The 56,324-nt window shown below is 59.8% G+C and carries 56 protein-coding genes (2 of these 56 only partly in view); 35 read left to right on the forward strand and 21 right to left on the reverse strand.

The window, feature by feature from the left end; translation table 11 throughout:
- Together FBZ99_RS04575 and FBZ99_RS04580 are read left to right on the forward strand one after the other, a co-directional pair.
- Positions 1–297, forward strand: the 3' portion of a protein-coding gene (locus FBZ99_RS04575) for a CGNR zinc finger domain-containing protein (protein WP_113390092.1). 252 nt of this gene lie to the left of the window's left edge; 297 of the gene's 549 nt are visible here — the last part of the coding sequence; its start codon lies beyond the left edge, outside the window; its stop codon occupies positions 295–297.
- On the forward strand, positions 294–815 hold the full coding sequence (locus tag FBZ99_RS04580) for a hypothetical protein (protein ID WP_145631660.1): 522 nt from the start codon (positions 294–296) through the stop codon (positions 813–815). The genes FBZ99_RS04575 and FBZ99_RS04580 overlap by 4 nt, the downstream gene beginning before the upstream one ends.
- Before the next feature lie 74 nt (positions 816–889).
- On the opposite strand, the gene ndk is transcribed toward FBZ99_RS04580, so the two are convergent.
- On the reverse strand, positions 890–1,312 hold the full coding sequence (gene ndk / locus FBZ99_RS04585; RefSeq protein WP_069616210.1) for a nucleoside-diphosphate kinase: 423 nt from the start codon (positions 1,310–1,312) through the stop codon (positions 890–892).
- Between the two features lie 192 nt (positions 1,313–1,504).
- On the opposite strand from ndk, the gene FBZ99_RS04590 reads away from it, so the two are divergent.
- From FBZ99_RS04590 to FBZ99_RS04615, 6 genes are all read left to right on the forward strand, one after another.
- Positions 1,505–2,014 carry a DinB family protein gene (locus FBZ99_RS04590; RefSeq protein WP_113351710.1) on the forward strand — a complete coding sequence of 170 codons (510 nt, stop codon included), beginning with the start codon at positions 1,505–1,507 and terminating at the stop codon, positions 2,012–2,014.
- 157 nt (positions 2,015–2,171) lie between these two features.
- Positions 2,172–2,672 carry a hypothetical protein gene (locus FBZ99_RS04595; protein ID WP_145631662.1) on the forward strand — a complete coding sequence of 167 codons (501 nt, stop codon included), beginning with the start codon at positions 2,172–2,174 and terminating at the stop codon, positions 2,670–2,672.
- Between the two features lie 49 nt (positions 2,673–2,721).
- Entirely contained in the window at positions 2,722–4,611 is a 1,890-nt protein-coding gene (locus tag FBZ99_RS04600; protein ID WP_145631666.1) for an ABC-F family ATP-binding cassette domain-containing protein, read from the forward strand.
- Positions 4,612–4,715: 104 nt separating this feature from the next.
- Positions 4,716–5,609, forward strand: a complete 894-nt coding sequence (locus tag FBZ99_RS04605; protein ID WP_113329071.1) for a polysaccharide deacetylase family protein — start codon at positions 4,716–4,718, stop codon at positions 5,607–5,609.
- 116 nt (positions 5,610–5,725) lie between these two features.
- Positions 5,726–7,786, forward strand: coding sequence for a prolyl oligopeptidase family serine peptidase (locus FBZ99_RS04610; protein ID WP_145631668.1), 2,061 nt, complete (start codon positions 5,726–5,728; stop codon positions 7,784–7,786).
- 142 nt (positions 7,787–7,928) lie between these two features.
- Positions 7,929–9,038 (forward strand): TRAP transporter substrate-binding protein, encoded by a 1,110-nt coding sequence (locus tag FBZ99_RS04615; RefSeq protein WP_069616205.1) that lies wholly within the window; start codon positions 7,929–7,931, stop codon positions 9,036–9,038.
- Between the two features lie 95 nt (positions 9,039–9,133).
- On the opposite strand, the gene FBZ99_RS04620 is transcribed toward FBZ99_RS04615, so the two are convergent.
- Together FBZ99_RS04620 and FBZ99_RS04625 are read right to left on the reverse strand one after the other, a co-directional pair.
- A complete protein-coding gene (locus FBZ99_RS04620) occupies positions 9,134–10,900 on the reverse strand; it encodes a TRAP transporter large permease (RefSeq protein WP_145631670.1) in 1,767 nt (588 codons plus the stop codon).
- Positions 10,900–11,475 (reverse strand): TRAP transporter small permease subunit, encoded by a 576-nt coding sequence (locus FBZ99_RS04625; protein ID WP_113352018.1) that lies wholly within the window; start codon positions 11,473–11,475, stop codon positions 10,900–10,902. Before FBZ99_RS04625 ends, FBZ99_RS04620 begins: the two co-directional genes overlap by 1 nt.
- 204 nt (positions 11,476–11,679) lie before the next feature.
- Between FBZ99_RS04625 and FBZ99_RS04630 the strand changes: the two genes are divergently transcribed.
- Positions 11,680–12,603 (forward strand): Gfo/Idh/MocA family protein, encoded by a 924-nt coding sequence (locus FBZ99_RS04630; RefSeq protein WP_113351706.1) that lies wholly within the window; start codon positions 11,680–11,682, stop codon positions 12,601–12,603.
- 75 nt (positions 12,604–12,678) lie between these two features.
- On the forward strand, positions 12,679–13,224 hold the full coding sequence (locus FBZ99_RS04635) for a GrpB family protein (RefSeq protein WP_113351705.1): 546 nt from the start codon (positions 12,679–12,681) through the stop codon (positions 13,222–13,224).
- Between the two features lie 21 nt (positions 13,225–13,245).
- Here the strand turns inward: FBZ99_RS04635 and FBZ99_RS04640 are convergent, their stop codons facing one another.
- Together FBZ99_RS04640 and FBZ99_RS04645 are read right to left on the reverse strand one after the other, a co-directional pair.
- The gene (locus FBZ99_RS04640; protein ID WP_095434413.1) at positions 13,246–13,695 is read right to left on the reverse strand and encodes a DNA polymerase III subunit chi; all 450 of its coding nucleotides are present in this window, start codon (positions 13,693–13,695) and stop codon (positions 13,246–13,248) included.
- A gap of 133 nt (positions 13,696–13,828) precedes the next feature.
- Entirely contained in the window at positions 13,829–15,325 is a 1,497-nt protein-coding gene (locus FBZ99_RS04645; protein WP_113351704.1) for a leucyl aminopeptidase, read from the reverse strand.
- 202 nt (positions 15,326–15,527) lie between these two features.
- Between FBZ99_RS04645 and FBZ99_RS04650 the strand changes: the two genes are divergently transcribed.
- The 7 genes from FBZ99_RS04650 (at position 15,528) to rsmA (ending at position 24,181) form a co-directional block, all read left to right on the forward strand.
- Positions 15,528–16,310, forward strand: a complete 783-nt coding sequence (locus tag FBZ99_RS04650; RefSeq protein WP_113351703.1) for a phosphatase PAP2 family protein — start codon at positions 15,528–15,530, stop codon at positions 16,308–16,310.
- 102 nt (positions 16,311–16,412) lie between these two features.
- Entirely contained in the window at positions 16,413–17,591 is a 1,179-nt protein-coding gene (lptF, locus tag FBZ99_RS04655) for an LPS export ABC transporter permease LptF (RefSeq protein WP_113329079.1), read from the forward strand.
- On the forward strand, positions 17,588–18,673 hold the full coding sequence (lptG, locus tag FBZ99_RS04660) for an LPS export ABC transporter permease LptG (RefSeq protein WP_113329080.1): 1,086 nt from the start codon (positions 17,588–17,590) through the stop codon (positions 18,671–18,673). The genes lptF and lptG overlap by 4 nt, the downstream gene beginning before the upstream one ends.
- Positions 18,674–21,067: an LPS-assembly protein LptD gene (locus tag FBZ99_RS04665; protein ID WP_113329081.1), complete on the forward strand. Its 2,394-nt coding sequence runs from the start codon at positions 18,674–18,676 to the stop codon at positions 21,065–21,067.
- Positions 21,068–21,377: 310 nt separating this feature from the next.
- Positions 21,378–22,322, forward strand: coding sequence for a peptidylprolyl isomerase (locus FBZ99_RS04670; protein ID WP_069616195.1), 945 nt, complete (start codon positions 21,378–21,380; stop codon positions 22,320–22,322).
- Between the two features lie 6 nt (positions 22,323–22,328).
- Positions 22,329–23,354 carry a 4-hydroxythreonine-4-phosphate dehydrogenase PdxA gene (gene pdxA, locus FBZ99_RS04675; RefSeq protein WP_113351701.1) on the forward strand — a complete coding sequence of 342 codons (1,026 nt, stop codon included), beginning with the start codon at positions 22,329–22,331 and terminating at the stop codon, positions 23,352–23,354.
- The gene (gene rsmA / locus FBZ99_RS04680) at positions 23,354–24,181 is read left to right on the forward strand and encodes a 16S rRNA (adenine(1518)-N(6)/adenine(1519)-N(6))-dimethyltransferase RsmA (protein WP_113351700.1); all 828 of its coding nucleotides are present in this window, start codon (positions 23,354–23,356) and stop codon (positions 24,179–24,181) included. The genes pdxA and rsmA overlap by 1 nt, the downstream gene beginning before the upstream one ends.
- A 6-nt stretch (positions 24,182–24,187) precedes the next feature.
- Here rsmA and gmk read toward each other — a convergent pair whose 3' ends face one another.
- The 7 genes from gmk to fabD all read right to left on the reverse strand — a co-directional run bounded on the left by gmk (position 24,188) and on the right by fabD (position 30,887).
- Positions 24,188–24,850 (reverse strand): guanylate kinase, encoded by a 663-nt coding sequence (gene gmk / locus FBZ99_RS04685; RefSeq protein WP_069616193.1) that lies wholly within the window; start codon positions 24,848–24,850, stop codon positions 24,188–24,190.
- Positions 24,851–24,853: 3 nt separating this feature from the next.
- Entirely contained in the window at positions 24,854–25,741 is an 888-nt protein-coding gene (locus tag FBZ99_RS04690; protein WP_069616192.1) for a YicC/YloC family endoribonuclease, read from the reverse strand.
- 110 nt (positions 25,742–25,851) lie between these two features.
- Positions 25,852–27,066 (reverse strand): endolytic transglycosylase MltG, encoded by a 1,215-nt coding sequence (mltG, locus tag FBZ99_RS04695; RefSeq protein WP_113390090.1) that lies wholly within the window; start codon positions 27,064–27,066, stop codon positions 25,852–25,854.
- 213 nt (positions 27,067–27,279) lie between these two features.
- A complete protein-coding gene (gene fabF / locus FBZ99_RS04700) occupies positions 27,280–28,542 on the reverse strand; it encodes a beta-ketoacyl-ACP synthase II (RefSeq protein ID WP_145631672.1) in 1,263 nt (420 codons plus the stop codon).
- Between the two features lie 114 nt (positions 28,543–28,656).
- Entirely contained in the window at positions 28,657–28,893 is a 237-nt protein-coding gene (locus FBZ99_RS04705; protein WP_004122114.1) for an acyl carrier protein, read from the reverse strand.
- A gap of 286 nt (positions 28,894–29,179) precedes the next feature.
- Positions 29,180–29,917, reverse strand: coding sequence for a 3-oxoacyl-[acyl-carrier-protein] reductase (gene fabG, locus FBZ99_RS04710; protein ID WP_092710547.1), 738 nt, complete (start codon positions 29,915–29,917; stop codon positions 29,180–29,182).
- Positions 29,918–29,942: 25 nt separating this feature from the next.
- Positions 29,943–30,887 (reverse strand): ACP S-malonyltransferase, encoded by a 945-nt coding sequence (gene fabD, locus FBZ99_RS04715; protein ID WP_113329086.1) that lies wholly within the window; start codon positions 30,885–30,887, stop codon positions 29,943–29,945.
- A 195-nt stretch (positions 30,888–31,082) separates the two neighbouring features.
- On the opposite strand from fabD, the gene FBZ99_RS04720 reads away from it, so the two are divergent.
- Positions 31,083–32,126 (forward strand): aldo/keto reductase, encoded by a 1,044-nt coding sequence (locus FBZ99_RS04720; RefSeq protein ID WP_145631674.1) that lies wholly within the window; start codon positions 31,083–31,085, stop codon positions 32,124–32,126.
- Between the two features lie 48 nt (positions 32,127–32,174).
- Here FBZ99_RS04720 and FBZ99_RS04725 read toward each other — a convergent pair whose 3' ends face one another.
- Both FBZ99_RS04725 and FBZ99_RS04730 read right to left on the reverse strand, forming a co-directional pair.
- Positions 32,175–33,380: a hypothetical protein gene (locus tag FBZ99_RS04725; RefSeq protein WP_145631676.1), complete on the reverse strand. Its 1,206-nt coding sequence runs from the start codon at positions 33,378–33,380 to the stop codon at positions 32,175–32,177.
- 132 nt (positions 33,381–33,512) lie between these two features.
- Positions 33,513–34,259: a histidine phosphatase family protein gene (locus tag FBZ99_RS04730; RefSeq protein ID WP_145631679.1), complete on the reverse strand. Its 747-nt coding sequence runs from the start codon at positions 34,257–34,259 to the stop codon at positions 33,513–33,515.
- Positions 34,260–34,649: 390 nt separating this feature from the next.
- Here FBZ99_RS04730 and rpsF point away from each other — a divergent pair, with 390 nt between their 5' ends.
- The 4 genes from rpsF to rplI all read left to right on the forward strand — a co-directional run bounded on the left by rpsF (position 34,650) and on the right by rplI (position 37,100).
- Entirely contained in the window at positions 34,650–35,096 is a 447-nt protein-coding gene (rpsF, locus tag FBZ99_RS04735) for a 30S ribosomal protein S6 (protein WP_069616186.1), read from the forward strand.
- Between the two features lie 13 nt (positions 35,097–35,109).
- Positions 35,110–35,358 (forward strand): 30S ribosomal protein S18, encoded by a 249-nt coding sequence (gene rpsR, locus FBZ99_RS04740; protein WP_004122103.1) that lies wholly within the window; start codon positions 35,110–35,112, stop codon positions 35,356–35,358.
- Between the two features lie 165 nt (positions 35,359–35,523).
- Complete coding sequence (locus tag FBZ99_RS04745; RefSeq protein ID WP_113329089.1) at positions 35,524–36,501, forward strand: DUF2232 domain-containing protein; 978 nt, start codon at positions 35,524–35,526, stop codon at positions 36,499–36,501.
- A gap of 20 nt (positions 36,502–36,521) precedes the next feature.
- Positions 36,522–37,100, forward strand: coding sequence for a 50S ribosomal protein L9 (gene rplI / locus FBZ99_RS04750; protein ID WP_069616184.1), 579 nt, complete (start codon positions 36,522–36,524; stop codon positions 37,098–37,100).
- 97 nt (positions 37,101–37,197) lie between these two features.
- Here the strand turns inward: rplI and FBZ99_RS04755 are convergent, their stop codons facing one another.
- From FBZ99_RS04755 to FBZ99_RS04765, 3 genes are read right to left on the reverse strand one after another with little or no spacing between them, the layout of a single operon-like run.
- Positions 37,198–38,265, reverse strand: coding sequence for an HlyD family secretion protein (locus FBZ99_RS04755; RefSeq protein ID WP_113329090.1), 1,068 nt, complete (start codon positions 38,263–38,265; stop codon positions 37,198–37,200).
- A 17-nt stretch (positions 38,266–38,282) separates the two neighbouring features.
- Complete coding sequence (locus FBZ99_RS04760; RefSeq protein ID WP_145631681.1) at positions 38,283–39,929, reverse strand: MFS transporter; 1,647 nt, start codon at positions 39,927–39,929, stop codon at positions 38,283–38,285.
- 8 nt (positions 39,930–39,937) lie between these two features.
- Positions 39,938–40,381, reverse strand: a complete 444-nt coding sequence (locus tag FBZ99_RS04765) for a MarR family winged helix-turn-helix transcriptional regulator (RefSeq protein ID WP_069616181.1) — start codon at positions 40,379–40,381, stop codon at positions 39,938–39,940.
- 329 nt (positions 40,382–40,710) lie between these two features.
- Between FBZ99_RS04765 and FBZ99_RS04770 the strand changes: the two genes are divergently transcribed.
- Positions 40,711–42,207, forward strand: coding sequence for a replicative DNA helicase (locus tag FBZ99_RS04770; protein WP_069616180.1), 1,497 nt, complete (start codon positions 40,711–40,713; stop codon positions 42,205–42,207).
- A gap of 60 nt (positions 42,208–42,267) precedes the next feature.
- Here FBZ99_RS04770 and FBZ99_RS04775 read toward each other — a convergent pair whose 3' ends face one another.
- The 3 genes from FBZ99_RS04775 to FBZ99_RS04785 form a co-directional block, all read right to left on the reverse strand.
- A complete protein-coding gene (locus FBZ99_RS04775) occupies positions 42,268–42,570 on the reverse strand; it encodes an AzlD family protein (protein WP_113351690.1) in 303 nt (100 codons plus the stop codon).
- Entirely contained in the window at positions 42,567–43,271 is a 705-nt protein-coding gene (locus FBZ99_RS04780; protein WP_145631683.1) for an AzlC family ABC transporter permease, read from the reverse strand. Before FBZ99_RS04780 ends, FBZ99_RS04775 begins: the two co-directional genes overlap by 4 nt.
- 115 nt (positions 43,272–43,386) lie before the next feature.
- The gene (locus tag FBZ99_RS04785; RefSeq protein ID WP_145631826.1) at positions 43,387–44,208 is read right to left on the reverse strand and encodes an AraC family transcriptional regulator; all 822 of its coding nucleotides are present in this window, start codon (positions 44,206–44,208) and stop codon (positions 43,387–43,389) included.
- 226 nt (positions 44,209–44,434) lie between these two features.
- On the opposite strand from FBZ99_RS04785, the gene FBZ99_RS04790 reads away from it, so the two are divergent.
- Both FBZ99_RS04790 and alr read left to right on the forward strand, forming a co-directional pair.
- Positions 44,435–44,935, forward strand: a complete 501-nt coding sequence (locus tag FBZ99_RS04790; protein ID WP_145631685.1) for a GFA family protein — start codon at positions 44,435–44,437, stop codon at positions 44,933–44,935.
- Positions 44,936–45,250: 315 nt separating this feature from the next.
- Positions 45,251–46,414: an alanine racemase gene (gene alr / locus FBZ99_RS04795; RefSeq protein ID WP_145631687.1), complete on the forward strand. Its 1,164-nt coding sequence runs from the start codon at positions 45,251–45,253 to the stop codon at positions 46,412–46,414.
- Between the two features lie 21 nt (positions 46,415–46,435).
- Here alr and FBZ99_RS04800 read toward each other — a convergent pair whose 3' ends face one another.
- Positions 46,436–47,071, reverse strand: a complete 636-nt coding sequence (locus FBZ99_RS04800; RefSeq protein WP_145631689.1) for a LysE family translocator — start codon at positions 47,069–47,071, stop codon at positions 46,436–46,438.
- Between the two features lie 151 nt (positions 47,072–47,222).
- Here FBZ99_RS04800 and radA point away from each other — a divergent pair, with 151 nt between their 5' ends.
- From radA to cimA, 10 genes are all read left to right on the forward strand, one after another.
- A complete protein-coding gene (gene radA / locus FBZ99_RS04805; RefSeq protein ID WP_113351685.1) occupies positions 47,223–48,626 on the forward strand; it encodes a DNA repair protein RadA in 1,404 nt (467 codons plus the stop codon).
- Positions 48,627–48,718: 92 nt separating this feature from the next.
- Positions 48,719–49,339, forward strand: coding sequence for a CvpA family protein (locus tag FBZ99_RS04810; protein WP_069616173.1), 621 nt, complete (start codon positions 48,719–48,721; stop codon positions 49,337–49,339).
- A 164-nt stretch (positions 49,340–49,503) separates the two neighbouring features.
- Complete coding sequence (gene purF / locus FBZ99_RS04815; protein WP_113351684.1) at positions 49,504–50,988, forward strand: amidophosphoribosyltransferase; 1,485 nt, start codon at positions 49,504–49,506, stop codon at positions 50,986–50,988.
- Between the two features lie 69 nt (positions 50,989–51,057).
- A complete protein-coding gene (locus FBZ99_RS04820) occupies positions 51,058–51,798 on the forward strand; it encodes an SDR family NAD(P)-dependent oxidoreductase (protein ID WP_113351683.1) in 741 nt (246 codons plus the stop codon).
- Between the two features lie 223 nt (positions 51,799–52,021).
- The gene (gene cysS / locus FBZ99_RS04825; RefSeq protein WP_113395697.1) at positions 52,022–53,413 is read left to right on the forward strand and encodes a cysteine--tRNA ligase; all 1,392 of its coding nucleotides are present in this window, start codon (positions 52,022–52,024) and stop codon (positions 53,411–53,413) included.
- Positions 53,414–53,625: 212 nt separating this feature from the next.
- Positions 53,626–53,994, forward strand: coding sequence for an endonuclease domain-containing protein (locus FBZ99_RS04830; protein WP_113351681.1), 369 nt, complete (start codon positions 53,626–53,628; stop codon positions 53,992–53,994).
- On the forward strand, positions 53,991–54,476 hold the full coding sequence (locus tag FBZ99_RS04835) for a GFA family protein (RefSeq protein ID WP_113351680.1): 486 nt from the start codon (positions 53,991–53,993) through the stop codon (positions 54,474–54,476). Before FBZ99_RS04830 ends, FBZ99_RS04835 begins: the two co-directional genes overlap by 4 nt.
- Positions 54,469–54,945: a GFA family protein gene (locus FBZ99_RS04840; protein ID WP_113351679.1), complete on the forward strand. Its 477-nt coding sequence runs from the start codon at positions 54,469–54,471 to the stop codon at positions 54,943–54,945. The genes FBZ99_RS04835 and FBZ99_RS04840 overlap by 8 nt, the downstream gene beginning before the upstream one ends.
- A complete protein-coding gene (gene pip, locus FBZ99_RS04845; RefSeq protein ID WP_113351678.1) occupies positions 54,942–55,901 on the forward strand; it encodes a prolyl aminopeptidase in 960 nt (319 codons plus the stop codon). The genes FBZ99_RS04840 and pip overlap by 4 nt, the downstream gene beginning before the upstream one ends.
- Positions 55,902–55,946: 45 nt before the next feature.
- Positions 55,947–56,324: the 5' portion of a citramalate synthase gene (gene cimA / locus FBZ99_RS04850; RefSeq protein ID WP_113351677.1), read on the forward strand. The gene runs 1,239 nt beyond the window's last position; 378 of the gene's 1,617 nt are visible here — the first part of the coding sequence; its start codon is at positions 55,947–55,949; the stop codon falls past the right edge of the window.

The following is a 56,324-nucleotide window of genomic DNA, read 5'->3' on the forward strand; positions in this document are numbered from 1 at the left end:
CGGGCGCGCATTCTTGGCGAGGCTGCCGATCTGCTGCTTGCGGATCTGCTTGCGGCATTGGCGAAAGTTCTGAAACGAGCCTCAGCCGATGGGCTCGATGCCGCGACGGTGCATTCGACGCTGCGCCTCATCGCCATGCCCGATCCAGAACGAATGAAAATATGCCGCAACTGCGGCTGGCTCTTCATCGACCGCAGCAAGAACAAAAGCCGCGCCTGGTGCGACATGGCGGTTTGCGGCAACCGAGCCAAGGCTAGCCGGCACTACCGGCGCAAGAAGGAGGAGACTGCGCCATGAGATTGCGAAGGATCATGCTGACAATGATGAGCGCCGGGATCATCGCCGGCCTAGCGCTGGCCGGCTGCCAGAGGAAAGACGACGAAGGCCCGACCCAGCTCACCGGCCGCCTCTTCGTCTTCAACTATCGGGTGGCGAGCGCGAGCTATATGATCACGCTCAAGAAGATCGCCCCGATCCCCGAGGGAACGACTGCCGTTGCGGAATTCGAAAATCCGGCCGGCGGCGATCCGCTTGTCGTCGACCAGAAGATCTATACATTCTGGGACAAGATCACGCTGGAAAGCCCGGACCTCCATTGCGTCCGCAAGGACCGCCCCTATGCCGTCTCGATCAGGCTGGTGGATGCCAGCGACAAGACGATCCAGACGATCAAGACGGAGGTCAAATCGGATCTCGACCAGACCGTGCTGCCGACGAAACCGCTGGTCGTCGGCCCGGTCTATACCGCCAATCCGGATGTCTTCAAAGGTGACGGCAGCGCCGATTACGGGCATGATGCCGCCTGCCCGGCATGAAAAAAGCCGGGATGCGAGGTCCCGGCTTTCATGAGTCAATTCAAATCGTTCAGCGCTGAAGCTGAAAGACTGATTCAGCCGACGATTTCGGTTTCGGAGAACCAGTAGGCGATTTCGACGGCAGCCGTTTCCGGAGCGTCCGAGCCGTGAACGGAGTTTTCGCCGATCGACAGAGCGAAGGTCTTGCGGATCGTGCCTTCGGCAGCGTTGGCCGGGTTGGTCGCGCCCATGATTTCGCGGTTCTTCAGGATGGCGTTTTCGCCTTCCAGAACCTGAACGACGGTCGGGCCGGAGGTCATGCCTTCGACGAGTTCGCCGAAGAACGGGCGTTCCTTGTGAACGGCGTAGAAGCCTTCAGCTTCGCGCTTGCTCATCCAGACGCGCTTGGAGGCGATGACGCGCAGGCCGTTGTCTTCAAAAACCTTGGTGATGGCGCCGGTCAGGTTGCGCTTCGTCGCATCCGGCTTGATCATCGAGAAAGTACGTTCAATCGCCATGGGTCCATTCCTTGTAATCAGAGAAAAGTGGGCGGTCTTTACCTGCCCCAAGGCCCGAAAACAAGGGGGATCGGCCAATTTCACGCCGCTGTCACAGTCCGAGCAGCTGATTCGCGATCCGCTGGGTGGCGAAGCGGCTGTCCGCCACCAAACTTCGCGATAAAATCACCACCACTATAAGAGGAGACGCATATGCTCAAACATTTCAAGATGCTTGCCGACTATAATCGCTGGGCCAATGTCCAGGTCTACAATGCCGCAGCAGACCTCAGCGACGCCGAATTTCACGAAGACCGCGGCGCCTTCTTCGGCTCGCTCCACGGAACGCTCAATCATCTGCTGATAGCGGACCGGCTGTGGATGCACCGTTTCAACGGCACTGGCGGCGTACCTGCGTCACTCGATACCGTCCTACATGACACCCTTGAAGGCCTTTACAGCTTACGGGAGGCGGAAGATCGAAATATCATTACTTGGTTGGAAACGCTCGATGCCGATGCACTTGCCTCCGACATCACCTATACCTCGATCCTGCGCCCGGGCGCCATCACCGTTCCCCTCCATGCGGCGGTATCCCATATGTTCAACCATCACACCCATCACCGCGGCCAGTGCCACACTATCCTCACATCCATGGGCAAGCCGTCACTGGTGCTGGACCTCCTGCATTTTCTGCGCAGCGAAGGACAGCACTGGATGTAGCCAAGGGGAGAACCGTCGTTTCCCATCTTCGCCCAGACGTTGATCACATGCCTCATTTTGTTGCGCTGCGGCGAGGATCGGCCGTCTTGTTCATGTTCCCTTAACCTGCCGACCTGCAGATTGATAAGATATATCAGCTCACGGTCCAAAGGCAGGCATGAAGAACTCGCAGACAAGCGTTTCGGCATATTCCATCGATGACGATGAAACGGAAACCGAGCTTGAGGTTATCGGCCGCGTCATGACGCGGCTGAAGGTGAAAAACCTGCCGCGCAACTATCAGCTCTTCTATGAAGCGCTCTATGGCCAGGACCGCTGTCTTGCCGAAGAGATCGAGGCGCTTGGCCCCCTTCCCCCGCAAAGCGGGCTCGACGAGATTGGCCTGAAGCATCGCCTTGTCAGCCATTGCGGGCTGGTGGCGCGCAAATCCGAGAGCGACGCGGCCGAGATGCTGCGCGAAGTCGCCGATCAGCTCGCCAAGGGGCTGATGAAAAAGCAGCATTTTGCCCGCGAGATCGACACGACTCCGCATGCCAATGCTGCACTCGACAGCCTCAATGCCTCGCTCAGCAATCTCATGCTCTATGAAACGGAGCTGACCGAGCGGCTGCGTAACTGCGCCAATCTCTCGAAATCCTCGCAGAAGGCCGGCGCCTAAGCGCCGTCCCGCTCTTGCCTTCAGCGTCGAGTTCGGCCAAAACCGCGCCATGATTTCGATTTCAGACCTTTCCGCCCGCATTGCCGGCCGCCTTCTCATCGACCATGCCAGCGTGACGCTTCCGGCGGGCACGAAGGCTGGCCTCGTCGGCAAGAACGGTGCTGGCAAATCCACGCTGTTCAGGATCATCACCGGCGATCTCGCTGCCGAGAGCGGCTCGGTCTCGATCCCCCGCAATGCCCGCATCGGCCAGGTGGCGCAGGAGGCACCCGGCACCGAGGAGCCTTTGATCGATATCGTCCTGGCAGCCGACAAGGAACGCTCCGCATTGCTTGCGGAAGCCGAGACCGCAACCGATCCGCACCGCATCGCCGATATCCAGACGCGGCTTGCCGATATCGATGCGCATTCGGCTGAAGCGCGCGCCGCCAGTATCCTTGCCGGCCTCGGCTTCGACCATGAGGCGCAGAAGCGCCCCGCCTCCTCCTTCTCCGGTGGCTGGCGCATGCGCGTTGCGCTCGCGGCCGTCTTGTTTTCCGAGCCGGATCTGTTGCTGCTCGACGAACCGACGAACTATCTCGACCTTGAAGGCACGCTCTGGCTGGAGGACTACATCCGCCGCTATCCGCACACGGTCATCATCATTTCGCACGACCGCGATCTGCTGAACACGGCCGTTAATTCCATCGTGCATCTCGACCAGAAGAAGCTCACCTTCTATCGCGGCTCCTACGATCAGTTCGAGCGGCAGAAGGCTGAGGCCGACGAGTTGCAGATGAAGGCGAAGGCGAAGAACGATGCAGCCCGCAAGCACCTGCAGAGCTTCATCGACCGCTTCAAGGCCAAGGCCTCGAAGGCGCGGCAGGCGCAATCGCGCATCAAGGCACTGGAGCGCATGGGCACCGTCGCCGCCGTCATCGAAGACCATGTGATGGGCTTCAGCTTTCCGGAACCCGAAAAGCAGCCCGCCTCGCCGATCATCGCAATCAGCAGCGGTGCCGTCGGCTATGAGCCGGGCAAGCCGATCCTGAAACGGCTGAACCTGCGCATCGATGCCGACGACCGCATCGCGCTGCTCGGCTCCAACGGCAACGGCAAATCGACCTTCGCGAAGTTCATTTCCGGGCGGCTGGGCGCAGAAAGCGGCGAAGTCAGGCTCGCACCGAACCTGAAGATCGGCTTCTTCGCCCAACACCAGCTCGACGATCTCATCCCCAACCAGACGGCCGTCGAGCATGTCCGCCGCCGCATGCCCGAAACGCCGGAAGCGAAGGTGCGCGCCCGCGTCGCGCAGATGGGGCTTGCGACGGAGAAGATGGACACGCAGGTCAAGGATCTCTCCGGCGGCGAGAAGGCACGGCTTCTCATGGGCCTTGCCGCCTTCGACGCACCGAACCTGCTGATCCTCGACGAACCGACGAACCATCTCGATATCGACAGCCGCAACGCGCTGATCCAGGCGCTGAACGATTATTCCGGCGCCGTCATCCTGATCTCGCACGACCGTCACCTGATCGAAGCCACCGTCGATCGGCTGTGGCTGGTGCGCGACGGCACCGTCTCGACCTTCGACGGCGATCTTGAAGAATACCGCAGCCTCGTTGTTGCCAGCCCGAAAGCCAAGGACGACAAGGCCAAGGCAAATACCAGCGACGATTCCGTTTCCAAAGCGGATCAGCGCAAGCTTAATGCCGATCGGCGCGCCTCGCTGGCGCCGCTCAAGAAGAAGATCAATGAAATCGAATCCTTGACCGGCAAGCTTGAGAAACTGATTCAGGCTCTTGACGCAGAACTTGCGGACCCCGCCCTCTATGAGAAGGCACCGGCCAAGGCTGCGGAAAAGGCAAAACAGCGTGCCGATGCGGCAGAAAAGCTCGCGGCGGCCGAGGAGCAGTGGCTGGAACTTTCATCGGAATATGAGAGCAGCATGGCCAGCTGAAGCTGACCGCTTGATAAGGAATTCGCGGCCGCTCCTAACCGATCATTAACCATAACTGCAGAATATGCGCTCAACTTTCATAGACATAGTGTTGAGCGATTCTGATGAACTACCGTGTGTTGCTGGCTGGCCTCGCCGTGTCCCTGGCTCTCGGAGGATGTGCCACGAAACCAGGCAATGAAGCGTCGCTCAAGAGCAGCTATGCCGCCGAAGAGCCGCGTCACAAGCCGCTGAAGGCCAACGATCCCATCGAGATGGAGCCGAAGAAATGGCTCGTCGCCGATCTCGAAACAAGGAGTGACCTGGCGGGCATGAATGGCCCGCACAATCTCGCCGGCCGGACGCTGGAGGTCTCGTCGCTCAAAGATATCAGGCTCGCCGACAAGGAGGTCATCCTGACCTTCGATGACGGCCCGGCTCCCGGCAAGACGGAGCGCATTCTCGCCACGCTCGACAAATTCGGCGTCAAGGCCGCCTTCATGATGGTCGGCGAAATGGCGCAGGCACATCCGGCGACGGCACGCGAGGTGCTTGCGCATGGCGATGCGATCGGCAGCCACACCTTCCGCCATCCGGATCTCGACAAGATGACTTTCGACGCGGCGATGACCGAGATCGCCCGCGGCAAGGATGCCGTCACCAAGGCGATCGGCACGGACGTTCCCTTCTTCCGCTTCCCCTATCTTGCCGACTCCAAACGCCTGCGCACGGCGATTGCCGCTCGCGACATGATCGTCATGGATGTCGATATCGACAGCAAGGATTACTTCACTTCGACCCCAGCCTCAGTGGTCGATCGCACCATGAAGCAGCTCCATCAGCGCGGCCGCGGCATCGTTCTGATGCACGACATCCACCAGCGCACGGTTAGGATGCTGCCCGTTCTCCTCAGCCGACTGGAGAATGAGGGCTACAAGGTCGTCACGCTGAAATACAAGCGCGAACCGGCCCCGGCGAGCAATATGGTCGCACAGGCCGACACAAAGATGGTCCGCTAAGGCGGGTCGACACCGAAAAATCTATGACCGATACGGGCGCGGAAGCATGGTTGCTTCAGCGCCCGTATTTTGGTTTGCTGAGGGCGACCACCACCAACAATGGAATGGCGAGCCCCATGCACCTTCACCTTGAACGCGACGACGACCCACAAACTCTGCAGTTCGTCGCAGAGAAGGATACCGAATCCGAGCGGCTGCTGATGACGCCGGAATTCGAGGCGGATCGCAACGCGATCAAGGAGATGATCGAACGCGAGGATCGGCTGATCGCCACGACCCGGCGCGGCAGCTGGCTGTTCGATTTTCATCGCAGCGCCGATCATCCGCTCGGTTGCTGGTATCGGCTGCCGGCCGATCTTACCCCTCTGCCCGACGCTCCCTGGGAACCAATCTTCGATCTCGACGCCTTCTGCGCCAAGGAGGGCAGAAAATGGCTTTGGCGCGGTGCGCTCACCTGCCCCTGGGAGCCGATGCGCGTGCTGCTTTGCCTTTCCGATGGCGGCTCCGATCCCATTCGGATGCTCGAATTCGATTGCGAGACGAAGAGCATCGTCGATGGCGGCTTCGACACGCCGGCCGTGCGCAGTCACGCGACCTGGCTCAGCCGCGACGAAATCGCCTATTTCGGCTCCATCGACCGCGAATCCTCGACGCGCTCAGGCTGGCCGCGTCTCGGCCGCCGCCTGAGGCGCGGCCAGGTGCCGTCCGATGCACCGGTACTCTATGCCGCCGATGACAGCGACATCTATGGCTCCTGTTCGATCTTCGATCCGCAGCTCGCCGGTCTGGCGACAGGAGATGCGGCCAAGCCGATCCGTATTTTCAGCGCAGGTCACGAAATCGGCAGCGCCAGCCATTTCATCGAGGATGGGGACGGTTCGCTGCGGCGGATCGACCTGCCGAAGGATGCCGAGTTCGGGTTCAACCACTCCCATCTGATCTGGCTTGCCAAGACAGACGAACGGATCCCGGCCGGCAGCCTGGCCCTGCAACCCCTTCCTCGGGAGCCCGGCAAGACCGGTATCGATGCAAGACGCATCCTGTTTTCGCCCAATGACCGACAATCGGTTTCGCAATTCCTTTTGATGCGCGAATGGTGCGTCTTCATCGTCTCGGACAATATGCAACCGCATCTCTTCGTTCTCGACCTGACGAGCGCCGATGCCGAAATCCGCGAAATCGCACTGCCTGATGATGTTCAGACGGTGTCGGTCGCCCCGCTCTATTCCGATCTGCATCTCGGTGACGACACGCTGCAGGTCTATGGCGCGGGCTTTCTGCAGCCGCCCTCCTCCTACCGGCTGGATCTTGGCGATCGCAAGGCCCCGCTTGAACTCAAGCACATTGCCAGTTCGCCGACCTATTTCGACAGCGAAGGCATGACGTCCCTCCTGCTGGAAGCTACCTCCGAGGACGGGACGAAGGTGCCCTATCATATCGTACTGCCGAAGGCCTGGACCAAGGGCGAACTGCCGGTGCTGCAATATGGCTACGGCGGCTTCGACGTCCCGCTCGGCCCATATTATTCCGGGGTCATCGGCCGCTGGCTGGAACAGGGTAACGCCTTTGTGACGGCCTATATTCGCGGCGGAGGCGAATTCGGGCCGAACTGGCATCGCGTCGCAAAAGGCCAGGGTCGCCACAGGGCATTCGCGGACTTTGCCGCCGTCGCCCGCGACCTCGTCGCCCGCGGCTATACCAAGCCATCGCGCATAGCCGGCAATGGCGGCAGCAATGGAGGTTTGCTGACTGGCGTCATGGCGACACGCTATCCGCAGGATTTCGGCGCGATCTGGTGCCAGGTGCCTGTCCTGGATATGACCCGCTTCCATGTCTTCCCGGCCGGAAAAGCCTGGATCGACGAATATGGCGATCCCGACAATCCGGCTGATCGCGATTACCTGCTGAGCTATTCGCCGCTGCACAATGTCAAGCCTACCTCCGAGATCACGTATCCGTCGATCTACATCGAAAGCTCGAGCAATGACGACCGGGTTCATCCTTCGCATGCCCGGCGCTTCGCCGCCCAGCTGGAAGCGCTCGGCCATCATCCGCTGTTCCACGAATTCGGCTCGGGTGGCCATGGCGGCGACGGCGCATCAATCGAGCTCGCGACGCGCACGGCTCTGGGCTACAGTTTTTTGCGGGAGACGATCGTGAAGGGCAAAAGCCTTTAGATCACGCTTACGGCTCGCAGCAAAAATCAATGGTTGCACCAGCTTCCGATACGCTTGAAACGCGCCGAGCGGCATGATTAGCTGCGGCCGTGATCACGAAGAGCGGGCGAGTCCGCCCGCTCGTATCCGGGGGGAGTAATAGATGGATCGTCGTTCATTTCTGCGGAAAGCCGGCGTCGCCGGCGCCGGGTCGGTGGCAGCGGCTGCAACACTTGCAGCACCGGCCATTGCGCAGAGCAATCCGAAAATCAACTGGCGCCTCACATCGTCGTTTCCGAAGTCGCTCGATACGATCTATGGCGGCGGTGAAGTGCTGTCGAAATATGTTTCCGAGGCTACCGACGGCAATTTCAACATCCAGGTGTTTGCAGCCGGCGAAATCGTGCCGGGCCTGCAGGCTGCAGACGCAACTTCGGCCGGAACCGTCGAGGCCTGTCATTCGGTCGCCTATTATTATTGGGGCAAGGATCCGGTCTGGGCCTTGGGAGCTGCCGTTCCCTTCGCGCTCAACGCCCGCGGCATGAACGCCTGGCAATATCACGGCGGCGGCATCGATCTCTTCAATGAATTCCTGGCGACGCAGGGGCTGATCGGCTTCCCGGCCGGCAATACCGGCGTGCAGATGGGCGGCTGGTTCCGCAAGGAAATCAACACGGTTGCCGATCTCAAGGGGCTGAAGATGCGTATCGGCGGCTTTGCCGGCAAGGTGGTCGAGCGCCTCGGCGTCGTGCCGCAGCAGCTCGCCGGCGGCGACATCTATCCGGCACTCGAGAAAGGCACGATCGATGCGGCCGAATGGGTCGGCCCCTATGACGACGAGAAGCTCGGCTTCTACAAGGTGGCACCCTATTACTACTATCCCGGCTGGTGGGAAGGTGGCCCGACGGTGCATGTCATGTTCAACAAGGCCGCCTATGAAGGCCTGCCGAAGGCTTATCAATCGCTGCTGCGCACGGCCGCGCAGGCGACCGACGCCAACATGCTGCAGAAATACGACTACCTGAACCCCGCCGCCATCAAGCGGGTCGTGGCCGAAGGGGCGAAGCTCAGGCCCTTCAGCACCGAGATCCTGAATGCCTGCTTCGACAAGGCCAACGAGGTCTATGCGGAAATGGAAGCCAACAACCCGACCTTCAAGAAGATCTGGGAATCGATCAAGGGCTTCCGCGGCCAGCACTATCTCTACACTCAGGTCGCCGAATACAGCTACGATGTCTACATGATGACGCTGCAGCGCTCCGGGAAGATTTGAGCGACCGGTAGGTCCAAAAGAGAAAACCCCGGAGCGATGCTCCGGGGTTTTTCGTTGCGTCAGATCGACAAGCAGGCCGATGCAGACCGTATGTCTCAATTAAAAGACGGCGGCTGGCTGAGATCGTTGGCCGGCGGGTTTGACGCGCCGCCGCCCTTATCGGCTGGCTTGCTGTCAAGCGGATTGCCGCCTGGAAGCTGCAAGCCCGGCAGGCCGAGGCTGCCGCCATTGTCCTGGCCGGGTGCGCCGAAGCCGGGGACCTCGATCTTGATCGTGTTGGGATCGACGCCGGTGCCGGCTCCCTTGTAGTGCATGACCATCTGCGGGAACATGATCGTCAACGCCACCATCAAGATCTGGATGCCGACGAAGGGCACGGATCCCCAGTAGATCTGCCCGGTCGTGACGGGCGCGATCTGCTTGCCGGTCACCCTGTCGAGATAGGGCGCGCGCGCGGCCACCGAGCGGAGATAGAACAGCGCGAAGCCGAAGGGCGGATGCATGAAGCTCGTCTGCATGTTGACGCCGAGCAGCACGCCAAACCAGATGAGATCGATGCCGAGCTTTTCGGCAGCAGGTGCCAGCAACGGTACGATGATGAAGGCAAGCTCGAAGAAATCGAGAAAGAAGGCCAGCACGAAGACAAGGATGTTGACGGCAATCAGGAAGCCGACCTCCCCGCCGGGCAGCGATACCAGCAGATGCTCGACCCAGACATGGCCATTGACGCCATAGAAGGTCAGCGAAAAGACGCGCGAGCCGATGAGGATGAACAGCACGAAGGCCGAAAGCCGCGTCGTGGATGTCAGTGCCGAGCGGATGACCTCCATGTTCAATCGCCCCTTGGCAGCCGCCATTATGAGCGCGCCCACCGCCCCCATTGCGCCACCTTCCGTCGGCGTCGCGATGCCGAGGAAGATCGTGCCAAGCACAAGGAAGATCAGCGCCAGCGGTGGAATGAGGACGATGATGACCTGCTGGGCCAGCCGCGACATCACGTTGAGCTTCATCCCCTTATCGAGCACGGCGATCGCGTAGATGAAGGCGACGCCAACTGTTGCACCGAGAATATCGGCGTTTTCGCCATAGGCGGGGGTCAGGTAAACGTGTGCGGCATAGGCCACGCCTGTGCATATCAACAATGCGATCAGCAGGGACGTGACGCCGGAGCCAAGCGAGCGAGCCTCCTTCGGCAATGCCGGCATGGAGTTCGGCTTCACGATCGACATGATCAATACATAGAGCATGTAGAGACCGGTCAGCACCAGGCCGGGAATCAGGGCGCCGGCATACATGTCACCGACCGAACGGCCGAGCTGGTCGGCAAGCACGATCAGGACGAGCGACGGCGGAATGATCTGCGCCAGCGTGCCGGAAGCGGCGATGACGCCGGAGGCGACCCGCCGGTCATAGCCATAGCGCAACATGATCGGTAGCGAGATCAGACCCATGGCAATGACCGAAGCGGCAACGACGCCGGTGGTGGCCGCCAGCAGCGCTCCGACGAAAATCACCGCATAGGCAAGCCCCCCGCGGATCGGCCCGAACAGCTGGCCGATCGTGTCGAGCAGGTCTTCGGCCATGCCGGATCGCTCCAGCACGATGCCCATGAAGGTGAAGAACGGGATCGCCAGCAGCGTGTCGTTCGACATCACCCCCCAGAATCGATCCGGCAACGCGTTGAGAAGCGGCCATGAGAGATTGATGGTGCCGCCCGAATAGGGTGCGAGCTCGACACCGATCCAGAAGAACAGCAGTCCGTTCGCAGCAAGCGCGAAGGCGACAGGATAGCCCAGAAGCAGGAAAATAATCAGCGAGGCGAACATGATCGGCGCCATGTTCACGGCAATGAATTCGATCATCAGCGCGCCTCCCCGGCCGGGGTTTCGACATCGAGCGGCGCATGCGTCGGCACATAGGGGGTCGGATCATCCATATCGCCGCGCATGACGGCGATCTTCTTGATGATTTCGGAGATCCCCTGCAGCGCCAGCAGAAAGAAGCCCGCCAGCAACAAGGCCTTGCCCGGCCAGATGATCAGGCCGCCGGCACTCGAGGAAACTTCCCCTGATAGGAAGGAGGTGCGGACATAGGGCACGAGATCGTAGACCATCAGCAGCACGAAAGGCATCAGGAACAGGCAGTGGCCGATGAGATCGATCCAGTGCTGCACCCGGCGCGACAGGGAGCCGTAGACGATGTCGATACGGATATGTTCGTTCTGCCGGAGGGTATAGGCGGCTGCAAGCATGAAGGCTGCGCCGAACAGATACCATTGCGCTTCCAGCCAGGCATTGGACGATGTGTTGAAGACCTTGCGAACAACGGCATTTCCGGCGCTGACCAAGACAGCGACCAGAATAAGCCATGAGACTGATTTTCCGACGATCTCAGTCACATAGTCGACGATTCGGCTGAAGCCGAGCAATGTTTTCATGATTTCCCCCCGCAGCGATTCTTCCCGGATCTTTTGGCTGCGCAGAGGAAGAGTGCCGATTTCAGGCTGTGAATCAAGAGCCGGCACCCGTTTTCCAAGCATCAAGATTGGACCTGACGGCTGCATTTGCGATTTGCCGCCCTTGCCCGCATGCGGCATTCTGATAAAGATCGCATCAATAATCATACTAATCGAGAGACACCCATGTCCCCCATCAACCTCGCTATCGTCGGTGTCGGCAAAATCGTCCGCGACCAGCATCTTCCGTCCATCGCGAACAATGCGGATTTCAAACTGATCGCTACGGCAAGCCGTCATGGCACTGTCGAAGGGATCCCGGCCTTCACGACCATCGAAACCATGCTCGATGCCGTACCGGAGATCGACGCCGTTTCTCTCTGCATGCCGCCGCAATACCGCTATGAAGCCGCATACAAGGCGCTTTCGGCCGGCAAGCATGTTTTCCTGGAGAAGCCGCCGGGCGCGACGCTCAGCGAAGTGGCCGATCTCGAGAACCTCGCTAAGGTCAAGGGCGTATCTCTCTTTGCTAGCTGGCATTCGCGCTATGCGCCGGCCGTGGAGGCTGCAAAGAGCTTCCTCGCCAGCACCAATATCCGCAGCGCTCATGTGATCTGGAAGGAAGATGTCCGTCACTGGCATCCGAACCAGGAATGGATCTGGCAGGCTGGCGGGCTCGGCGTCTTCGATCCCGGCATCAATGCGCTGTCGATCGTCACCCACATTCTGCCGCCACTCTTCCTGACCGGCGCGACGCTCGAATTCCCGGAAAACCGTGATTCGCCGATCGCGGCCGATCTGCGCTTCAAGAGCGGAACCGGCCTTCCCGTCCACGCCGAATTCGACTGGCGCCAGACCGGCAAGCAGAGCTGGGATATCGTCGCCGAAACGGACGCCGGCCAGATGCTTCTTGCCGAAGGCGGTTCCAAGCTTTCCGTCAATGGCGAGCTGAAATTCTCGGCGCCCGAGGCAGAATATCCCTCGCTCTATCGCCGCTTTGCCGAGATCGTCAAAGCCGGCATCTCGGATGTCGACGTTTCGCCGCTGCGCCACGTCGCCGATGCCTTCATGCTCGGCAAGCGCAAATTCGTTGAAGCATTTTACGATTGATGAGGCTTTCCCGGTAAAGACAATGCCGCCCGCGGCGTGCTAGCGTGGCGCATCGTCTTCACTGGAGAGATGCCTATGGCATCGGAGCATGAACAATCTTTTGGCCTCGGCGTCGGCAACAAGTCCGTCAAGCTCGCCGACCCGAACCAGAGCTGGCACGAAGCCTATTTGCTGGAGGAAGCTGCCATTCGCAAGGCTCTCGGCGACCTTGCCGTCGATGTCCAGCATTTCGGCAGCACGTCGATCCCAACGATAAAAGCCAAGCCGATCATCGATATTGCCGTCGGCGTGCGGCGCTTCGAGGATGGGCTTGCCTGTGTCGAGCCCATGGCCTCCATCGGCTACGTCTATGCCGGCAGCAATATCGTCCCGGACGACCATATTTTCGGCCGAGACATAGAAGGGGATACCCGCACGCATCTCGTGCATGTGGTCGAATATAATGGCCCGACCTGGCGCAACTTCCTCATCTTTCGCGACCGGTTGCGCAGAGAACCGGATCTGGCGCATGCCTACGAAGCGCTGAAGATCGAGCTTGCGGCAAAATATGCCAATGATCGCGCATCCTATACGGCAGCGAAGAAGGATTTCATTCAGAAGATCCTGTCGGAAGGCGCGTAGCTCTTCACGAGGGGAAAAAGGTCAGGCCTTCTTCTCCCACCGGCCGTCCTGCGTCTGCTGCCAATAGGTGAGGTTATGCCCCTCGCCTTTCAGGCGTTTCCATTGGGCCCGCGCGCTTTCCAACTGTTCCTGATCGTAGCCGTCGAACATCAGCACGACGCGCTGATAGGCTCCGACATCCGTCACCTCAGCGCCGTCGATGAAGAAACGTACGGTGGCATCATTTATATTATCAGGCGAAATCGTCAGCAGCACGGGCTGGCGGCTTGCCATTTCGTCTTCATCGGTGCCGTGCGGAAGAAAGCTATCCTCGCGATAGGTCCAGAGATGGCTATCAAGGAGATCGCGTCGGGCCGGCTCGCGCATCTGCACGGCGACCTGCCAGCCGCGTTCGACACTCTTGTCGATCAGCGGCGGCAGGGCGTCTTCAAGCTTCGATTCCGTCAGATGATAGAAGAGAACGTCGGTCATGACGCCTCTTCTAAAGCAATTCCAGGAAAAGTGCGAAGCGGTTTTCCGTTCGGAATTGCGTCGGAAAAAAGGATAGAGCGTTTTCGCGATTCGAAGAAAAGCGGAAAGGCTCTATCTTACAAAATCCGGCTGGTCACGATTCGTAATTGGAACGGACCAGTTCATCGAGCAGGCGCACGCCAAAGCCCGAACCCCAGGACTGATTGATCTCGTCCTGAACCGAGCCCATCGCCGTGCCGGCAATATCGAGATGCGCCCAGGGCGTGTCGCCGACGAAGCGCTTGAGAAACTGGGCAGCGGTGATCGAACCCGCATGGCGTCCGCCGGTATTCTTCATATCGGCGAATTTGCTGTCGATCATCTTGTCATAGTCCTTGCCGAGCGGCATGCGCCAAAGGCGCTCGTCGGTCACAAGTCCCGCCGCCGTCAGCTCGCCCGCCAGCTTGTCGTCATTGCAAAATAGGCCGGCCTGCAGATTGCCGAGCGCGACAAGGATCGCACCGGTCAAGGTCGCCAGGTTGATCATGAACTGCGGCTTGAAACGGTCGTTCGTGTACCAGAGCGCATCGCAGAGAACGAGCCGCCCCTCGGCATCCGTGTTGATGATCTCGATCGTCTGGCCGGACATGGAGGTGACGATATCGCCCGGGCGCTGTGCATTGCCATCGGGCATGTTTTCCACAAGACCGATGACGCCGATGGCGTTGACCTTGGCTTCGCGTGCAGCAAGCGTATGCATGAGGCCGGTAACGGCCGCAGCCCCTCCCATGTCCCCCTTCATCTCCTCCATGCCGGCAGCCGGCTTGATGGAGATACCGCCGGTGTCGAAGACGACGCCCTTGCCGATGAAGGCAACCGGCTTGTCTTTCGCCTTGCCGCCCTTCCATTGCATGACCACCAGCCGCGGCGGCCGGGCCGACCCTTGCGCGACGCCCAGCAGGGCCGCCATGCCGAGCCGGCGCATCTCACGCTCCGTCAAGATTTCGATCTCGACGCCAAGCTTCTCCAATTCCTTGGCCTTGGCCGCAAACTCGACGGGACCGAGAACATTCGGCGGCTCGTTGACGAGATCACGCGCGAGAATCACGCCGCCGGCTACGGCTTCGGAGGTCGCATAGAGCTTCTTGGCCGCAGCCGCTTCCTGGGTAACGATCGTCACCTTCACCGCCTTGCGGGAGGCCCCCTTCTCGTCCTCATCGCCCTTCTTCGTCTTGTAGCTATCGAAGCTGTAGGCACGCAGAAGCATGCCCAGGGCAAAATCGGCCGCTTCCTTTGGTCCGACTTCGACGCTGGGTGCATCGAGGAAAATCGCGACCTTCTCCGTGTTGCGGATTTTTGCAGCGGCGGTGCCGCCAAGCTTCAGCCAGTCGTGCGCGGTCAGGTCCTTGGCCTTGCCGGCACCGATGACGATGATCCGGTCGACGGGCGAGGCCTCGGGCGCGATGATATCCAGACTGCTCAACGCCTTGCTCTTGAAGCCGAATACCGGCGCCGCCTTGGCGAAAACATTCGCCGGATCGGCGCTTTCGGCACCAGCCGGCAGCGCACTGTCCGTTCCTTTCAGGAGAATAGCCAGACCGCCGCTGAGACGAGCTGACTTGGCGAAGGAAATCTCGAATTTCACAGACATTTCTGCTCCGATAATATGCGTCGTAGTGAGAGAACTTTGCACAACCATCATTCAAGGTCTGGCTAAGGAATACAAGCGTTTGGCAAAGCATTCCTTATATATGGCTGTTGGCGGCTTCAAATCCCTGTCATTTAGCGAGGCTAGACTATACGCGATGGTGTTTTAGCCGCCTCGGCGGCACAATTCTTGTCGGAAAGCCGCCTTGATCATAGATTTCAACAGCCTCAATCGCGAAGATCGCTTTCCAGAGATTCTACGGCCGCGCACGGCAGGTGATGCCTTCATCGCTCTCTTCTGTCTCTGGTGGGCTTTGCTGGGACTGTTTTCACTTTTCCCACAAATCGATCTCGGCGTCGCGACCATGTTCTTCCAACCGCAGCAATGCCTCGGAAGCACCAAGCCCGATCAGATCTGCGGCATTTTCCCTTATAGCGGCGATCAGCACATGCGCCTGCTGAGGGAAATATTCTTTCAGCTACCCTACGTCGTCGCCTTCGTGCTGCTCTGGATGCTTCTCAGGTGCTGGCAGGATCACGGCGCAACCTTCAACGCGCTGAGAGCCCGCAATCTCAAGGTTGCGCTCGGCTCCCTGCTCCTGGGGCCGGTGCTGATCGTCAATCTGTGGCTGAAAGCCTTCTCCGGGCGCCCGCGCCCACGACAGACCGATCTCTTCGGCGGCACGCTCGACTTCGTGCATGCCGGATCCTTCGCCGGCAAATGTGTCAGCAACTGTTCCTTCATCTCGGGCGAAGCGGCAGCGGCAGGCTGGCTGTTCTGTCTGATCCTCATCATTCCGCAGCCGTTCCGATCGGCGGCCGCCCTGCCGATCGCGGCAGTTTCGCTGCTGATTCCGGCACTTAGAATAGCCTTTGGCGGACACTATCTTTCCGATGCCGTCCTCGGCTGGCTTTCCTCGCTTGTCATATTCGCCGCGCTGCTCGCTTTATCCGAAACGACACACGACAGAAGAATCTCGGAAAATTAACGAATTTTTTTCGAGTTGGTTGTCGCCAAAAAAACGTAAACAGCGTAGAGGAGGGTGAATCTCTGTCGGCTCGTTCGGCAGCTGTTGCGTTTAAGGGCCGGCATGAAGTTATTCGAGACATATATCGTACGGCGTGTCGGTATGATGTTCCTGGTAGCGCTGCTGCCAGTGCTCGCCATTATTTGGACCACCCAGGTCCTGCAACGCATCAATCTCGTGACCGATAGCGGCCAGTCGATGGGCTCGTTTGCGAAGCTCGCGACACTCATTCTGCCGACGATCATCCCGATCGTTCTGCCTTTCGCATTGGTCATCGGCATCACGCAGACCTTGACGGCGATGAACAGCGATTCCGAGCTGACCGTCATGGAAGCTGCCGGCGCGAAGCGCAGCATCATCATCCGCCCGATCATGATTCTCGCCATTGCGATTAGCGTCTTCTCCTTTTTCGTGGACAATGTCGTCGAGCCGAGAGCGCGTGTCGCCGCCCGCCAGATGGTGGCCGAAGCCTATGCTGATCTTCTGTCCACCGTGATCGAAGAGAAGAACTTCCGGCGCATCGAGGATGGGCTCTATGTGCAGATCTCGCAGCGCCTTTCGGGACGAATCCTGAAGGGGCTGTTCGTCGTCGATTCCCGCGACCCAGCCTTTGACCTCATCTATTATGCCAAGGAAGGCGCCGTCGATCCGAGCGGTACGTCGCTGCTGATGAAGGATGGCGAGGTGCACCGCAAAACGCCCGATGGCAGCGTCTCGGTCATCAAGTTCGATTCCTACTCCTTCGACTTGTCGGATATGACGCAAAGCCGCGGCCAGGCAAATGCGCGTGCCAGCGACCGCAGCCTCGGCTTCCTGTTCAATCCGGATACGAACGATCCGGACTACAAGCAAAGACCTGGCGATTACCGCGCCGAATTGCATCGCCGCCTCAACGACTGGGCGCTGCCGGCAATCTTTGCGCTGATATCGCTTGTTATCGCCGGTGATGCGCGATCACATCGCGAGGCGCGGCTACATCCGATGGTATCGGCGCTGACCCTATCCTTCGCGTTGCGCTGGGCGGATTTCTACGCTGCCAACCAGATCGACCATTCAGCCAAATTCATCGGCGTTCTCTACGCAATCAATATCATTGCGGCGCTTATCGCGATCATCCTCTTGCTGCGGAACCGGAAGATGACGATGCCCGTCTCGATCCGCAACCGCCTCAGCAACTGGCGGCAAAGAGTTCAGGACCGCATGCCGACCGCACCAGGCAGCTCGAACGGGGGCGGTGCATGATTTTCGGCACGCTCGGGCGCTACTTCTTCACGCGTTACATCGTGACGACGTTCTGGTTCTTCCTCGGCGTCCTCTCGATCGTTTATCTCGTCGATTTCAGCGAGACCGCAGGGCGGCTTGCCGGCCTGCCCGGATATACCGTCTCCATCGGCTTGCTGATGACGGCGGTCAGACTGCCATTCATCCTGCAGCAGACGGTGCCGTTCATCGCGCTCTTCGTGGGCATGACGGTACTGATCGCCCTCAATCGCCGCCGCGAGCTGGTTATCGCACGCGCTGCCGGCATTTCCGTCTGGCAGTTCATGACGCCCTTTCTGATGGGGGCTTTCTGCGTTGGGCTTCTGACCATGCTTGCCCTCAATCCGGTAGCAGCATGGGGCCAGCGACATGCCGAAGCGATCGAAGCCGATCTGCGCGGCGACCCGTCCTATCGCAATACACTTTCGATTCCGTGGCTGCGCCAGTCCAACGGAAAAGACGACACGATCATTGGTGCAAAGGCCATTCTGAATAACGGAACGACCCTGACGGGCGTCGTGTTTATCCACTTCGATTCACAGGGAAATATCGTCCTGCGACAGGATGCGGACTCGGCAAAGTTGGAAGATGGTTACTGGCTTCTTAACAATGTTGTCGAACGGCGGCCGGGCGAAATTCCGGATCACAAAAATTCGATACAGGTCCGTACGAATCTGAAACAGGATTTCGTCTCGCAACGTTTGGCGCAACCGGAAACCATTGCTTTTTATGATCTTTCTAATCGAATAAAGGTCGCACGCTCCTTCGGCATCTCGACCAACGCACTTGAGACACAGTTTCATTCGCTGCTGTCACAGCCATTCCTTCTCGTGGCAATGACTCTGATTGCGGCAACCGTGTCCCTAAAATTCAGTAGATTCAATCAATCGCGCTCTGTGATTCTGGGTGGAATCCTCTCCGGCTTCGTGCTTTATGTTGTCACCGTGCTTGTAAAGGCATTCGGGAGCAGCGGAGTGGTTCCTCCCTACGTGGCGGCATGGATACCCGTGATCGTCGCATTGGCATTCGGGGCAACGATCCTGCTTCATCAGGAGGACGGCTAAGTGGCGGCAGGCAACCGCAAGAGTATCAGAAAGTATGTGGCTGCCCTCGTTACGGGCACGGCCGCGTGTGCATATATTTTGAGTCCGGTCGTCGCTTACGCCCAGGCCAATAATAATAATGCCAACACCAACAATGGCGGCGCCGGCGCTGCGACCTCCCCTATCAAGGTGAAGGTGCCGGAAGGCTCTAAGCTAGTCCTTTCGTCCAACGAATTGGTCTATAACAAGGATACGCAGATCGTCACGGCGACGGGTGCGGTCCAGATCAACTATGGCGGCTATAGAATGGTCGCCCAGAAGGTTGAATATAATCAGAAATCCGGGCGGATGACGGCTCTCGGCAATGTCGAGCTGATCACCCCGGACGGCAATCGCATGTACGGTGACAAAATGGACGTCACCGACAGCTTCTCCGACGGTTTCGTCAACGCTCTGCGCATCGAAATGCCCGACAACACCCGTATGGTCGCCGAAAAGGGCGAGCGGGTCGGCGGCAATCAGCTGATTCTCACAAAGGGCGTCTATACCGCTTGCATGGCCTGTTCCGAGCAAGGCCGCGCGCCACTGTGGCAGGTCAAGGCACAGCGTGTCGTCCAGAACGGCGTGACACACACGATTCGTCTCGAGCACGCCCGTTTCGAGTTGTTCGGACAGCCGATCGCCTATGTTCCGTGGGTCACGGTTCCCGACAATACGGTCAAGCGCAAGTCCGGCTTCCTGTTCCCGTCGGTGACTGTTTCCCAGCGTCTCGGCGTCGGTGTAACGGTTCCTTATTATTACGTCATCTCGCCGAGCATGGATGCGACGGTCACCGCAACGGGCTACAGCAATCAGGGTCTGCTGCTTCAAGGTGAATTCCGCCAGCGCTTCGAGAACGGCACTCACACCCTGCGTGTTGCCGGCATCAGCCAGATGAATCCGGACGCCTTCACGGCCGGTACGACCGATGCCGAGCACAAAACGCGCGGCATGATCAGCTCCAAGGCAGATTTCAGGATCAATCCTCGCTGGACTTTCGGCTGGGATGTCATGGCGCAGAGCGATAATAACTTCTCGCGCACCTATGGCCTGGATGGTCTCAACCAGAGCACCCATACGAACCAGGCCTATCTGACCGGCATTGGAAAGCGCAATTTCTTCGATATGCGCGCCTTCTACTATAACGTGCAGGACACAGACGATAACGCCACGGCGCAGAAGCAGCAGGCATATGTCTATCCGAGCGTCGATTATCACTATGTCGATCCGAACTCGGTTTACGGAGGCGAGCTGTCGGCAACGATGAATTTCACGCATCTGTCGCGTGATAAGACGTCTGTGCTCGATAATGTCGCAAATCTCGGCGACGCCAGTCTGAATGACCGCTACCTCGGTCTTTCCGGAGATTATACGCGTCTGAGCACCGAGCTGCAGTGGCAGCGTACCTTCACCACGGATCAGGGTCTGGTTTTGACGCCGCTGGCAGCACTTCGCGGCGACGTCTACGGCCTGGACATGAACGGGCCGGCGGCCAACACCTACTCCGGCAATTATGACAACAGCGACTATGCCGCGCGCGGCATGGCGACCCTGGGTCTCGAAGCCAAGTATCCGTTCCTCATTACGACAAGCAATAGCACCCACGTGTTCGAGCCGATCGCACAGATCTATGTGCGCCCGGACGAGCAACTTGCCGGACGGCTGCCGAATGAAGACGCGCAGAGCTTTGTCTTCGATGCGACCAACCTGTTTGATCGTGACAAGTTCTCGGGCTTCGACCGCATTGAAGGCGGCACGCGTGCCAATGTCGGGTGGCGCTACACCGCCAGCTTCGACAGCGGTTACAAACTGCAGCATATTTTCGGACAGTCCTATCAGCTCGCGGGACGCAACTCCTTTGCGACCGACGATCTGGTCGGTGCAGGTTCGGATTCGGGGCTTGAAACCACCCGTTCTGACTATGTCACCATGTTCGGCTTGACGACACCGCAGGGCATTTCACTGTCGCAGTCCTACCGCTTCGACGAGAAGGATTTTGCCTTCCGTCGCGGGGATACGGCAGTCGGCTTCTCGAACGATGTGTTCCAGACATCCTTGATCTACACGCATATTGCGGCCCAGCCGCAATATGGTTTCACCAGCAATCAGGACGAAATCCAGTCGCGCGCGCAGATCAAGTTCAAGGAATACTGGTCTGTCTTCGGCACGGTCAGCTATGATCTCAACAGCAATGAGATCACTCGCCAGGGCGTTGGTCTTTCCTATGAGGACGAATGCACGATCTTCACCGTGTCATTCCTCGACAAGAAGGATTCGACAGCCAGCTCGGCCACCAATTGGTCGATCGGCGCTCGCCTGACCTTCCGTACGCTTGGCGACGTCAACCTCGGCAGCGTTCAGGACGCAACATTCTGATCTGAATCGAAACTGCAGAGAGCCGGCTTTATCGCCGGCTCTTTTGCATGGATGCGGTTGGCCTCTGCCTACCGCGCAATTCCTTAAATCTGGATCGATTTAAGGAATTGCGCGGCAGATTTAAAATACTACAGCGACCTTTGCGCGTCACATATGACGCGCGGCGCTGTCGTGTCATTGTTTCGCCGCAAGGATTTTGCAATTCATCGCGCTTGATGTAGACATGTGGCGCGAAGTTGCCGTATTGCGCCGACAGACGCACCAAAACGGCGCCATGCTGGCAGGAAATACCTTTGGGAAGGGGTAATTGATGTTTTCTGGAAAGACACCGATGCGCGCTCTGTTGTTCGGAGCCGCGGCCTTGGTTATGGCGAGCTTCGCCGTGCCGAGCAGCGATGTTGCTTTCGCAGCAAGCGAAGTGAAAGTCCTCGTCAATAGCCAGGTAATCACATCCGGCGACATAGCCAGGCGCGTCGCCTTCCTCAAATTGCAGCGCCAGAAAGGCGATCTGAACAAGCTTGCCAAAGAGCAGCTTGTTGACGAAACGCTGAAGCGCGCGGAGATCTCCCGCCTGCGCATGTCCGTTTCGACGACGGACGTCGATGCCGCCTTCGGCCGTTTCGCCTCCAGCAACAAGATGACACCGGCACAGCTTAGCCAGATTCTCGAAAAGGCCGGCGTGGGCGTCGATCACTTCAAATCCTATATCGCCGTTTCCATGAGCTGGCCGCGGGTCGTCAATGCACGCTTCGGCGCAAGAAGCCGCATGTCGAACGATGATCTCGTGACGCGCATGACGGAAAACAAGACGAAGCCGGTCACGACGGAATATTTCCTGAAGCAGATCGTCTTCGTCGTTCCGGCTGCGAAGCGGAACGCCATTTTGAATCAGCGCAAGGCGGAAGCCGAAGCATCGCGGTCGAAGTTCCCGGGCTGCGACCAGGCAAAGGTCTTCGCCGCGACCATGCGTGACGTCTCCGTCCAGGACCTTGGCCGCGTCCTTGCACCAGAAGTTCCGGAAATGTGGAAGCCGCTCCTGGAGAAGGCATCCGGCAACACGACCACGCCGATCGTAACCGATCGCGGCGTCGAATATGTCGCCATTTGCTCGCAACGTCAGGTGAATGATGACGTCGCCGCCGCTGCCGTGTTCCGTGCCGAGGATATCGGTAAGGACAAGGCAACGGGTGTGAGCGCCAATGACAAGAAGTATATGGACGAGCTGCGCTCCAAGGCGCAGATCGTCTATCGCTGATTGACGATGCCACCGCGCTCTTCCCTCCCCCTCGCGCTCACGCAGGGGGATCCGGCTGGCATAGGTCCCGACATCACCCTCGCCGCCTGGCTTCGCCGCGGCGAGCTGGATCTGCCGCCCTTCCTGTTTCTTGGCGATGCCGCCGTGCTTGAGGCGCGAGCTTCTCAGCTCGGCCTGACCGTACCGCTTGCGACTGCCGATCCGGCGAATGCCTGCAATATCTTTCCCGATGCGCTGCCGATCCTGCCGATCGACGCTGGCATGGATATCATCGCCGGCGAGCCGCATGTGGCGACCGCAAAAGGTACGATTGCCGCCATCGAAACGGCCGTTTCCCTCAGCATGAGCGGCCGGACATCCGCAGTCGTCACCAATCCGATCGCCAAATCGGTGCTCTATGACGCCGGTTTCGGCTTTCCCGGCCATACGGAATTCCTGGCGGATCTTGCAACGCGCGCCACTGGAAAGCCGGTCATGCCGGTCATGTTGCTTGCCGGTCCCAAGCTTCGCGCGATCCCAGTCACCATCCATATTCCGCTGAAGGAAGTGCCTGAAACGTTGACCTCCGATCTGATCGCCGAAACCTGCCGGATTACCGATCACGACCTCCGCGTCCGTTTCGGCATCTCCAAGCCGCGCCTTGCCGTTGCCGGTCTCAATCCGCATGCGGGAGAGAATGGCGCGCTCGGCAAGGAAGACGACGAAATCGTACGGCCTGCGATCGACAGGCTCCGCTCCGAGGGCATCGACGCATTCGGGCCCCTGCCCGCCGACACCATGTTCCATGACGACGCCCGTCGACGTTACGATGTAGCCATCTGCATGTATCACGATCAGGCATTGATCCCGGCCAAAGCGCTCGGCTTCGACGATTCCGTCAATGTCACGCTCGGCTTACCTTTTGTCCGCACGTCTCCGGATCACGGCACGGCTTTCGGCATCGCCGGTAAAGGTATTGCCAAGGAAGACAGCCTTGTCGCTGCGCTGAAGCTGGCCAGCGAAATCAGCAGCACGACCGGAAACAACCCCTGATGGCCGCTCTCGATGGCTTGCCGCCCCTTCGCGATGTAATCCAACGCCACGGCCTCGATGCGCGCAAGGCGCTTGGCCAGAACTTCCTTCTCGACCTCAATCTGACCCAGAAGGTCGCGCGCACAGCCGGATCACTTGAGGGCGTCACCGTTTTCGAGGTCGGGCCTGGGCCGGGCGGACTGACGCGCGCCATCCTGGCGCTCGGTGCGGCCAAGGTCATCGCCGTCGAGCGCGATGCGCGCTGTCTGCCGGCGTTGGCCGAAATTGCCGATCACTATCCGGGCCGACTAGAGGTGATCGAAGGCGATGCGCTGAAGACGGATTTTGCCTCCCTTGCCCCACAAGGGCCGGTGAAGATCATCGCCAACCTGCCCTATAATGTCGGGACGCAGCTTTTGGTGAACTGGCTTCTGCCGGCGCAATGGCCACCCTTCTGGCAATCCCTGACCCTGATGTTCCAGAAGGAAGTCGGCCAACGGATCGTGGCGCAAGAGGATGACGATCATTATGGCCGGCTCGGCGTGCTCTGCGGCTGGCGGACAGAGGCCCGCATGGCTTTCGACGTGCCGCCACAGGCCTTCACGCCGCCGCCCAAGGTGACCTCGACCGTGGTGCATCTGACGCCGAGGGAAAACCCTATTCCTTGCGCCGTCGACAAGCTGGAGAAGGTAACCCAGGCCGCCTTCGGCCAGCGCCGCAAGATGCTGCGACAGAGCCTCAAGCCGCTTGGCGGCGAAGCCCTGCTGCTAAAGGCCGATATCGACCCGCAGCGCCGCGCCGAAACGCTTTCGGTAGAAGAATTCTGTCGGCTGGCGAATTGCCTGTAACCAGCTTTATAGCTTCGGCGTCTCTTCCAGCAGATCGCGGACGAAATCGAACATGCCATGCCGACGGTCGCGGCGCAGGCGCTCGGCCTTGACGATCGACTGAACCGCGTCGAAAGCAATGTTCAGATCGTCATTGACGATGACATAGTCGTATTCGCGCCAGTGAGCGATCTCGGCCCGGGAATTGGCAAGACGCATGGCGATGACCTCTTCGGAATCCTCTGCGCGGCGATGCAGCCGCGATTGCAGCTCCGTCATAGTCGGCGGCAGCACGAAGATGGAGACGACATCTGCCGGCATCTTCTCCTGCAACTGCTGGGCGCCCTGCCAGTCGATGTCGAAGAGCATGTCGCGGCCTTCCGACATCGCCGTCTCCACGGGCTCGCGTGGCGTGCCGTAGAAATTGCCGTGTACCTCCGCCCATTCGAGCAAGGAGTCGGAATCGCGCAGACGCTCGAATTCGCGCTGCGAGACAAAATGATAGTGCACGCCTTCGATTTCGCTCGGCCTGCGCTGCCGCGTCGTGACGCTGACCGAGAGGCTCACCTGCTTGTCCTTGTCGAGCAGTGTGCGCGCGATCGTCGACTTGCCGGCTCCTGACGGCGAGGAGATGGCTAGCATCAACCCCCGGCGGGCGATCGGAATGGATGTGGATGTCGCCGGCTTCATGGCCTACTCCAAATTCTGGACCTGTTCGCGGAACTGGTCGATGACTACCTTCAGCTCGATGCCGGCGGCAGTCACGGCCGCTGCATTCGATTTCGAACAGATGGTATTCGATTCCCGGTTAAATTCCTGTGCAAGAAAATCGAGCTTGCGGCCGACAGGGCCGCCCTTGGAGATCAGATCGCGCGCCGCGGCCACGTGGGCCTTCAGGCGATCGATCTCCTCCCGCAAATCGGCCTTGGTGGCGAGAAGGGCAGCTTCGGCATGGAGCCGGTCACGGTCAAGGCCCGACGAGCCGTCCAGAAGCATCGAAACCTGCGTCGCCAGTCTCGCGGCAATTTCCTGCGGGGAACGGGACGGATCGCGCTCGACCGTTGATGTCAGCGCCTCGATCGTCGCGACATGACCGAGCAGAACCTTGCCGAGTGCATCGCCTTCCTGCCGGCGCATGTCGCGGAGATCGGCGAGTGCCGCCTCGAGGCCGGCCATGATATCTGCGTCGCGCGCGGCGACGGCGTCCTCGTCTTCCTCGGCTTCCTTGAATTCCACCAGGCCGCGCACAGCCATCAGGCTTTCCAGGCGCAGCGGAGCGGGATCCACGATGCCGGCCAGCTGATCGCGTAGCGCCAGGACCGCCGTCAGCGCATCCTGGTTCACGACGACCTCGATACGGCTTTCTTCCACCGAGAGCGACAGGCTGACCTGAAGATTGCCGCGGGAGAGCCGATCCGCGATCGACTTGCGGACATCAGTTTCGAGGCGCTCCAGGCCTGGCGGCAAGCGCAGGCGGATATCCAAGCCCTTGCCGTTCACCGAGCGCAGTTCCCATGCCCAGCGGCCACGACCACTCGTTCCCTCACGCCGGGCAAAGCCGGTCATGGACTGCAACGCCATGCAAGCCTCCGATAGTTCCTATCCCCAATCCATCGAAAATCTTCGGATTACGGGCCAATGTAAAGTGAATCCGCGTCGGGCACTCTATGCAGACCACGGCGCAGTGAGGATTAGTTGGTCTTCTTCTTCTGCTGCGCGCCTGAACCGGGGGCTACGGCAGCATCGTCGGGCTGACCATCAACGGCAATGGCGCTGGGATCTTCGCCCTTCTCGGCAACCAGCTTGCGCCAGCGCCTGACATTGGCATTGTGCTCGTCCAGCGTTGCGGCGAAGACGTGTCCACCGGTGCCATCCGCCACGAAATAGAGGTCCTGCGTCTTCCAGGGGTTGGCGACGGCCTCCAGAGCATCCTTGCCCGGATTTGCGATCGGCGTCGGCGGCAAGCCCTTGATGAGGTAGGTATTATAAGGCGTGTCCTTCTTCAGGTCGGACTGGTAGATGGGGCGATCGGACGGCTTTCCTTCACCACCGAAGAGGCCATAGATGACCGTCGGGTCGGACTGCAGGCGCATACCCTTGCCCAACCGGTTCAGGAAGACGGAAGCGACATGGGCGCGTTCGTCCGCCACACCGGTTTCCTTCTCCACCATGGAAGCCAGCGTGATGAAATCCTGCTTGCTCGCCAGCTGGACGCTGGAATCGCGCTTCTCCCAAATCTGATCGACCAGTTTGGCCTGTGCCGCCGCCATCTGCTGAACGATTTCGGTGCGCTTGGTGCCGCGCGTGAACTTATAGGTGTCCGGTCTCAGACTGCCTTCCGGCGGCAGGGCCGACGGCAGATCGCCCTCCAGCACAACATCGGCCTGCAGCTTGTTGAACATCTGCCGAACCGTAAGCCCTTCCGGCAAAGTAACCGAATAGAGGATCGACTTGCCGGACTTCAGCAGCTCCATGATGTCCTTCATGGAAGCGCCGGCCTTGATCTCGTATTCGCCGGCGCGAAGCGTTTCACCATCATGCAGATAGGTGGCCGTCAACCAGCGGAAGATGCGCTGATCGGTGATGATGTTATTGGATTCCAGGCGGTTGGCGATCTCGCTGAGGCCAGCACCATTGCGCACGATGAAATTGGTGTTGGTCGTCAGAGGACCGGGACCCTGATAGATCGAAAACGCGTAATAGGCGCCGCCGATGGCGGCAACGGCGACGAAAACCGCAAGCGTCATCAGAAAGTTCAGGAAGATGACCATCTGGCTGCGGGCCTTGCGCGAACGCTTCGGCGGATCCGGAACACGCTCCGGACGCAGGGCTTCATTCGCCGATTTCGGGATAATCGGTCCTTTCTGCCCATTCGGAGTTCCGTTGCTCTGGTTCGTATCGCTCACCGGCAATCCCTTCCTTTTTGTGATTGCCTGCTCTTTGGCCAAGCAATGCGGCAAAAAGCAGGTTCAGAAGATAAGGCGGAGCTCGAGGCTCCGACTTCGACCGATCAGGCGTTCCCGCACCACATTCCCGAGAAAGACGAAGGCGCAGCAACAATCAAGGATGCGGGCGAGATTGCCACAAGGCACCCTCATCCCAACAGTTACGCGTTGTTATTAAGCCTCATAACGGCGCAGGACAAGCGACGCATTCGTGCCGCCGAAGCCGAAGGAGTTCGACAGCGCGACGTTGATTTCGCGCTTGCGAGCCTTGTGCGGAACGAGGTCGATGGCGGTCTCGCGCTCCGGATTGTCCAGATTGAGCGTCGGCGGGGCGATATTGTCGCGAATGGCGAGCGTGGCAAAGATCGCTTCGATGGCACCGGCAGCGCCAAGAAGATGACCGGTTGCCGACTTGGTGGACGACATGGAAATCTTCGACGCGGCATTGCCGACCAGCCGTTCGACAGCGCCGAGTTCGATCGTATCGGCCATCGTCGATGTGCCATGGGCATTGATGTAGTCGATATCGGCAGGCGTCAGGCCCGCGCGCTTCAGCGCAGATGTCATGCAGCGGAAAGCGCCTTCGCCGTCCTCGGACGGAGCAGTGATATGATGGGCGTCGCCCGAGAGGCCGTAGCCGACGACTTCTGCGTAGATCTTGGCGCCGCGCGCCTTGGCGTGTTCCAGTTCTTCGAGAACGACGATGCCGGCGCCCTCGCCCATGACGAAGCCGTCACGGTCGCGGTCATAGGGGCGCGAGGCCTTTTGCGGCGTATCGTTGAAGTCTGTCGACAGCGCCTTGCAGGCAGCAAAGCCTGCAAGCGAAATGCGGCAGACCGGAGCTTCGGCACCGCCTGCCACCATGACGTCGGCATCGCCGAGCATGATAAGACGGGCGGCATCGCCGATCGCGTGCGCACCGGTCGAACATGCGGTAACGACCGCATGGTTCGGTCCGCGCAGCTTGTGGCGGATCGAGACCTGACCGGAGACGAGATTGATGAGACGACCAGGGATGAAGAAAGGCGAAATACGGCGCGGCCCCTTGTCGCGCAGCGTATAGCCGGCTTCGACGATGCCCTCGAGGCCGCCAATGCCCGAGCCGATCATGACGCCGGTAGCGATCTGATCCTCATCCGTTTCCGGGTGCCAGTGGGCATCGGCCAGCGCCATATCGGCGGCCGCCATGCCATAGATGATGAAGGGATCGACCTTGCGCTGCTCCTTCGGCTCCATCCAATCGTCAGCATTGAAGGTGCCGTCGGTGCCGTCGCCGACAGGAATGCGGCAGGCAATCTTTGCCGCGAGGTCCTCGACCTCGAATTCAGTTACGAGGCGGGCGCCGTTGTGCCCAGCGAGCAACCGCGTCCAGGACACCTCAGTGCCACAGCCCAAAGGTGATACCATGCCGGTACCCGTGATAACGACACGTCTCATCGCCCGCAGACCCCCGTCTTTTTATGATGATATGCGTATAAGCTTGCTTCGTCCGACGTCGCCGGACGAAATAGGGCGGACTCTTCAGCCCGCCCCGTCAAAAAGCGCGAAAGATTAGGCCTGAGCCTTCTCAATGAACTTTACCGCGTCGCCGACCGTCAGGATCGAGTCAGCAGCGTCGTCCGGAATTTCAACGCCGAATTCTTCTTCGAAGGCCATGACCAGTTCGACGGTGTCGAGCGAGTCCGCACCCAGATCGTCGATGAAGCTTGCGCTTTCAACAACCTTGTCGGCGTCAACGCCAAGATGATCAACAACAATTTTCTTTACGCGTTCTGCGATATCGCTCATGTCGGTTTCCTCGACCTTATATCCTGATGAGAATGCCTTGTGACATCCCTACCCTAATTCAAACCTGCAGCATCTGTTCCGACGCCGCTGGCAAACCCGTTCAACCCGGCATTGAGATCCGGTCCAGCGCCTTGAATGTGGCCCAGTCCGCCTGAATTTTCCGGACGACTGTTCACAGTCATGGCCCGCTTAACACGGTTTAAGTCCGTCGCAAAGCCAGAAAATAGCCGGCTCCGGGTTGCTCAACATGCTATTGGCGGGAAAGTTCCCCCCAACAGCAATTCCTTTAGATCATTGCCATGCCACCGTTGACATGGATCGTCTGCCCCGTGACATAGCTCGCCTCCGAGGAAGCGAGATAAGCAACGGCAGAAGCGACTTCCTGACCCGTGCCCATACGCTTCATGGGGATCGCCCCCATGATGGCTTCCTTCTGCTTGTCATTCAGCTTGCCCGTCATCGCACTTTCGATGAAGCCCGGAGCAACACAGTTGACCGTGACGTTGCGGGTCGCGATTTCCTGCGCCAGCGACTTGGTGAAACCGATCATGCCCGCCTTGGAGGCGCAGTAGTTGGCCTGGCCCGGATTACCCGTCACGCCGACGACGGAGGTGATGTTGATGATGCGGCCGTAGCGGCGGCGCATCATCGGATGGGTCAACTCCCGCGTCAGGCGGAAGACGGCGGTCAGATTGACTTCCAGCACGGCGTCCCAGTCCTCGTCGCTCATGCGCACGAAGAGGCCGTCCTTGGTGATGCCGGCATTGTTGACCAGGATATCGACGCCGCCGAGCTCCTCTTCCGCCTTGGCGCCGAGCGCCTTGACTTCGTCGCGGTCCGACAGGTTGGCCGGGAAGATCTTGACGCGATCGCCGAGCTCGGAGGCCAGCGCCTCCAGCTTTTCGACGCGCGTGCCGTGCAGGCCGACGATGGCGCCCTGCTTGTGCAGGAGGCGGGCAATTTCTTCACCGATGCCGCCGGATGCGCCGGTTACCAGGGCCTTGCGGCCGGTCAAATCAAGCATGTGCGTCCCTCGTTCCTTGAATATATCAGCCGAGCAATGCGGCAAGCGCCGTATCTATATCAGCAGCATTGTTGACGGCGATGCCGTTGACCGACTTGTCGATGCGGCGGGCAAGACCCGTCAGCACCTTGCCGGCGCCAATTTCATACAATGTTGTCACATTGTTGGCGGCAAACCATTCCACCGTCTCACGCCAGCGCACCTGGCCGGTAACCTGCTCGACCAGCAACCGCGCAATCTCATCGGCATCGGTAACCGGAGCCGCCTTCACATTAGCGATAACAGGCACGACCGGGTTGGCCTTGGCGACGCCGGCGAGCGCCTCGCGCATGGCGTCGGCAGCCGGAGCCATCAACGCAGAATGGAACGGTGCGGAGACGGGCAAGAGGATGGCGCGCTTAGCGCCCTTGGCGGTCGCAAGTTCCGCTGCCTTTTCGACCGGGGCTTTCTCGCCGGAGATAACGATCTGGCCGCCACCATTGTCATTGGCGATCTGGCAGGCGCCGAGTGCAGAAGCCTCCTCGCAAACGGCGACGACATCGGCATGTTCAAGGCCGATGATCGCGGCCATGGCGCCGACGCCGACGGGAACTGCCGCCTGCATGGCGTTGCCGCGGATGCGCAGCAGCCGCGCCGTATCGGCAAGCGAGAAGGTGCCGGCGGCACAGAGCGCGGAGTATTCGCCGAGCGAGTGACCGGCAACATAAGAGACCTTGCTCTTCAGATCGAGGCCGCGAGCCTGCAGCACGCGGATGACTGCGAGCGAGACGGCCATCAGCGCAGGCTGCGCATTGGCCGTCAGCGTCAGCTTGTCTTCCGGGCCGTTGAAGATGACGTCGGAAAGCTTTTCACCGAGCGCTTCATCGACTTCCTCGAAGACGGCGCGCGCCTCGGCGAAATTGTCGGCAAGATCCTTGCCCATGCCGACGGCTTGGCTGCCCTGGCCGGGAAATGTGAAAGCAACAGTCATTATAAAGCGTCCTTTTGGGGGTCGTTTTGCTTCCCAATGACATTGTTTGCAGCGGAGTCAATAGTGCAAGCCCCGCAGCCACAGGCTTTTGCACCCGCGAAGCGCAATGATTTTTTTCTTGCGCTCGCTCAGATCGGGCCTAAATTTGCGCGACCTCATTCATTTTGACCTTCTCCCATCTCCCAAGGTTTTCCCATGAAATATAAGAGATTAGGCCGCACAGATATTTCCGTTTCGCAGATTTGCCTGGGCACGATGACCTGGGGCACGCAGAACAGCGAAGCCGAAGCCCATGAACAGATGGACTATGCTGTCCAGAAGGGCATTAATTTCTTCGATACCGCCGAAATGTATCCGACGACGCCTGTGGGGCCGGAGACTCAGGGGCGCACTGAAGAATATATCGGCACCTGGTTCGAGAAGACCGGCAAGCGTAGGGATATCGTGCTCGCCACCAAGGTCGCCGGCCCGGGTCGCGAATATTTGCGCAGCGGACAAGGTCCGGACGCCGCCAATATCAATGCGGCTGTCGACGCCAGCCTGAAGCGGCTGAAGACCGATTACATCGACCTCTATCAGGTTCACTGGCCGAACCGCGGCCATTTCCATTTCCGCCAGAATTGGCGCTATAACCCCTTCAATCAGGATCGCGAGAAAGTCATCGCCGAGATCACCGAGATCCTAGAGACGATGGGCGAGCTGGTGAAGGCCGGCAAGATCCGCGCCGTCGGCCTCTCGAACGAGACGACCTGGGGTATCCAGAAATATCTGACGATTGCCGAGCAGAAGGGCCTGCCGCGCGTCGCCACCACGCAGAACGAATACAATCTCCTCTACCGCCATTTCGACCTCGATCTGGCTGAACTGTCGCATCACGAAGATGTCGGCCTGCTCGCCTATTCGCCGCTCGCTGGCGGCATCCTCACCGGCAAATATGTCGGCGGTGCTCGTCCGGCCGGCTCGCGCGGCTCGATCAATCTTGATATCGGGGGCCGCCTGCAGCCGCTGCAGGAGCCGCCGGTTAAGGCCTATCTCGAGATCGCCGCCAAATACGGTATTGACCCGTCGAAACTGGCGCTGGCCTACTGCCTCACCAAGCCCTTCATGACGTCCGTCATCATCGGCGCGACGACGATGGCGCAGCTTGAGACCGACGTGGCCGCCGCTTATGTGACGCTACCCGAGGAGGCACTGGCCGAGATCGAGCAGGTGCACCGGAAATATCCGATGCCTATGTGAGAAGCCTGTCGATAGGATTCAAAAGGATAAACGGGCAAGTTTGCCCCTTTATTCGGCCGTTACAGCGGAAGCACTGCAGCAGATTTCGCGAACGTAGTCGTTGCCATGAGTGATGATGGCATTGAGAGGGATTTTTTTACTCCCTATCAGGTGTCGATATACCAGCGGAGCGATATTTTTGTCGTAGACGTCCTTAATGGTAAGGGCATACCGCCCCTGCGCGGTCAAATGCACCGCCATGGGAGGGTTTGCCTCCTTGGCCAACTGTATGGCTGTCTGCAACGAGGGATCGACGAATATTTGGATGTATTGTTTGCCAAAGCGATTTTCTTCGAACTCGCGCACCCACACCGACGTTTGAAGTATATAGCCGGACTTTTTGCCGATCGACACACGATACCAGTCGCCGATGCTCTTCTTGATCGTCAACTCGCTCCCATTCGGGAAAGTCGCAATCGTCTTGGCGCTCATGTTCCGGCTGGTCTTGAGCAGGGCCGCTCCTGCGTCGTCTTGAACAATGCCGTTTCTCGGGATTGGAACTTGCAGAAGCGACGACTCCTCGTTCAGTGGCTGAGTTGCCTTACGCGCTTCAGCACTCGCTGCCGGAGCATTGTTGGACGACGACTTTGCTGCGAACTCCTGAATCTCCTGGTATGACACGGTCGTCACTCGAAACTGTGTCATTTCGCTCGATGACAGATAACGAATATCGTTGCTGTCATATTTGAGCGTGAGCTGCAGCAAGCCCGGGTCAATGCCCATTTCGTTCATATAGGCAATCACGTCCGCAGTCTGCCGTTGGACGGCTGCTACGGCAGTCTCGACATCCATTCCTTTTGTATCGCTGACCGAAGACTTGTGAACGCCGATCGAGCCCGGTTCGGCAAACCGGCCCACTCCGCCAAGAAAGGACAAGGAACAAGCCGAGGAGCATTCGGCGCTTCTTACAGCGAGAGTGCTGAGCCCCAGAGATCTTATCAGCCGGCCAAGTTCCAATGCCTTGGATACATTGCCGCCGCCGCTGTCGAAGCCGACGTAGATAGCGTGGCTGGAAACAGCCTTATCGCGGAATAAGCTCAAATCATCGTCGGCTTCGAAACTGCCAATTACCGTAATGTAGGTAATTCCATCATCCGCAGTTCGAACGTCGTAGCTCAGCCGCGCCGCGGCATTTTGCGCAAGAAGCGCGAAACCCAGAGCAAAACCCAGCAAAGCAAAGCTTTTCTTCACAGCCCACCCCCAAATTGCAGCCAAGCCATGAATTCCATAGCTCCAGGCGCTTCACAAGCCATGATTGCAGCCCACATTCGAAAGATTCGGCCTTACCGATGAAATGAAAGCAGGCTCATATGGCAGCGGGAAAAAGCCATGCTTACGGCAAGCGGCCTATTGCTTTGTCTTCGGCGCAATCGCCAATTCGGAACCATAAGCCGCCTTCAATTCCTCCTGCCCCCTCACACGGTCCACGGACTTATGAAGCAGGATCGAGCGATAGCCTTCCGAACTCCGCCCCTCGATCAAGGTGACATCGGCGTTTCCTGGATTGTCCGAGCGCTCGAACCAATCGACAGGGTGATGCAGGAAATTCATCTCGAAGGCCCGGTTGGTCACGCCATGGCCGACGATGATAACATTGTTCTTTCCGTTTTCGGCGTCGTGCATGACCGTCTGCAGGAACAGACGGACACGCTGGGCGATATCGGCACGGCTCTCGCCGTCCGGCGGCCGGGCGTAGAACTTGCCGTTATTGTTGCGCAGCCTTGCCCATTTCTCGAATTCATCGGGGAATTTCCGCTTCTGTTCGGCATGATCGTAGATTTCGGTGAAGAGGCCGAAGTCCTGCTCACGCAGGAGATAATCCTCTCTGATATCTCCGATGAGTTCGGCGGGCAGAACCTCCAACAGGGCATCCTTGCTCTGCCGCGTCCTCAGGAAGGGCGAATACCAGACGCTCAGCTTGCGCAGTTCGGCTGATGGCAATCCCTTGAGATAGGCTGATATCGCCTGCCCTGCTTCCAGCACCTGCCGATAGCCCCATTCCGTCAGGGGCACATTATGATCGCCGAACTGTCGATAGGCCTGGTCATCGATATTGCCAAGGGATTCGCCGTGCCGAACGAGAAAGATGCGCATGAATCGTCCCTGTTGCTGCAATTCGCATTCCATCATATGGGAGAGCGCGGCGGGTGCAACGCTGCGGCGGATGGGAGCTCGCGATTTGGCCCAAGCATCGACGGCGCTCACGGGCAAAACGGCATAATTTCGCCCCTACCCTTGCCTTTCGAAGAAAAATCCGTATAAGCCGCCCTGTTCGCAACCCGGTCTTCTGGCTGGTGGCTGAACGGAGGGCCGGTTTCCGATAAGGGAATCGTTCGGAACGGAAGCGTTCCAGCCTCCCGTGTCTCCGCTCTCGACCGTCTCGGAAACGCTTTTCTTGCTTGGGTTTACCCTCTCAGGAGCAGTCGTTGAGGCTTAGCCGCCGAATATCGGGTTCAGACCAACGCAAGAAAGGCAAAGCTATCCATGGCTCTTTACGAACATGTATTCCTTGCCCGGCAGGATATTTCCGCTCAGCAGGTCGACGCCCTCGTAGAACAGTACAAGGGTGTCATCGAAGCTCACGGCGGTAAAGTCGGGCGTATCGAGAACTGGGGCCTCAAGTCCCTCACCTACCGCATCAAGAAGAACCGCAAGGCTCATTACGCCCTGATGGACATCGATGCTCCGGCCGCTGCGATCCAGGAAATGGAACGCCAGATGCGCATCAGCGAAGACGTCCTGCGTTACATGACGATCGCTGTCGAGCAACACGAAGACGGCCCGTCCGCCATGATGCAGAAGCGCGACCGTGACGACCGTCCGCGCCGCGATGGCGACCGTCCGGAGCGCAGCTTCGGCGATCGTGGCCCGCGCCCGGATCGTGGTGACCGCGAAGACCGTCCGCGCCGTCCGCGCGAAGACCGCGTATAAGGAGATTTGAGAGATGTCTGAAGTTTCTTCCGCACCGGTCCGCCGTCCGTTCCATCGCCGCCGCAAGACCTGCCCGTTCTCGGGCGCCAATGCGCCGCGCATCGACTACAAGGACGTTCGTCTCCTGCAGCGCTACATTTCCGAGCGCGGCAAGATCGTTCCGTCCCGCATCACGGCCGTTTCTCAGAAGAAGCAGCGCGAACTCGCCCAGGCGATCAAGCGCGCCCGTTTCCTCGGCCTGCTGCCCTACGTCGTCGCTTAATAGCGCCTGACGCAGAATGAATTAGAGGGAAGGCAGCGATGCCTTCCCTTCTCCCTTTCGCGATGGGCGCGGATCGGAACCTTGAAACCCCATGTTGGGGATAAGCTTTCAGGCCCGCGTGGCGAAAGCATCCTCTAACTGCTCGATACGAAGCAGGACAGCGACGTGAAAAAGTTGACCGCAAAAGAGCTTGGCATCGGCGCGCTCGCCGGTCTGACCGCCGCCCTACTCGTGTATGGCGCGACGGTGCAGCCGTTGCTGTTCATCCTGTTCGGCGCACTTTCCGCTCTCCCGATCCTGATCGTCGGCCTCGGCTGGGGCAACATGGCCGTCATCGTTGCCGTCGTGGTCGCCGGCATCGTCGGAACCGTTACGCAGTCGGTCTATTTCGGGCTCTTCGTCGTTCTCCTGACGCTGATCCCCGCATGGCTCAGCCATCTCGCCAATCTGGCGCGTCCCGCCTCCGAACTCGGAGGCCCGGATAATCTGATGGCCTGGTATCCGCTCTCCGACATCATGCTGCACCTGTGCGGTCTCGCCGCAATCGTCATCATCGTCGCCGGAGCGGTCATGGGCTACGGTGCCGATCTGGTGGGTCAGGTCGTCGACGCCTACATGGCCGCGGTGAACCAGCAGTCTCCCGATCTTCAGCTCAATCCGGCTGCGATCGCGAAGATGAAGTCACTGATGCTCTACATGATCCCGATCGCCTGGGGTATGATCTGGGTCATGATGCTGTTGGCCGCCTATTACGTGGCGACACGCATCGTTGCGGCTTCGAGCCATAATCTGCGCCCGCGCGACGATATCCCCTCGTCGTTGCGCATGAACCGCAATGCGATCTTCGTCTTTCTCGTGGCGATCGTCGCTATCTTCTTTGGCGGAGTTCTGGCTCTCATCGCCGCCGCCGTGCTCGGCGCCTTCGGTGCTGGCTTCATCGTTTCCGGCTTTGCTTCGCTGCATTACCGGACGCGGGGCAAGGACTGGCGTCTGCCGGTTCTGATCCTCTGCTACCTGGTATGCTTCTTTGTGACGCTGCCGCTCTTTATCGTTCTCGTTCTCGGTCTTTACGATACCCGCAAGGCGATATCGCTGACCCCGAACAAGAATGCCGACACATCCAAACAAGACACAAAAATCTGACATCGAAAGGAACAACGAAAATGGAAGTCATTCTCCTCGAACGCATCTCCAAGCTCGGCCAGATGGGCGAAACCGTCAAGGTTCGCGACGGCTTTGCTCGTAACTACCTGCTGCCGCTCGGCAAGGCACTGCGCGCCAACGCCGCCAACAAGGCTCGTTTCGAAGCCGAGCGCGCAACGCTCGAAGCCCGCAACCTCGAGCGCAAGAGCGAAGCCCAGAAGGTTGCCGACGTTCTCGCCGGCAAGTCCTTCATCGTCGTTCGCTCGGCTGGCGAAACCGGCCAGCTCTACGGTTCGGTCGCTGCTCGTGATGTCGTCGAAATCCTCGCCGCCGAAGGCTTCAACGTCGGCCGCAGCCAGGTTCACATGAACACGCCGATCAAGGCCATCGGCCTGCACAACGTCACGATCGGTCTTCACGCCGAAGTCGAAATCACGATCGAACTCAACGTTGCACGCTCCGCTGAAGAAGCCGAGCGTCAGGCCAAGGGCGAAACCCTCACCTCCGCCGACGCCATCTACGGCGTTGACGAAGACGCCCTGCGTCCGGAAGACTTCTTCGATCCGGAAGCTGACCGCGACGGCGACGAAGAAGCTTGATCTTCAAGCCTTTTTCGTAATTTCTAATGCAAGAAAGCCTGGGTCCTCCGACCCAGGCTTTCCTGTTTTCTGACAGAAGATGGAGCGAACGCCCAGGTCAGTCGTTATCCTTGATTTCCGGCAATGGAGCCGAATCCTTGTCGATCGAAACGACGACGGACATGCCGGGCGCCAGCTGATCCGCCAGAGGCTGCCCATCCTCGATTTTGATCCTGACACCGAGACGCTGGGCGACCTTGGTGAAATTGCCCGTGGCATTATCGGGTTTGATGACCGCAAATTCCGAGCCAGCGGCCGGGGAAAAGCGCTGGATGCGGCCCTTGATCTCGCGATGTCCGAGTGCATCGACGGAGATCGTGGCGGGCTGATCGAGCTTCATGCCATCAAGCTGGGTTTCCTTGAAATTGGCGATGACCCAGACGTCCTTCGGAACGAGGTTCATCAGCTGCGTGCCGGGCGTCACATATTGGCCAAGACGCACGCCGATCTCGCCGACGCGGCCGTCCTGCGGCGCCCTGATGGTCGTATTGTCGAGATCGATATCGGCAAGCTGCACGGCCGCTTCCGCGCCGCTGACACCGGCTTCCAGCGAAGCGCGGTTGACGATGATCGTCGTCAGGTTCTGCTGGGAGACATCGAGAGCGGCCTTTGCCTGATTGACCGATGCCTGCGCCTGCTGCAGCGTCGCCTGCGCCTGCTCGGAATCGCTTGTCGTCGAGACGCCTCTGGAGACGAGTGTCGTGACGCGATCGAAGGCAAGCTGGGCACGCTTCAGCGCTGCATTGGCGCTGTCGATCTGCGCCTGGCTGGAGACGATGCCGGCCTTGGCGGCCTGCTCCTGCTGCTGCGAATTGGCAAGCGCGGCCTTCTGTCCGTCCAGCGTCGCGTGGGCCTGCGCCACCTTCTGCTTGTAGATGCGGTTATCGATCTGGGCGAGCACATCGCCCTCCTTGACGAGCTTGTAGTCCTTGATCGGCACGTCGGTGATATAGCCGCTGACCTGCGGGCTGATGGTCGTGACATAGCCTTTGACATAGGCGTCGTCCGTGGTTTCGACCGCGGTCTTGAACGGCGGTAGATGCCAAGCATAGAGCACCAGCATGACGCCGCCGATACCGGCGAGCACGGCGATGACTTCGATGGGGGAGCGAACGAGCCTCGACATGGAGCTATTTCATATCCTCATGGGTTGGATGTCGCGACCTCTACCCGATCGCCAGCGAAGCGAGCCCTGACGACGCGGAAGAGAACATGGATTGAGAGGCCGGCAAGTGACAGGAAGGCGATTAAGGCGGCAGTGAAGAAGGCATCTCCGTAGGCAAGCATATTGGCTTCGCGGCTGACCTGCGCGCCGAGCAGCGCCAGCCCCTCCCCCTTCAGCAGCGCGCTATCCCCAATCACCTTGCCATAGGAGGATGAAAGCTGGCTGACGCGTGTGGCCACATGCGGATCCGTCAGCAGCACGCGCTCAGTCAGGACGGCCGAATGGAACTTCTCGCGAATGGTGATCAGCGTGCCGTAGAAGGCCGAGCCGACGAGGCCGCCGATGCTTTGCGTGAAGGTGAAGACGACGAAGAAGGTCACCAGATAGGGCGGGCCTTTGGATATAGCCTCCTTGAAGCCTGCCGACATGGATGGCGGCAAGAAGAGCGCCGCACCGGCCGCCACCAGGGCCTGGCTGAGATACATCTGCTCGGGACGGGTCAGGTTCGTCACCTGCGAATCCATCAGCGAGCCCACCCCCATCAGAATAAGCGCGACGAACTGGATCTGCCACGTGTAGCCATAGCTCATGAACACGGTGCAGATGAGGCCGCCGATGATCGAGAAGGCGAGGATAATCCAATAGAGCAAGGCAAGCTGGTCATAGAGCAGGCCGACCGCATTCTGATAGAAGGTCATGATGACGGAGGTCTGCTCGGCGGCAATGATGCGGAAGACCAGGAGGATCGCCGTCAGATGCAGAATTTCCGGCCGAAGCAGCCAGCGAACGTCGATCAAAGGCGTCGACCGTCTCAGTTCGACGACGATGGCAACGGTCAGGGATGCGACGGCAATAGCCAGAACGACGCCGAGCCATGGCACCTCCAGCCACCAGTAGAGGCGCCCGACCGACAAGGCGACGGCAAGACAGCCGAAACCGATCGCGACAAGAAGATAGCTGAAGATATCGCCCAGCACGATAACCTTGACGCGCGGCGGCGGCGTCAGCGGCAGCAGATAGATGATCGGCATGACGAGGAGCGCCAATGCCATTTCAAGCGTATAGAGGCCACGCCATTCGCCATAATCGAGTAGCGAGGGCGACACAAGGCGAGTGATGGGAGCGGCAAGCAGCGTGTTCATCATCGCTAGGCTGACGCCGATCGTCATCTTCTTGGCAGGCTCGAAGGCCTCCAGCATATAAAGGAAGCCAAGCGTCGACAGAGGCGCGCCGGCAATCCCGCTCAGGAAGCGGACGACGATCGCAGAATGCAGATCGGAAACGAAAAGATTGAGCAGCGAGGCGAGGACGAAGCCGAGAATGCTGACCTCGGCGAAATTGCGCACGCCATATTGAAGGCGGATCTTCACCAGCGCGATGGCGAGGCTGACATTGGGCGCCATATAGGCAGCAGAAAGCCATGCCGACTCTGTGGTGGTCGCCGCGATGGTTCCCTGAATTTGCGTAAGGTTGGCGAAGGCGAGATTGAGACCGAGGCCCTGCGTCAGGAAGAACATGACGGACGCCGCAATATAGAGCGGCACTTTCCAGCCCGGCATAGGCGGTGGAGCGGGTGGGACGGCGTTGGCTTCCGCATTGGCGACCGGGCCCGGATCCCCGCTCATGCACTACCTCATGATTTGCCGATATTCTGAAGATTGGCAGTCATGGCACGGATAACTTTCAGCGCCATGCCGACATCCTCGTCCGAAATCCCCTCCAAGATATCCGCACGCACACTGGTGGCAAGAGCCTCGACCTCGGCGGCAACGACTTTTCCTGATTCCGTCATGAAGATCTGCTTGGCGCGGCGATCGGATACGGCGGCGCGGCGCTCAATGAAATTCTGCGCCTCCATGGCATCGAGGATGCGCACGAGCGTCGGCGTTTCCAGCTCCAGCTCGTCGGCAAGCTCCCTCTGGTTTATTCCGTCCCGGCGGGAGAGCTTGCGAAAAACCCTCGCGCGGGAAAGGGTCATGCCGTGCTCTCGAACGAGAGCGTCGAAAGCCGCCCTCAGCTTGCGATTGAACGCGGAGAGGTCGTCGAAGAGTTCTTGTCTTGATGGCGCACCTGGCATTATTGCAACTTTATACTATTAGCATCCTACCCTAATTTAAGGGGAATACCCGGATTTTCCCAGTTTTTCAAGCAGGATAGCCGCAACAGTTGATGCGCGCAGCGAAAGACCGGCTAAAATGTTCCCCACAGATAGTTTGCATAAGTGATTCGTGTGTCGATCTTTGCGTTGCAAAGTGGCCACAAGGGATTTTTTACGTGGCGGAAACTTGTCCCTGTGGACGAGTGGAACAACGTTGATAGGTCGGTATGGCCATCCGTTTGCACGGTTGACCATGACATCGGAACATCGCAAACCAGACGACACCCTAAAGCATGAAGAGATGGAAAATGAACGAAGCTGCGCGCAAGCTTGCCGCCATTGCTCCCGCCGACCAGCATTATCGCGAAGCGCCCAATAACATTGAGGCGGAACAGGCTCTGCTCGGTGCCATCCTCGTCAACAACGATGCCTATTATCGCGTCTCCGATTTCCTGAAGCCGATCCATCTCTACGAGCCGCTGCACCGGAAGATCTTCGAAGTCGCCGGCGATATCATCCGCATGGGCAAGACCGCCAATCCTGTGACCATCAAGAGCTTCGTGCCGGCTGACGAGAAGGTCGGCGACATGACGGTCGCGCAATATCTCGCGCGCCTCGCCGTCGAGGCCGTGTCGATCATCAACGCTGAAGATTACGGCCGCGCCATCTATGACCTGGCGCTGCGCCGTGCGCTGATCACCATCGGCGAGGACATGGTCAACATCGCCTATGACGCGCCGCTCGACATGCCGCCGCAGACGCAGATCGAGGATACGGAGCGCCGGCTGTTCGAGCTTGCCGAGAATGGCCGCTACGACGGCGGCTTCCAGTCGTTCAACGACGCCGTGGCACTGGCGATCGACATGGCGGCCGTTGCCAAGGAGCGTGACGGCGGCCTCTCCGGCATCTCCACGGGCATCCACTCGCTTGATAGCAAGATGGGCGGCCTGCAGCGCTCCGACTTGATCATCCTTGCCGGCCGTCCCGGCATGGGCAAAACCTCGCTTGCCACCAACATCGCCTATAATATCGCCGCCGCCTACGAGGGCGAAGTCCAGCCCGACGGCTCGATGAAGGCAAAGAACGGCGGCGTTGTCGGCTTCTACTCGCTGGAAATGTCATCGGAGCAGCTCGCCACCCGTATCATCTCCGAGCAGACGGAAGTCTCCTCCTCGAAGATCCGCCGCGGCGACATCAACGATGCCGATTTCGAAAAGCTGGTGGCCTGCTCGATGATGATGCAGAAGGTGCCGCTTTATATCGACCAGACCGGTGGTATTTCCATCGCCCAACTCGCCGCCCGCGCCCGCCGCCTCAAACGCCAGCGCGGCCTCGACGTTCTGGTCGTCGACTACGTGCAGCTCATGACCGGTTCGAAGAAGTCGGGCGAAAACCGCGTTCAGGAAATCACCGAGATCACCACTGGCCTGAAGGCGCTCGGCAAGGAGCTCAACGTTCCGATCGTCGCACTCTCCCAGCTCTCGCGCGCGGTCGAAAGCCGCGACGATAAGCGCCCCCAGCTTTCGGACCTTCGCGAATCCGGCTCGATCGAGCAGGACGCCGACGTGGTGCTCTTCGTGTTCCGCGAGGAATATTATGTGAAGAACCAAGAGCCCCGCGACCCGAACGACCCGAAATATGCGGAATGGGAAGCGCTGTTCGACCGCGTGAAGGGCACGGCCGATGTCATCATCGCCAAGCAGCGTCACGGACCGACGGGCACGGTGAAGCTCGCCTTCCAATCGGAATTCACCCGATTTGCCGACCTCGCCGACCCGTCTTTCACGCAGTACGAAGAACATTGACGCTTGCCGCGTCAATGTTCCGCTGGGATGAGAACCGCTTCGCACTTTGCCGGAAAGGCTTCAGAGTCCCGCAGCCCTCAGCAAAGCCACCGTCGCAACGCCGACGATAACGCTTGCCAGCAACGGCAAGCGGCGAGAGACGATTGCGGTGACCATGCAGGCCAGCGTCTCCGCCCAGCCGGTGGCAAAAGCTGTGGGGGCAATGACAGCCATCAGCACGGCCGGTGGAATGGCTTTGATTGCGGTTTGCCGACGCTCGTCAAGCTTCACGTAGCGAATCAAGACGAGACCGCCAACACGGGTGAAGATCGTTGCGGCAGCCATGGCGAGGATGGCGAGCAGAGTGTTGAAATCGAGCGTCATGCCGCTTGCTCCCGCGCTCTGCCCTTCCAGAAAGCCATTGCCAGTCCCGCCAGCGCGCCGGCTGCAATATGCCAGACACCGGGCACGAACTGGTGGACAGCAACGGCTGCAATTCCGCTTGCGGCAAGCACCGCGCCGGTTTCCGGTCCTTTCCAGAAGCCCATGACCAGCACGATGAAGACGGCCGGAAAGGCGAAGTCGAGACCGATGACGGCGGGATCGCCGAGAAAGGCGCCAAGCAGAGCACCCGCAAGCGACGAGCCGACCCAGGCCAAGTAAAATGGCGTGACGATGCCCGCATACCAAGCGGGCGTGAGCCGCATCGTGCCGGCGCGGAACTCCGCCATGGCCCAAATCTCGTCGGCGAGAAACAGCATGGCGAGATAGCGTTTGATGCCGGTGAAAGATTGCATCTTCGTGCCAATCGAAGCACTCATCAGCAAGTGCCTGACATTGACGAGCAGGGCCGCGATGCCAGCACCCATCCAGCTTGCGGGATGTGTCCAGATATCCATCGCCACGAATTGCGAGCCGCCAGCAAAGACGAGTGCGCTCATCAGTGTGGTCTCCAGCGGCGAAAGCCCCTTGGTCGCCGAAACCGCGCCGAACACGAGGCCGATCGGCAGGACGGCAACGATCAGCGGAAGAATGGCACGCATCCCGGCTTTGAATTCGCCGGCCGGTCGGCTTTGCTGCAACATTGGCAACCTCCACTTCAACAATGACGGAGGGGTAGCCGACGGCAGCCGGCGCTGTATTGAACGAAAGTGATCAGACGCATTCCGGACAGAAAGTCGTTTCGCAATTGGAAATGCGCTAGCCGACGCGGAACTGGCCCGGGGTGACGCCGGTGCGCGATTTGAAGTGGCGCGTGAAATGCGCCTGATCGGCAAAACCGCATTCCATGGCAACATCGGCGGGCATGCGGCCCTCCCTAAGCAATCGGCGGGCAACGATGACACGCCGGTCGGTCAGAAAGGCATGGGGCGTAATATGATACTCCCTGCGGAAGGCGCGAATCAGGTGCGCGCGGCTCAGGCCTGCGATCTTGGCCAACTCCTCCAATCCGATATCGCTGTCGAAATTCTCAGTGAGATAATCGCGGGCGCGCGCGACGGCGCTACGCTCCTTGGTGTCGACGGGAAGGACGATCGTGCTACCATAGCGCGCAAAGAGGGCCGCCAGCACCGAGAACATGCCTTCATCGGATTCCAGCGCACCGGCGCCGCTCTCGAGTGTGCGATGCGCCTTGTGGAAGGCGCTTGCAAGCTGCGGATCGCGCAACAACGAACTGGCGAAAGATGGCGTCGCATTGAAGGCTTTGCCCGTGACGTCTTCCAGAATATCGACGAAGAGCTTCGTGTCCGGGTAGATCATGCGGTAGCGATAGCCTTCGCCGCCCGGAGCGCCGTCATGCACTACTCCAGGATTGATCATATAGAGATCGCCCGGTCCGGCTTCCTCCCGACTGCCGAGCAGCGTGGTGATCTGGCTGCCTCTTTCAATCGTCCCGATGCTGAAGGTGTCGTGCGCATGCGGCGCATATTCATGCGTCACGAAGCTTGCGCTCAGGCATTCCATGTCACGAAAGCGACCGTCTCGCCAGAAGCGGGTCGATTCCACCTTGGCAAGCGGCATGGCGTCAGCCGCCTCTTTCTGCGAAACGTTCTGCATCCCCGAAGATTAGCGCGCCGGCTCCCGCGCGTCTTGAACAAAAGTGATCGCATGTGGGAAAGGCTGGCATCCACCCGTCCGCGCTTTTTTTGAGAAGGTGTGGTCGGATCCGTCGTTCCGCTGGACGATCCGAAGATGAAAACCTAAAAAGCATTTAGGCCCAAACTCGCCTTTTGGAGGAGAAGGAAAATTGAAACGCATTGAGATGACGGTAAGCGGCGGCTGCCGGTGCGGTGCCGTACGCTATCACGCAACTGCCATGCATGATAATTCGCATCTCTGCCATTGCCGCATGTGCCAGAAAGCCTCCGGCAACATCTTTGCCGCGCTGGTCGCCGCGCCTGATGATGCGCTCACCTGGACGCGCGGCAAGCCGAGCATCTGGAAGAGTTCTGAGCTTGTCGAGCGCGGCTTCTGCGCCAATTGCGGCACGCCATTGTTCTTCCATCACCTCGAAAACGGCCGCACCAACCTGATGATCGGTTCGCTTGATAATCCGCATGCCTTCCCGCCGCATGCCAATACCTGCACCGAGAATATGGTGACATGGTTCGATACGATCACGGGCATAGAAAATACCGGCGTGACTGAAAATAACGGCGCCGATTGGGCTGCGGCGATCAAGACGAGCAACAACCAGCATCCTGATCGCGATACCGCCTCATGGGCGGTGAGAAGGCGTGACGACTGAGCCTATTCCGGCGATCGCCAGCGGGGCACGATGCCGCTGTTCCGAAATAGCCATCATCCCGGAAACTAAAGCCTACGACAGCTTGCCTTCAAGATGATGCGCGCAGCGTGCCTGAAGGCCTGCCCTTCAGCTCATTCGTGCCGCAAAGCAGCCTGTTGGTTTCCGACCTTCAGCCGGAAGCTGTCGTCAGAAATGTGGCGGCAGTTTCTGCCTAATTCCGCATGCATACCTCGCAGCACTTTTTCTTTTCATCGACGGCCAGTATCCTCCCTCAAGCCAAATCATCTCCGGCCACTTCCTTATTCGGGACGCTCTATGACAGATAATTTCAATGACGATGATGCTTTCGCTTCCGCCGGCCTTCGGCTGACGGTGGATCTCGGCGCGCTCGTCGAAAACTGGCGCGACCTCGCGCGCCGCTCGGGGAAGGCCCGCGCGTCGGCCGTTGTCAAGGCCGATGCCTACGGGCTTGGCATCGAGGATGTCGGCGAAACGCTTTATGGCGCCGGCGCGCGCGATTTCTTCGTCGCCACCGCCGATGAAGGCGCGACCTTGCGGCTCTATGCCCCCGAGGCGCGCATCTTCGTGCTCAGCGGCATCTGGCCGGGCATGGAGCGCCGGTTCTTCGAGAACGATCTCGTGCCCGTCATCGCGTCGGAGGAACAGCTGACCTTCTGGATGTCCGTTCTATCCGATTATGGCGATTATCCCTGCGCACTGCAGGTCGACACCGGCTTCAACAGGCTCGGCCTGCCGATGGATGATGCGATCGCGCTTGCCGATGACGTCTCGCGTCCGGCAAGCTTTGCGCCGGTTCTCGTCATGAGCCACCTCGCCTGCGGCGACGACCCTTCCAATGCGATGAACCGGCAGCAGCTCGAGGCTTTCCGCAAAGTCAGGGCCGCCTTCGAAGGCATCGAGGCGAGCCTTGCCAATTCGGCCGGCATCTTTCTTGGGGCCGACTATCATTTCGATCTTACCCGCCCCGGCATCGCCACCTATGGCGGCGAGGCAGTGCCGGGCATGGCCAATCCGATGCGCCCGGTGGCGACGGCGGAGGCGCGGATCATCCAGACCCGCTCGGTCAAGGCAGGCGAAACAGTGGGGTATGGCCGCGCGCTTCAATTGACCCGCGACAGCCGGCTGGCGATTGTCTCGGCAGGTTACGCCGACGGCTATATGCGCAGCCAGTCGAGTGCCGGCGTGCCATTGCGCCAGACCGGTATTGCGGGCGGTCACGGCTTCATAGCCGGCCACAAGGTACCCGTTGCCGGCCGCATCACCATGGACCTCACCATCTTCGATGTCACCGACCTGCCGGAAAACCTGGTCAGAGCTGGTGACTACGTTGAACTTTTCGGCAGCAACATCTCGATCGACGAGGCCGCAAGGGCGGCAGGCACCATCGGCTACGAGATGCTGACCAGCATGGGGCTGCGGCACGAACGCCGGTATATCTCGGAAGAGACCAAGGAATAGCCCGGCTACGTCTCAGGATAGTTAGCGCGCACTGATCGCCAACCGAACGCCAAGCGCCACGAACAACGTGCCGAGACCGCGATCGAGCCAGAGGCCGAGACTGCGATTGCGCCGGAGAGCCTCGCTCAGGCGGCCGCCGAGCAGGATCAGCGGCGGTTCAATGAAGGCGGCGACGACAATGATCAGGCTTCCATGCAGCAAGAGCTGCGCCCAGACCGGGCCGGCGCCTTCGACGACGAATTGCGGCAGGAAGGCCAGGAAGAAGATGGCGACCTTCGGATTGAGCAGCGAGACCAGAATACCTTGGCGATAGATACGGCTAAAGGGCAAGGATTTGCCGGCTTCCTTGATCCATGCGCTCTCGCCCTTCGAGCGCAGCGCCTGGATGCCGAGCCAGATCAGATAGGCCGCACCGACCCATTTGACGGTCGAGAAGGCCAGCGCGGAGGCAGCAAGGATCGCCGAAAGACCGGCGGCCGCCATCAGTACATGCAGGCATGCGCCGCTCCAGATGCCGAACAGCGCTGCAAAGCCGGAGCGCATGCCGCTTCTGATCGTGTGACCGAGAATGAAGGCGATATCCGGCCCCGGCGACAGATTAAGGAGAATCGCAGCGGTCAGAAACCCAATCCAGTGCGCAAACGAATAGTCAAACATCGGTCATCATCCATAAAACCCGGCATAAAGGCTGACACGATCGCCGTTGATACGGAAATCATTAGTTTTGATAGGCCGAGAAAGACATTATCTGACTGCCCAAGCGATTCGTCGCGAAAAGCGAAGCATTTGAACTTGAGAATAGCATCCTATGGCTAAGGCCCGCACACAATTCATCTGCCAGAACTGCGGCACCGTCCACAATCGCTGGGCCGGCAAGTGCGACAGTTGCGGCGCGTGGAATACCATCGTCGAGGAAGATCCGATGGGCGGGATCGGCGGCGGACCAACGAAGACACCGCGAAAGGGCAAGCCCGTCACGCTGACCACGCTTTCGGGTGAAATCGAGGAAGCGCCGCGCATCCATACCGGCATATCCGAGCTCGACCGCGCCACGGGCGGCGGTTTTGTGCGTGGCTCGGCCGTTCTCGTCGGCGGCGATCCTGGCATCGGCAAGTCGACGCTGCTGATGCAGGCGGCAGCAGCCCTCGCCCGGCAGGGGCACAAGATCGTCTACGTCTCCGGCGAAGAGGCCGTGGCGCAGGTGCGCCTGCGCGCCCAACGGCTGAAGGCGGCCGATACCGAAGTGCTGCTCGCCGCCGAAACCAATGTCGAGGATATCCTGGCAACGCTGGCAGAAGGCAAGCGGCCGGATCTTGTCATCATTGATTCCATCCAGACGCTGTGGAGCGAGCTTGCCGAATCCGCACCCGGCACGGTAACGCAGGTGCGTACCGGCGTGCAGGCGATGATCCGCTTCGCCAAGCAGACGGGAACTGCCATGGTGCTGGTCGGCCATGTCACCAAGGATGGCCAGATCGCCGGGCCGCGCGTCGTCGAGCATATGGTCGATGCCGTTCTCTACTTCGAAGGCGATCGGGGCCATCATTACCGTATCCTGCGCACGGTGAAGAACCGCTTCGGTCCGACCGACGAGATCGGCGTCTTCGAAATGTCCGACGCCGGGCTTCGCGACGTGCCTAATCCGTCCGAACTTTTCCTTGGTGAACGCAACGAAAAGTCGCCAGGCGCGGCGGTCTTCGCCGGCATCGAAGGCACGCGTCCGGTGCTGGTGGAGGTGCAGGCGCTGGTCGCGCCGACATCGCTCGGCACGCCGCGCCGCGCCATCGTCGGCTGGGATTCGGCGCGGTTGTCGATGATTCTGGCCGTTCTGGAAGCGCATTGCGGCGTGCGGCTCGGTCAGCACGATGTTTACCTCAATATTGCCGGCGGCTACCGCATTTCCGAGCCGGCTGCGGACCTTGCGGTCGCTTCTGCACTGGTTTCCTCCCTGGCTGGTCTTGCTCTGCCCGCCGATTGCGTCTATTTCGGCGAAGTCAGCCTGTCGGGCGCCGTCCGGCCGGTTGCGCACACCGCCCAGCGCCTCAAGGAAGCCGAGAAGCTGGGATTTTCCGCGGCCGTTCTGCCTGCCGCTTCCGCCGATCTGCCAAAGGGCAATGGCGGACGCTGGAGCGAGATCGACAGCCTGCCGGATCTGGTGGCGCGCATTGCCGGATCGAAAGGTGCGCTCAAGCGAGCGGAAGACGAAGACTGAGCCTTACTTCAGCCGTTCTTGGCGAAGAAGAGGCTCATGAATTGAGGCCGATGCCGACCATGAGGTCCGGCAAGTCTTGAAGTGGATTATAGATGCCCATTACGATTTTCGACGGTATTGTTATCGGCGTTCTTCTCTTCTCCGCCATTCTGGCCATGGTTCGCGGCTTCTCACGCGAAATTCTCTCGATCGTCAGCTGGGGCGGCTCCGCAGTCGCCGCATACTATCTCTATCCGCTGCTCGTTCCCTATGCGTTGCAATACAAGGCCGACACCAAGATCGCCACGATTGCGTCAGCCGCCGTCATCTTCCTGCTGGCGCTCATCATCATTTCCTTCATCACCATCCGGATTGCCGATTTCATCATCGACAGCCGCATCGGCGCGCTCGACCGCACTCTCGGCTTCCTCTTCGGCGCGGCACGCGGCCTGCTGCTCATGGTCGTCGTCGTTGCCTTCTGGAACTGGCTGGTGGCACCGGCCGCACGTCCGGACTGGGTCAATAACGCCAAGTCGAAGCCTTTCCTCGATTCGATGGTGGAGAAGCTGACTGCGGCGCTGCCCCAAGACATTCAGGCAAGGCTGCCGGCCGAAATCCTCAACAAGATCGCGCCAAACCAGCAGCAACAGCAGCAGCAGGGAAGCGGCGACAACGCCACGCCGAACGATACCGCGCCGTCGGATGACGCACCGGCGCCGCAGACAAACAATTGACGGTGCGTTTACAGGCTTGACCTGCCGCCCGAGAATCGCCATTTGAGCGGCGTGACAATAGAAGATCCGGCCCGATATTTTTTCCGGCCGGATTTTAAGTTATTTTAATGGTCACTCGTGACGCCGCCCCGATCCGCCCACGTTGAGAGCAAAGGCCCGCAGCCATGAACCATTCCGTTTCCTTCGAGGACGATATCGACGGCGACACGCTGCATGAAGAATGCGGCGTCTTCGGCATCCTGGGGCACCCGGATGCGGCAACACTGACGGCGCTCGGCCTGCACGCCTTGCAGCATCGCGGCCAGGAAGCGGCCGGCATCGTCTCCTTCGATGGTCAGCGCTTCCACTCGGAGCGGCGGATGGGTCTGGTCGGAGACCACTACACTGACCCGGCCACCCTCGCCCGCCTCCCCGGTGACCGCTCGATCGGTCATGTACGCTACTCCACCACCGGCGAGACCATCCTTCGCAATGTCCAGCCGCTGTTTGCCGAGCTGGAAGTCGGCGGCATCGCCATTGCCCATAACGGTAATTTCACCAATGGCCTGACCATGCGCCGTCAGCTGATTGCCGATGGTGCCATCTGTCAGTCGACCTCGGATACCGAAGTCGTGCTGCATCTCATCGCCCGCTCCAAGCATCCCTCCTCCTCAGATCGTTTCATCGATGCTATCAGGCAGATGGAAGGCGGCTATTCGATGCTCGCCATGACGCGCACCAAGCTGATCGCCGCCCGCGATCCGATCGGCATCCGGCCGCTGGTCATGGGCGAACTCGACGGCAAGCCCATCTTCTGCTCGGAGACCTGTGCTCTCGACATCATCGGCGCAAAATATGTCCGCGACGTTGAAAACGGCGAGGTCATCATCTGCGAGATCCAGCCTGATGGTTCGATCACCATCGACGCCCGCAAGCCGGAAGTTTCACAACCCGAGCGTCTCTGCCTGTTCGAATATGTCTATTTCGCCCGTCCCGATTCCGTCGTCGGCGGCCGCAACGTTTATGTTGCCCGCAAGAACATGGGCATCAACCTTGCCAAGGAAGCGCCTGTCGCCGCCGATGTTGTCGTCCCCGTGCCGGATGGCGGCACGCCGGCCGCTATCGGCTATGCGCAGGCAAGCGGTATTCCCTTCGAGCTCGGCATCATCCGCAACCATTATGTCGGCCGCACCTTCATTGAACCCACGCAGCAGATTCGCGCCTTCGGCGTTAAGCTCAAGCATTCCGCCAATCGCGAAATCATCGCTGGCAAGCGCGTGGTGCTCGTCGACGATTCCATCGTGCGCGGCACGACATCGGTGAAGATCGTGCAGATGATCCGCGATGCCGGCGCCAGCGAGGTGCATATCCGCGTCGCCAGCCCGATGATCTTCCATCCGGATTTCTACGGCATCGACACACCGGACGCCGACAAGCTGTTGGCAAACCAGTACACGAGCCTGAAGGCCATGTGCGAGTATATCGGCGCGGATTCGCTGGAGTTCCTGTCCATCGATGGCCTTTACCAGGCTGTCGGCGGCGAGCCGCGCAACAATGCGCAGCCGCAGTTCACCGACCATTACTTTACCGGTGACTATCCGACGCGTCTGCTCGACAAGGAAAGCACCAGCAACGTGCGCAAGCTCTCCGTCCTCGCGAGCAACGGCTGACAAGCCCAAGTAACGGCTGACAGGGGCGCCCTGCCCCTTTCTCTTTCCACGCATTCGGATCAAGGCAGCATGAGCGTCAATCTCAAGGACAAGATCGCCCTCGTCACCGGCGCATCGCGCGGTATCGGCTATTTCACGGCACTGGAGCTGGCCAAGGCCGGCGCGCATGTGATCGCCTGCGCCCGCACGGTCGGGGGCCTTGAGGAGCTTGACGATGCCATCAAGGCTGCCGGCGGCTCGGCGACCCTTGTGCCCTTCGATCTTGCCGACATGAATGCCATCGATGCGCTCGGCGCCTCCATCTACGAGCGCTGGGGCAAACTCGACATCCTCATCGCCAATGCCGGCGTGCTTGGCGTGATCTCGCCGATCGGCCATGTCGAAGCCAAGGTGTTCGAAAAGGTGATGACGATCAATGTCACCGCCACCTGGCGGCTGATCCGTTCCGTGGAGCCGCTGCTGATGCGCGCCGAGGCGGGCCGCGCGGTTATCCTCTCTTCGGCCGCCGCCCATCGCTGCCGGCCATTCTGGGGTCCCTACTCCGCCTCCAAGGCTGCCGTCGAGGCGCTGGCGCGGACCTGGGCCGGGGAAACGCAGAGCACGCCGCTGCGCATCACCAGCGTCGATCCGGGCGCTACCCGCACCGCCATGCGCGCCCAGGCCATGCCCGGTGAAGATCCGGATACACTGCCGCATCCGCGAGAGGTCGCTCAGGCGATCCTGCCTCTGGTCGGCCCCGACGTCACCGAAACCGGCAAGCTTTTCGTCGTGCGCGAGAACAGGCTCGTCGACTATCGGATGCCGGAATAAAAACATCTCAGCCCTTTACGCGAGACGCCTTATCCCTACTTGACCAAATTCATCCGGCGCGCGATAAAGCCGCCCATGAAAACGGTTATCTGCATTATCTGCCGGAAGATTATTCGCTAGCGTTTCGCTGGCCTGGCCGTTTTCGTCTCCCAAAATCCAAGATGACAAACGTCCGGCCTGCCGGTGACGGTATTTTTTCGGATTTATGCCTTGGGAGAGTGACATGGCCGCCGAGCCGCAATTGAAGTTCTACAACACGCTGACGCGCGAAAAGGTCGATTTTCAGCCGATCGACCGCAATAACGTCCGCATGTATGTCTGCGGCCCCACGGTCTATGACTTCGCCCATATCGGCAATGCCCGCCCGGCGATCGTCTTCGACGTGCTGTTCCGGCTGCTGCGGCACGTCTACGGTGAGAGCCGTGTCACCTACGTCCGCAACATCACCGACGTCGACGACAAGATCAATGCGCGTGCGCTGCGCGACCATCCCGGCCTGCCGCTGAACGACGCGATCCGCCTGGTGACGGAAAAGACCGAGCGGCAGTACCGTGAAGACACGACAGCGCTCGGCTGCCTGGAGCCATCGGTGCAACCGCGTGCGACCGACAATATCGCACAGATGATCGGGATCATCGAAACGCTGATCACCAAGGGCCATGCCTATCGGGCCGCCGGCGAAGTGCTGTTCGATACCAAGTCGATGGCCGATTATGGGCAGCTTTCGAAGCGCAATCTCGACGAGCAGCAGGCCGGCGCCCGCGTCGCCGTCGACGAGCACAAGAAGAGCCCCGGCGATTTCGTTCTGTGGAAACTTTCGGACGAGAACGAACCCGGCTGGGAAAGCCCCTGGGGCCGCGGTCGTCCGGGCTGGCATATCGAATGCTCGGCCATGAGCGGACGCTATCTCGGTGATGTCTTTGACATTCACGGCGGCGGCCTGGACCTGATCTTCCCGCACCATGAAAACGAAATTGCCCAATCGCGTTGCGCGCATGGCACGCATGCCATGGCCAATGTCTGGATGCATAACGGCTTCGTGCAGGTCGAAGGCCGCAAGATGTCGAAATCGGAGGGCAACTTCGTCACCATCTACGAGCTGCTGCAGACGGAAAAGCTCGGCGGCCGGACCTGGCCGGGCGAGGTGCTGAGGCTTGCCATGCTGATGACGCATTATCGCGAGCCGATCGATTTCTCTGTGAAGCGTCTGGAAGAGGCCGAACGGCTAATCGCCAAATGGCCGGCGGGGGATGCCAGCGGTGCCGCGCCGGATCAGACAGTCCTTGCCGCTCTCGGCGACGATCTCAACACCGTCGCCGCCATCCAGGCGCTGCATGCCCTGGCGCAAGCAACCAATGCCGATGCCAGCCTCCTGCCGGTGTTCGCGGCCAGCGCCGATCTTCTCGGCCTGCTGCCGAAGAAGGCGGAGATGGACGAAGCTGTGGTCGCGGAGATCGATACCAAGGTACGTCAGCGACTGGAGTTGTTGAAGGCAAAGAACTTCGCCGAAGCCGACAAGCTTCGCGAGGAGCTGACGGCCATGGGTATCCAGCTCAAGGATGGTAAGGATCCAACGACGGGCGAGCGTATCACGACTTGGGAGATCAAGCGGTGAGTCTGGTTACCCCCCTCTGTCACTTCGTGACATCTCCCCCACAAGGGGGGAGATTGGGGGAGTTTGCCGACCGCTCTAGTTCCAAGCTGCCTTCTATTTCAGCAGCAATACGTTTCCGCCTGCGCGGGAAAGAAGATGGAGGGCTAACAGCTCGCCGCGAACAATCTCCCCCCTTGTGGGGGAGATGTCACGAAGTGACAGAGGGGGGTAACTTGCCGCATACTCCAGTCCCGCCGAAAGCCCGAAGCAATGCACGCCGCATGCGCAAGGTCATGACGGATGCGGAACTGCGTCTATGGAACGAATTGCGTGCCCATCGCCTCATGGGCCTCGGCTTCCGCCGCCAGTTGCCCATCGCTGGATATATTGTCGATTTCGCATGCCCTGCCGAAAGGCTGATTGTCGAAGTCGACGGCTTCCAGCATGGTAATGACCACGATCAGACCTATGACCAGGTTCGCACCCGCCGCCTCGAAGCCGATGGCTGGACTATCCTGCGCTTCTGGAATGACGATGTCCTGAAGGATATCGATAACGTCTGCATGCATATCCTGATCGTCAGCGGAAAGGATAAATCATGACCGTCTCGACCTACACCGGCGGCTGCCAGTGCGGCGCGGTTCGCTTCCGGGTGCGGGGCGGACTGAAGGATGCGTCGATCTGTCATTGCCGCATGTGCCAGAAGGCCTTTGGCGCCTATTACGCACCGCTGGTCTCGACGCGTGGTGCCGAGCTCACATGGACGCGCGGCGAGCGGAAGCTGTTTCAATCGTCGAATTATGTAAAGCGCGGCTTCTGCGGGGATTGCGGAACGCCGCTGACCTACGAGGCACCCGATGGCATTGCGGTCGCGGCTGGCGCCTTCGATGATCCCGCGCAACTGCCGCCTGTGATCCAATACGGCACGGAGGCCAAGATCGGCTTTGTCGATCGGTTGCATTTGCTGCCCGGACGCTCGACGGAGGAAGATGCCGCGCAAGCGCCCTTCGTTGTAAACATCGTGTCAAATCAACATCCCGATTACGATACCCCAAGCTGGCCAGAGGAGAAGAGCCATGAATGAAGCTACCAGAAGCGGAGGATGCCAATGCGGCGCGGTACGGTTTCGCATCCGCGGCCAGCTCGGCCGCCCCTCAATCTGCCATTGCCGCATGTGCCAGAAGCAGTTCGGCAACTTTTTCTCTGCGCTTGTTACCGCACCTGAAGACGGCGTGGAATGGACGCGCGGCGAGCCGAGTTATTTCCAGTCTTCCGTCAATATCGACCGCGGCTTCTGCAAGAACTGCGGCACGCCGTTGACCTACCGTCATCCGGGCGGCCTCGAAATCGCCATCGGCGCCTTCGACGAGCGCGACGATCTCGCCCCGCAGATCCAGGTCAACCACGCCTATCGACTGCCTTGGGTAGAGACGATTTTCGAAAAGCCCATTCATCAGGATCCAGATTTCTATTCGCGGCAGGAGCAGATCATTTCCTTCCAGCATCCCGATCATGACACCGATGTCTGGCCGGCCGAGGGGCTGAAAATATGACCGAAGTCCTGCGCACATTCTATCCGGAGATCGAACCTTACGCCTCCGGTCATCTCGATGTCGGCGACGGTCATGTGATCTATTGGGAACGGGTGGGAACGCCCGGCGCCAAGCCCGCCGTCTTCCTGCATGGCGGACCCGGCGGCGGCATTTCGCCCAGTCATCGCCGCGTATTCGATCCGGCGCTTTACGACGTGACCCTTTTCGACCAGCGCGGCTGCGGGCGCTCGACGCCGCATGCCGGCCTTGAAGCCAATACGACCTGGCATCTGGTCGAAGATATCGAGCGGCTGCGCAAAATGGCCGGCGTTGAGAAATGGCTTGTTTTCGGCGGCTCCTGGGGCTCGACGCTGGCGCTCGCCTACTCCGAAACACATCCGGATCGGGTTTCCGAACTGGTCGTGCGCGGCATCTATACGCTGACGAGAGCCGAACTCGACTGGTATTATCAGTTCGGCGTCTCCGAAATGTTCCCTGACAAATGGGAGCGCTTCATCGCCCCTATCCCACCGGAAGAGCGCCATGAGATGATGGCCGCCTACCATCGGCTGCTGACGCATCCCGATAAGGCTGCCCGCCTGGAAGCCGCAAAGGCATGGTCGATCTGGGAAGGCGAGACGATCACGCTTCTGCCGGAACCTGCCGTCAGCGCCCAGTTCGAAGATGCGGAATATGCGCATGCCTTCGCCCGTATCGAGAACCATTTCTTCGTCAACGCCGGCTGGCTCGAAGAGGGCCAACTCCTGCGCGACGCCTACAAGCTGAAAGACATTCCCGGCGTCATCGTCCATGGCCGCTACGACATGCCCTGCCCCGCCAAATATGCCTGGGCGCTGCACAAGGCTTGGCCGAAAGCTGAATTTCACCTGATCGAGGGCGCCGGCCATGCTTCGTCCGAGCCTGGCATTCTGGATCGGCTCATCCGCGCCACCGACAAGTTTGCAGGCAAAGCATAGGCCGGGCATCTCAATATCAATAACCGGTTCGCCGGAGGAAACAGTATGACACGCGAAAAAATCTATCTCTTCGACACGACGCTCCGCGATGGCCAGCAAACACCCGGCATCGATTTTTCGGTCGAGGACAAGATTGCCATTGCGACCATGCTGGATGAATTCGGCCTGGATTATGTCGAAGGCGGGTACCCCGGCGCCAACCCGACCGATACGGCCTTCTTCAACGAGAAGCGCACGACATCGGCCTCCTTCGTCGCCTTCGGCATGACGAAGCGCGCCGGCATCTCCGCCTCCAACGATCCCGGCCTTGCGAGCCTGCTGCAGGCGAAATCAGACGCGATCTGTTTCGTTGCGAAGAGCTGGGACTATCACGTCCAGGTGGCGCTCGGCTGCACCAACGAGGAAAACCTGGAAAGCATCGCC

The sequence above is a fragment of the Rhizobium sp. ERR 1071 genome (assembly GCF_007828675.1).
GTDB lineage: Bacteria > Pseudomonadota > Alphaproteobacteria > Rhizobiales > Rhizobiaceae > Rhizobium > Rhizobium dioscoreae.

What these genes read in the sequence shown, in the direction of transcription:
- FBZ99_RS04755 (WP_113329090.1), bottom strand. Translation starts at nt 38,265, where the DNA reads ATGTCGAGGCTCGTTCGCTCCCCCATCGAAGTCATCGCCGTGCTCGCC.
- FBZ99_RS04785 (WP_145631826.1), bottom strand. Translation starts at nt 44,208, where the DNA reads ATGCCGCTTGCCAAGGTGGAATCGACCCGCTTCTGGCGAGACGGTCGC.
- FBZ99_RS04800 (WP_145631689.1), bottom strand. Translation starts at nt 47,071, where the DNA reads ATGTTTGACTATTCGTTTGCGCACTGGATTGGGTTTCTGACCGCTGCG.
- FBZ99_RS04780 (WP_145631683.1), bottom strand. Translation starts at nt 43,271, where the DNA reads ATGTTGCAGCAAAGCCGACCGGCCGGCGAATTCAAAGCCGGGATGCGT.
- FBZ99_RS04770 (WP_069616180.1), top strand. Translation starts at nt 40,711, where the DNA reads ATGAACGAAGCTGCGCGCAAGCTTGCCGCCATTGCTCCCGCCGACCAG.
- FBZ99_RS04630 (WP_113351706.1), top strand. Translation starts at nt 11,680, where the DNA reads ATGTCCCCCATCAACCTCGCTATCGTCGGTGTCGGCAAAATCGTCCGC.
- FBZ99_RS04645 (WP_113351704.1), bottom strand. Translation starts at nt 15,325, where the DNA reads ATGTCTGTGAAATTCGAGATTTCCTTCGCCAAGTCAGCTCGTCTCAGC.
- fabG (WP_092710547.1), bottom strand. Translation starts at nt 29,917, where the DNA reads ATGCTTGATTTGACCGGCCGCAAGGCCCTGGTAACCGGCGCATCCGGC.
- rsmA (WP_113351700.1), top strand. Translation starts at nt 23,354, where the DNA reads ATGGCCGCTCTCGATGGCTTGCCGCCCCTTCGCGATGTAATCCAACGC.
- FBZ99_RS04625 (WP_113352018.1), bottom strand. Translation starts at nt 11,475, where the DNA reads ATGAAAACATTGCTCGGCTTCAGCCGAATCGTCGACTATGTGACTGAG.
- FBZ99_RS04705 (WP_004122114.1), bottom strand. Translation starts at nt 28,893, where the DNA reads ATGAGCGATATCGCAGAACGCGTAAAGAAAATTGTTGTTGATCATCTT.
- purF (WP_113351684.1), top strand. Translation starts at nt 49,504, where the DNA reads ATGAACCATTCCGTTTCCTTCGAGGACGATATCGACGGCGACACGCTG.
- FBZ99_RS04810 (WP_069616173.1), top strand. Translation starts at nt 48,719, where the DNA reads ATGCCCATTACGATTTTCGACGGTATTGTTATCGGCGTTCTTCTCTTC.
- FBZ99_RS04620 (WP_145631670.1), bottom strand. Translation starts at nt 10,900, where the DNA reads ATGATCGAATTCATTGCCGTGAACATGGCGCCGATCATGTTCGCCTCG.
- pdxA (WP_113351701.1), top strand. Translation starts at nt 22,329, where the DNA reads ATGCCACCGCGCTCTTCCCTCCCCCTCGCGCTCACGCAGGGGGATCCG.
- FBZ99_RS04775 (WP_113351690.1), bottom strand. Translation starts at nt 42,570, where the DNA reads ATGACGCTCGATTTCAACACTCTGCTCGCCATCCTCGCCATGGCTGCC.
- FBZ99_RS04635 (WP_113351705.1), top strand. Translation starts at nt 12,679, where the DNA reads ATGGCATCGGAGCATGAACAATCTTTTGGCCTCGGCGTCGGCAACAAG.
- rplI (WP_069616184.1), top strand. Translation starts at nt 36,522, where the DNA reads ATGGAAGTCATTCTCCTCGAACGCATCTCCAAGCTCGGCCAGATGGGC.
- alr (WP_145631687.1), top strand. Translation starts at nt 45,251, where the DNA reads ATGACAGATAATTTCAATGACGATGATGCTTTCGCTTCCGCCGGCCTT.
- pip (WP_113351678.1), top strand. Translation starts at nt 54,942, where the DNA reads ATGACCGAAGTCCTGCGCACATTCTATCCGGAGATCGAACCTTACGCC.
- ndk (WP_069616210.1), bottom strand. Translation starts at nt 1,312, where the DNA reads ATGGCGATTGAACGTACTTTCTCGATGATCAAGCCGGATGCGACGAAG.
- FBZ99_RS04820 (WP_113351683.1), top strand. Translation starts at nt 51,058, where the DNA reads ATGAGCGTCAATCTCAAGGACAAGATCGCCCTCGTCACCGGCGCATCG.
- rpsF (WP_069616186.1), top strand. Translation starts at nt 34,650, where the DNA reads ATGGCTCTTTACGAACATGTATTCCTTGCCCGGCAGGATATTTCCGCT.
- FBZ99_RS04610 (WP_145631668.1), top strand. Translation starts at nt 5,726, where the DNA reads ATGCACCTTCACCTTGAACGCGACGACGACCCACAAACTCTGCAGTTC.
- FBZ99_RS04615 (WP_069616205.1), top strand. Translation starts at nt 7,929, where the DNA reads ATGGATCGTCGTTCATTTCTGCGGAAAGCCGGCGTCGCCGGCGCCGGG.
- fabD (WP_113329086.1), bottom strand. Translation starts at nt 30,887, where the DNA reads ATGACTGTTGCTTTCACATTTCCCGGCCAGGGCAGCCAAGCCGTCGGC.
- cysS (WP_113395697.1), top strand. Translation starts at nt 52,022, where the DNA reads ATGGCCGCCGAGCCGCAATTGAAGTTCTACAACACGCTGACGCGCGAA.
- FBZ99_RS04580 (WP_145631660.1), top strand. Translation starts at nt 294, where the DNA reads ATGAGATTGCGAAGGATCATGCTGACAATGATGAGCGCCGGGATCATC.
- gmk (WP_069616193.1), bottom strand. Translation starts at nt 24,850, where the DNA reads ATGAAGCCGGCGACATCCACATCCATTCCGATCGCCCGCCGGGGGTTG.
- FBZ99_RS04730 (WP_145631679.1), bottom strand. Translation starts at nt 34,259, where the DNA reads ATGCGCATCTTTCTCGTTCGGCACGGCGAATCCCTTGGCAATATCGAT.
- FBZ99_RS04760 (WP_145631681.1), bottom strand. Translation starts at nt 39,929, where the DNA reads ATGAGCGGGGATCCGGGCCCGGTCGCCAATGCGGAAGCCAACGCCGTC.
- FBZ99_RS04840 (WP_113351679.1), top strand. Translation starts at nt 54,469, where the DNA reads ATGAATGAAGCTACCAGAAGCGGAGGATGCCAATGCGGCGCGGTACGG.
- FBZ99_RS04640 (WP_095434413.1), bottom strand. Translation starts at nt 13,695, where the DNA reads ATGACCGACGTTCTCTTCTATCATCTGACGGAATCGAAGCTTGAAGAC.
- FBZ99_RS04605 (WP_113329071.1), top strand. Translation starts at nt 4,716, where the DNA reads ATGAACTACCGTGTGTTGCTGGCTGGCCTCGCCGTGTCCCTGGCTCTC.
- FBZ99_RS04600 (WP_145631666.1), top strand. Translation starts at nt 2,722, where the DNA reads ATGATTTCGATTTCAGACCTTTCCGCCCGCATTGCCGGCCGCCTTCTC.
- FBZ99_RS04690 (WP_069616192.1), bottom strand. Translation starts at nt 25,741, where the DNA reads ATGGCGTTGCAGTCCATGACCGGCTTTGCCCGGCGTGAGGGAACGAGT.
- lptG (WP_113329080.1), top strand. Translation starts at nt 17,588, where the DNA reads ATGATTTTCGGCACGCTCGGGCGCTACTTCTTCACGCGTTACATCGTG.
- FBZ99_RS04670 (WP_069616195.1), top strand. Translation starts at nt 21,378, where the DNA reads ATGTTTTCTGGAAAGACACCGATGCGCGCTCTGTTGTTCGGAGCCGCG.
- FBZ99_RS04720 (WP_145631674.1), top strand. Translation starts at nt 31,083, where the DNA reads ATGAAATATAAGAGATTAGGCCGCACAGATATTTCCGTTTCGCAGATT.
- lptF (WP_113329079.1), top strand. Translation starts at nt 16,413, where the DNA reads ATGAAGTTATTCGAGACATATATCGTACGGCGTGTCGGTATGATGTTC.
- fabF (WP_145631672.1), bottom strand. Translation starts at nt 28,542, where the DNA reads ATGAGACGTGTCGTTATCACGGGTACCGGCATGGTATCACCTTTGGGC.
- rpsR (WP_004122103.1), top strand. Translation starts at nt 35,110, where the DNA reads ATGTCTGAAGTTTCTTCCGCACCGGTCCGCCGTCCGTTCCATCGCCGC.
- FBZ99_RS04595 (WP_145631662.1), top strand. Translation starts at nt 2,172, where the DNA reads ATGAAGAACTCGCAGACAAGCGTTTCGGCATATTCCATCGATGACGAT.
- radA (WP_113351685.1), top strand. Translation starts at nt 47,223, where the DNA reads ATGGCTAAGGCCCGCACACAATTCATCTGCCAGAACTGCGGCACCGTC.
- FBZ99_RS04590 (WP_113351710.1), top strand. Translation starts at nt 1,505, where the DNA reads ATGCTCAAACATTTCAAGATGCTTGCCGACTATAATCGCTGGGCCAAT.
- FBZ99_RS04835 (WP_113351680.1), top strand. Translation starts at nt 53,991, where the DNA reads ATGACCGTCTCGACCTACACCGGCGGCTGCCAGTGCGGCGCGGTTCGC.
- FBZ99_RS04765 (WP_069616181.1), bottom strand. Translation starts at nt 40,381, where the DNA reads ATGCCAGGTGCGCCATCAAGACAAGAACTCTTCGACGACCTCTCCGCG.